Here is a 56,803-nt window from a genome sequence, read left to right on the forward strand (position 1 = left end):
TGGCTGCCAAGGCGATCGGTCAGGTAACCCGCCGGTACACCGGTAACCGCCGCGACCGTTGGCCCGACGGCCATGGCCAAGCCCATCCAGGCGGGATCGAGGCCCAGGCCACGGGACAGGTAGAACGGGCCCACCACAAACGTGGCCATGATCACCGCCGACACCAGAACACTCATGACCAGGCCGGCGCGCAACGGCGCATCGCGCAGGGGCGCCCAGAGTGTATCGCCTGGCCAAACGTCGCGGCGGTGAGCATCCACCGGCAAATAACGGTAGGCGAAGGCGGCAGCCACACCCGCCAAGGGCAGGCCGATCAGAAACAGCGCGCGCCAGCTCCACAGGCTGAGCAATACTCCGCCGATACTCGGCCCCATGGCCGTGCCGAGTGCCGACATGGTGCCGAGCAGGCCCATGACTCGGCCGGTATTCGCTTTCGTGACGGTGTCACCGACCATGCCCAGGGTCATCGCCATCATGATCGCCGCGCCCAGGCCCTGGAATGCCCGTGCGCCGATCAGCCAGGGCAGGGTTGGCGCGGCGGCACACCCGGCGCAGGCCAGGGCAAACACCAGCAACCCGGCCAGCAGCAAGCGCCGGCGCCCCAGACGGTCACCCAGGCGCCCGGCGCTGACAATCACGGCGGTGATGGCCAGCAGGTAGGCGAGCACCACCCACTGCACGGCATGAAACGAGGCACCGAAGGCGTGCGCCAGGCTGGGCAGGCCGACATTGGCGATGCTGGTGCCCAGAGCGGCCAGCAACATGGACAGCGACAAGGCCACCAGGCCGCCGCGTGTGGAGGTTTGCATGCGCGTTTCCTTGAGTGAATGCACCTGTCGCAAATCTACGGCGTCGCCTAAGATGGCGGAAGACGCATGGGTTGCAGGTTATAGCTGCATCCAACGCCTGATAAGGAGCCCGCATGCCCGACCTCAATTTACTCATCACCCTGGACGTGTTGCTTGCCGAAGGCAGCGTCGCTCGCGCCGCCCAGCGCCTGCGCCTGAGCCCTTCGGCCATGAGCCGGGCCCTGGCGCGTTTGCGTGCAGCCACTGGCGATCCGCTGCTGGTACGTGCCGGGCGCGGCCTGGTGCCGACGCCCCGGGCGTTGCAATTGCGTGAACAGGTCAGCCAACTGGTGCAGGACGCCCACGCCGTATTACGCCCGGCGCACACCTTGGACGTGGGTGAGGTGGTGCGCACCTTCACCCTGCGCACCAGCGAGGAGTTCGTCGAACGCTTCGGCCCCGCCTTGCTGGCTCGTATCGCCCAGGAGGCGCCCGGTGTGCGCTTGCGTTTTGTGCACAAGAGCGACAAGCACAGTACGTTGTTGCGCGACGGTGGCGTTGATCTGGAAACCGGTGTGGTCGACGTGGGCGCCAGCCCGGAGGTGCTGACCCAGGCGCTGTTCCGTGATCGCTTGGTGGGCGTGGTGCGTGAGGGCCATGCTCTGAGCCGCGACCCTCTTAGCGCAGCGCGTTTCGCCCAGGGACAACATGTCTACGTGTCGCGGCGCGGCCAGGACCGTGGCCAGATCGATGAGGCCCTTGAGGCGCAAGGTCTGGTCCGGCAGGTCAGCATCGTGGTCGCCGGTTTCAACACGGCCATCGCCCTGGCGCGTGATACCGACCTGATCGCCAGCGTGCCTGAGCGCTATATCACAGTGCCGCCTCGAGGCTTGTATTGCTTTGAGCTACCGGTGACATTGCCGCCATTTACCGTGGCGATGCTGTGGCACCCGCGACAGGACGCCGACCTGGCCCATCGCTGGCTGCGCGCATGTTTGCGCGAGGTGTGCGGGCCATGAGCGGCGCGCAACAGGTACAATCGCCGCTGCCTTGACGCGAAACCCCAGGAATTTGCATGTTCAGCCTTACCCGCTACACCACGCCGTGCCCCGAACCAGTCAACAGCCAGATCCTGCAGATGGTGGTGGACAACCTCACCGATATCAGCAGCGTGGCGCTGGCACCGAGCAACCTGCTCTACAACATCTACCAGTACGCCATCGGGTTTGAGGTACACCTGTACCTTGAGGCGTTGAATGGCGAAAAGGGCATCGCGGTCGAGTTGGTCGTGGCGATGGAAGACGAGACGGTGGTGGGTTTTTGCCTGTATCTGCCGGTGAAGGATGATCCGCACGCGTGTGGCATCGCGTTTATGGCGGTGCAGGCCGGCTTTCGTCGCCAGGGTGTGGCACGCAGCATGCTGGACGAGGTGTTGGCGCGTTATCCCCACGCCGAACTGGCCTGTGCGGTAGAGAAGGTTGCGGTGTTCGAAGCCATGGGTTTCCAGGTACGCGGTGCGCGTGGCACCCAGGTCGTGATGAACACCCGCAACTACGGCACCGATGGGCTGATGGGCGTGTTGGATGTGGCTTCAATCTACAGCTCGCTGGAAGTGCGGCAGATCCACACCTACCTGCTGCAAAAACACGGCAAGCGCGCCATGGTCGATGCAGAGAAACAGCGTGATCGGCACCTGGACCAGTTGACGCGCAAGGCGCAACTGTTCGTCCAGGGCCGTCTGCCTACGGCCTGACGCGCATGACCATCGCGAGGATAGTCTCCAGCAGTTCCTGCTGAGCTTCCTCGCGGCTGATCTCGCCATTGGCCGCCGCATGGGACAGGGCTTCCGCCGCGCCGAGCATGGCGCGCAACCCGGCCTGGGAAATACTGCCGCCGTGGGTGAAGGGCGACAGCGCGTCTCGGCATTTATCGAGAAAGATCGCCTCGTATTCGCGCTTGGACGCTTCCAACTCCGGCGAACCGCTCAAGGCGGCAATCACCCCGGGGATTTCCCGACCTTGCAACAACACACAATCGACATACGACGACGCGATAACCCACGCGCGGTCCTCAAGAGTCGCCTTGCTGGTGGCGATGGCATCGGCAAACACCTGGTCCTGGCGCGCGTCGAAGTCTGCATACAGCGCGGCCAGCAAACCCGCGCGTGTAGCGAAGTGGTCGTACACCACCGGTTTGGTGACGCCCGCCAGCTCGGCCAGGCGGCCCAGGGTCAGGGCGTCGGTGCCCTCGTCACGCACCAATTGCCAGGCCACGTCGAGTAACTGGCGCAGGCGATCTTCACGGGACAAACGACGACGGGGGGCAGGGGATTCATTGCTTGACATGCTTATATACCAAAAGTAACTTATTCGACGTAACTTACTAAAAGTAGATTAAGCTGAAACGGAGTCAAAGTCATGCACGCACTGATCGTTGTTGCCCATCACGACCCACAATCCCTTACCCATAGCGTGGCCGCCGAGGTGGGTGCAGGCTTGAGCGCCTCTGGCCACACCTTTGAAATAGCCGACCTTGCCGCTGAAGGGTTCGACCCACGCTACAGCGCGGCCGACCATCGGGTGCACCGTACTCGGGCGACGCCGCCAGCCGACGTGCAGGCCGAACAGGCCCGCATAGACCGCGCCGACGCGCTGGTGCTGGCGTTCCCCATCTACTGGTGGTCGATGCCGGCGTTGCTCAAGGGCTGGGTCGACCGCGTATTCGTCAATGGCTGGGCGATTGATTACGGTCCCGATACACCGGTGCAGAAGAAACTAAGGCATTTGCAGGTGCATCTGCTGGCCCTGGGTGGGGCTGATGACAGTGCCTTTGAGCGACACGGTTATGCCAAGGCCATGAATACCCAGATCGACTACGGCATCTTTGATTATTGCGGGGCGCGGGTACTCACTTCCGAGTTGTTGTTGGACTCGGAAAGTGGCACGGCCCAGGCGCATTTGCACAAGGCCCGGACCGTGGGGCAGGGGTTGTTTGAGCGTGAGGCCGTCGCGGGATAATTCAAGCGTCGCGAAACAGGTCGTGGGCGTCGAGCAAGCGGTAGGCAATCTCTGGGTTTTTCTCCAGGCCACGGCGAATGGAGGCGGGGATCGACTGGCGGGTCTTGCGGCACATGCCCGGCAGTTCGTCGATGACGATCTGGATCCCGCGCATGCTTTTGACCTCGGTATGCCCGGGCGCGATGTGGACGCGGATGCCGAGTTGGTCGTACATCCGCTGTTGCAAGTGTTCGAGGTCTTGCAGGCTCTTGAGGTTCTCCAGGCGCTCCAGCAGGATTTTTTCCTGCTGTCGCGTCAGTTGCAGAATGCGCAGATCAGCGCCGGGAGCTTCCAGTAGTTGTTCACGGTTGCAGACACAGGCGCCGGGTGGGCAGGGTTGGCGAAGGGTCATTGACGCTCCCGGCAAGGTTCAGTTGTAGGAGCGAGCTTGCTCGCCCCTACAGGTTTGTGTGTCAGTAGCTCAAGTGAACGCCCAGGCTGCCGAGGGCTTTCCAGTAGTCAGGGTAGGTCTTGGCTACGCAGTCCGGGTCTTGGATGCGAATGCCCGAGACTTTCAGCCCGGCCAGGGCAAAGCACATGGCGATGCGATGGTCGGCGTGGGTGTCGATCAGTGCGGTGCAGGCTGTGCCAGCCAAAGCGGGGTCGCTGGCAACCAGCAAGTCATCGCCCTCGATGGTCGCCAGGCCCGGGCGAATTTCGTTGAGGCCATCGTGCAGCGCCTGCACGCGGTCACATTCCTTGACGCGCAGGTTCGCCAGTTCAGTGAAGCGCACCGGGGTGTTGTTGAACGCGGCGAGCACCGCCAGGGTCGGGATCGCATCCTGCATTTGTGAACCCACCACCGTGGCCTGCATGTTCGGGAATTGCGCGATCACGGCCTGGGCCTTGGCGTCGGGCTGGGTGAAGTCCTGTGGGGCTACACCAATATCGATACGGCCACCGGTCAGTACTTCTGCGGCCCACAGGTAAGTGGCGGCGGAAGCGTCGGGTTCGATCAGGTAGTCATGGGCGGTATAGCCGGTGGGGGCCACGCGCCAGGTGGTGTCGTCCACGGCGTCGACCTGGGCCCCAAACGCACGCATGCAATCGAGGGTCAGGTCCACGTAGCCACGGGCGCCAATGTCCTTGCCGGTCAGCGCCACTTCAATCGGCGCTTCGCCGCACGCCGCCAGCATCAGCAGGGCCGATACGTACTGGCTGGACAAACCTGCGTCAATCTCAAAACGCCTGGCCTGGACCTTGCCCGCGCCGTGCACGGTTACCGGTGGGCAACCGGTGGGGCATTCGACCTGGATGCCGTTCTGGCCCAGGGTGGCCAGCAGCGGGCCGATGGGGCGTTTTTGCATGTACTCGTCACCGTCCAGTACCACGGTGCCTTGCACGGTGGCGACGGCAGCCGTGAGAAAGCGCATGGCGGTGCCGGCGTTGCCGAGGAACAACGGCTGGGCCGGCAATTGCAGCGAGCCTTGGCTGGTGACGACAAAGGTGGTGTCGTCCGGCTCTTCGATGGTGACGCCCATCTGCCGCAGGGCGACTGACATGTGGCGCGTGTCATCGCTTTTGAGCGCACCGCTCAAACGGCTGGTGCCCTTGGCCAGTGCCGCGAGCAACAGCGCACGGTTGGTAATGGATTTGGAGCCGGGGGGCGCGACCTTGCCAGTGAGGGGGAAGTTGGGCGGTGTAACGGTCACGGTTTTCTGCGAACTCAAGGTACAAGGCTCCTGGTCAAGGCAAGGTGGCGTGGAGTGGCCGACGTGCGGACCCGAATCATCAGGCAAACACGCCATGCTTGTCGAGTGAGTGGGTGATCTGCGTGATTTATTGGCATGCGCTCCTACTGCCTTAACGCTGGCTCAACCAGTAGTCATGCAGCGCCCGTGCAGCCGGTTCGATTTCGCTGACCTGCAGTTGATGGGCGTTTACATCCAGGTCTGCCGGCAGTTCGAAATTGTCCTGTTCGGCGCAGCAGGAAATCCGCTCCAGTTGCCCGGCTTGTACAGCGGGCAATGGCGGCCAGTTGGCGATTGTCACGCCGCGCACATAACCAAAGCACCATTCCTCGGCAAGGGTCACCGCCTGGCCTTGATGTTCGGTTTCATCGAAACGGGCTTTGAATGCCTGGGAGTCAGTGGCCAATTGCGCGGCCAGGGCATTCATATGGCGTACACACAGCTCGAGAAAAGCCTGGGCCTCGTCCATGTTGTCCCATTCAGGGTTTTGCCCGCCCCAGATCGCCGGGAACCACTCGGCCACATCCACCTTGGCCGGGCTGGAAACCAGGGCGGTGAAATAACCGTCGAGTTCGGCCATGTTCAGCACCGAGTGGTCTTCGCCGTATTTGAGCAAGGTGGCGTCAATGAATTCGAAATCGGCGGGAGCGAGAGGTTGGGCGTGCATGGCATATCCTTAAAACGTCGAGCGCCGCGCACAGCGCGGCTTAAAGCGCAAAGGATGGCCTGTGCATCGGGTTTTATCCAGCGTCTTTTCCCTCACCGTGACCAGTCCCGTTTTTGGCCGATGCGCCGTGGCGCACCCTTGATATAGTCTGGCCTTTCTCAATCGCCAGTCAGGGATCACTGCCATGTCCGAATACCAAGCCTTCGTTGTCGAACTCAGTGGCAACGTTGCCCATGTGCAGATCAATCGCCCGGAAAAGATCAACGCCATGAACGCGGCGTTCTGGACCGAAATCATCGACATCTTCCAATGGGTCGACGAGACCGACGCCGTGCGTGCCGTGGTGCTCAGCGGCGCGGGCAAGCATTTTTCCTCGGGCATCGACCTGATGATGCTGGCCTCGATCGCCAATGACTTTGGCAAGGACGTGGGTCGCAATGCACGCCTGCTGCGCCGCAAGATTCTCGAGCTGCAAGCCTCGTTCAACGCCGTGGACACTTGCCGCAAGCCCGTGCTGGCGGCGATTCAGGGCTACTGCATCGGCGGTGCCATCGACCTGATCAGCGCGTGCGACATGCGCTACGCGGCCGAAGACGCGCAATTCTCGATCAAGGAAATCGACATCGGCATGGCCGCTGACGTCGGCACCTTGCAACGCCTGCCGCGCATTATCGGCGATGGCATGCTGCGTGAGCTGGCCTACACCGGTCGTCAATTCGGCGCCGAAGAAGCGCGCAGCATCGGCCTGGTCAATCGCGTGTTTGCCGATCATGAAAGCCTGCTGGCGGGTGTCATGGACCTGGCCCATCAAATCGCCGCCAAGTCGCCGATTGCCGTGACCGGCACCAAGGCCATGATCAGCTACATGCGTGACCACACAGTCAATGACGGCCTGGAATACGTTGCCACCTGGAACTCGGCTATGTTGCAATCCAACGACCTGCGCGTGGCCATCGCGGCCCATATGAGTAAGCAGAAACCCGAATTCGTGGATTGACTGACATGACCCCAGGCTGGATTACCACAACGCTACTGGACAACGACGCCCCCGGCGGCTGGGCTGTCGCCCGCAGCCGCGAAGGCTTCTTACACGACACCAACGGCCCGCTGTTCCCGCGCGAATGGCTCAAGCGCCAGGACCTGTCGGTGTTTGCCGAACACGGCATCGGCCACCTCGACGGCGAGCCGGTGTACCTGTTGGAACTCGACTCGCCGGCTGATGTGCCAGGGTGCAGTTGGCAGGGCTTGCGTGGCTTTATGCTGCAAGGTGATCACACCCTGTACAAGGTGCTGGGCTACGCCGCGCAGATCGGTACCTGGGCGCGGGAGCACCGTTTTTGTGGCAGTTGTGGCCAGGCGATGGTACAGGTGCCGAGGGAGCGGGCGATGTATTGCCAGGCCTGCGACCTGCGCAGCTACCCACGGATCTCACCGAGCATGATCGTGCTGGTGACCCGTGGCGATGACATCCTGCTGGCGCGTTCGCCGCGTTTCGTCACCGGGGTCTACAGCACCCTGGCCGGTTTTGCCGAGCCGGGGGAGTCCGCCGAAGACTGCCTGATCCGTGAAGTGCGTGAAGAGGTGCAACTGGAGGTCAAGAACATCCAGTACATGGGCAGCCAATGCTGGCCGTTCCCTCACTCGATGATGCTGGGCTTTCACGCCGAATACGCCGGTGGCGATATCGTGCCCCAGGCCGACGAGATCGAGGACGCGCAGTGGTTCAATATCCACGAGCTGCCGCCGTTGCCGGCGTCACGCTCGATTGCGCGTTACCTCATCGACCTCTACGTGGCCCGCCGTTTAGGCCACGCTGAACCAGTGCTGCCAGGCTAGGCGCACGGTCAGGCCCAGGACCACGGTGATAAACACCGGGCGAATGAATTTGGCGCCGCCGCTGATCGCGCTGCGTGCGCCAAAGAACGCGCCACACATCACCGATACCCCCATCGCCAGGCCGACAATCCAGTCCACCGAACCATTGATGATAAACACCGTCAGCGCCGCCGCGTTGCTGACGAAGTTCATGCTGCGCGCTACGCCGCTGGCCTTCACCAGGTCGATGGGGTGCAGCAGCATCGTGCTGACCGTCCAGAACGCCCCCGTGCCGGGCCCGGCCACGCCATCGTAAAAACCCAGACCAAAGCCCTGGGTGGCTTGCCATTTCTTTTTGATCGGTGCCTCCGCGTCCAGTGGCGCCTTGGGCGTGCCCCCGAACAACAGGTACACACCGCAGGCGAAGACGATCACCGGAAGCATCTTGTTCAGGGTTTCGGCAGGCAAGTAATGGGCGACGACCGCGCCGGTCAGTGCACCGATCAAGGTACCGACGATGGCGTGCACCCATTGGCGTGGGTGGAACAGCTTGCGCCGGTAGAAGGTAAAACTGGCGGTGGCCGAGCCGAAGGTGGAGCTGAGCTTGTTGGTGCCCAGCACCAGGTGCGGCGGCATACCAGCGGTGAGCAGGGCGGGCGTGGTCAACAAACCGCCACCGCCGGCGATGGCGTCGATAAAACCGGCGATAAAAGCGACAACGGCCAGGATGGCCAGGGTGGTGAGGTCTACGCTGAGTTCAAAGGGCATGGGCAGGGCTTATTGTTGGAGGGCCGCAGAAGGCCAGCATCTTACTGCGATGTGACTCAAATGTGGGAGGGGGCTTGCCCCCCTAGCAGTGTGTCAGTGACCAATAAGCTGACTGACCCACCGCCATCGGGGGCAAGCCCCCTCCCACATTTTTTACCGAGCCCGCTTGTTATTTGTGCGCGCCCAGCCATTCCAGGGCCGTGCGCCAGATGCAGATACCCAGGAAGTACGCCGACATCAGCGACCACAGGCCAAATGTCCAAGGGTTGGTGTTCGGGTAATCCACCACCATCAGGAAGCTGCACAGCAGCCAGATGGTGGTCACCGCGATGTTGATCGGCATGAAGCGCTTGACCCGGAACGGGTGCAGGAACTTCATCGGCGTCACGGTCAACAGCGCCAGGCCGATCACGGTCAGCAAGGTGACCCAGGCATCCGGCTGGATGATATAGACGCACAGCGCAACGACGTTCCAGGCGGCAGGGAAACCGACGAAGTAGTTGTCCTTGCTCTTCATGTTCACATTGCAAAAGCAGAACAGCGACGACACCAGGATCACCGACACCGCAAACAGGTGGGTGAACTCGGGCAGGTCGATGTAGCGGTAGATAAACAGGGCAGGAATGAACACGTAGGTGAGGTAGTCGATCACCAGGTCCAGCACCGAGCCGTCAAAGCTGGGCAGCACCGTGCTGACATTCACCCGTCGCGCCAGCGAGCCGTCGACGCCATCCACCACCAGTGCCAGGCCCAGCCACAGCAGGCACGCTTTGGGGGAGTTTTCCAGCAGCGCCAGGGTGGCCAAAAAGGCCAGTACCACACCGGTGGCGGTAAAGCCGTGGGCGCCCCAGGCTTTGAGTCTGGCTACATGCAGGGTCGATATCACGGGCGGTTCTCCAAAAGGTCAAACGGGGCAGCCGACGACGTAGCGCCGTCGAGTCTGGCCAGGGAATGCAGGTATCGACCGGGAAGGGGAGGATAAGGTTCACCGCCCGGCGTATCCGTTAGCGTAGCAAGCGTAGGATGTTTCGGCATCAGCCCTGACGGAACACCAGTGCCTTTAGTCCACTCTGCGGATCAATGTCAGGAAATTCCGGTGGGTTTTCCAGCCGCTGTACAAACCGCAGGCCCGGTGCTTCGCGGGTCACGCCGTCGATCAGGAAGTCTTCGCCGAAGGCCGGATCGTTCATGCATGCCAGCACGGTGCCGTGAGCACTGAGCAAGTCCGGCAGGCGGCGCAGCACGCGCTGGTAATCCTTGGTCAGCAGGAAACTGCCTTTCTGGAAGGAGGGCGGGTCGATGATCACCAGGTCGTAAGGGCCGTTGTTCGTCACCTTGGCCCAGGACTTGAACAGATCGTGGCCCAGGAAACTCACCCGGCTCAGGTCGTGCCCATTCAGGCGATGGTTGTCGCGGCCACGGCTGAGGGCCCCACGGGCCATGTCCAGGTTCACCACATGGTCGGCGCCGCCTTCGATGGCGGCCACGGAAAAACCGCAGGTATAGGCAAACAAATTCAGCACACGCTGGCCCTGGGCCTGTTCGCGCACCCAGTTGCGCCCGTAACGCATGTCCAGGAACAACCCACTGTTCTGTTTTTTACCCAGGTCGATCAGGTAGCGCAGGCCGCCCTCGGTGATGGTCAGTTCGTCGATGGCGTCGCCCACCAGCCATTCGGTGGTGCTTTGCGGCAGGTAGCGGTGTTGCAGGGCAACGGTGTGCGCGCCGAAAGCGGCCCAGTCGATGTGCAGTAGCGTCTGCTTCAGGGCCTGCAGGTGCTCGGTTTCCTTGAACAACGCCACCAGCACCACCCCTTGCAGCCAGTCCACCGTCAGTTGTTCCAGGCCCGGCCAGCAGCGGCCACGGCCATGGAACAGGCGCCGGGTTTCCGCGGGCGCGTCAGCCAGGGCAGTGAGCAAGTGGGCGTGCAGGGTAGCGAGTGCGTCTGGGTTCATCGTTAAGCGTCAGTCATCGGGCGGGCGGCATTTTAAACACAATTGGGTGGGAACTGGCTTGCCTGTGAAGGCGGCCTGACAGCCGACCCCTATCTACCTGAAGCCCCGGCATCCAACTGTGGGAGCTGGCTTGCCTGCGATGACGGCCTGATAGTCGACGCTTATCTACTTTGGATCGCGGAGCGTGAGTTGGATCATCGTCGGCTGTCAGGGCCGTTACGGGAGCAAGCTCCCTCGCCACAGGTCCAGCGCTGTACCGCGTTCCCGCAGTGTTTGCGATTTGGGTCAGCGCGTGGCAATCAGCGCCGGGCCGAATGACTCTTTCAAGAAAACCGGGGCGATATAGCGTTCGTAATGTGCCTCGGACAGCAGAAAAAACTCTCGATCTATCGCATCGCGCAAATCTGCCAGGTGGCGTTCACGAAACTCCGGTAACAGCGTCAAACCATAGGCATCCAGCCTGGAAATCACCCGCGCACCCCGCGCAATCAACTGGTATGCCCAGCAATACGGCGACTGGTGCGGCATAAAACGAATCTTGCGCGCTTCCAACTGCTGTCGCAGGCAGTGCGGGTCGAACACTTCCAGCTTGCTGGCCATTACCTGCACCAGCAACTGCTCCAGGCGCAGCCACACCGCCTGTTTTTCCTCGGCGTTATAGCCATTCCACTGGATCACCTCGTGGTGATAACGCTTGCAGCCCCGGCAGACCAGGTCACCGTAGACGGTGGAGCACAGGCCGACGCAGGGGGTTTTGATGGTGTGGTTGGGCATAAAGGCTTACTTGCAAAGTCTATGGATCACAATAGCCAATGTGGGAGCGGGCTTGCCCGCGATAGCTGTGTGTCAGTGGGTACATCCGTGACTGATACACCGCTATCGCGGGCAAGCCCGCTCCCACATTTTTTGGTTCGTGTTGATTCAGTCCCAGCTCAACGCGCCGCCGGTCTGATACTCGATCACACGGGTCTCGAAGAAGTTTTTCTCTTTCTTCAAGTCCATGATCTCGCTCATCCACGGGAACGGGTTGGTGGTGCCTGGGTACTCTTCCTTCAAGCCGATCTGCGACAGGCGACGGTTCGCGATGAACTTGAGGTAATCCTCCATCATCGCCGCGTTCATGCCCAGCACCCCACGCGGCATGGTGTCGCGAGCGTATTCGATCTCCAGCTGCGTACCCTGCAGAATCATCTGGGTCGCTTCTTCTTTCATCTCGGCATCCCACAAGTGCGGGTTTTCGATTTTGATCTGGTTGATCACGTCGATACCGAAGTTCAGGTGCATCGACTCATCGCGCAGGATGTACTGGAACTGCTCGGCCACGCCGGTCATTTTGTTGCGGCGGCCCATGGACAGGATCTGGGTGAAGCCGCAGTAGAAGAAGATGCCTTCCAGCACGCAGTAGTAGGCGACCAGGTTGCGCAGCAGCTCTTTGTCGGTGTCGACGGTGCCGGTTTCGAACTTCGGATCGGAGATCGAGCGGGTGTATTTGAGGCCCCAGGCGGCCTTTTTGGCCACCGATGGAATCTCGTGGTACATGTTGAAGATCTCGCCTTCATCCATGGCCAGCGATTCGATGCAGTACTGGTAGGCGTGGGTGTGGATCGCTTCTTCGAAGGCCTGGCGCAGGATGTACTGGCGGCACTCCGGGTTGGTGATCAGGCGGTACACGGCCAGCACCAGGTTGTTGGCCACCAGGGAGTCGGCGGTGGAGAAGAAGCCCAGGTTGCGCATGACGATACGGCGTTCGTCGTCGGTCAGGCCTTCGGGGTTTTTCCACAGGGCGATGTCGGCGGTCATGTTGACCTCTTGCGGCATCCAGTGGTTGGCGCAGCCGTCGAGGTACTTCTGCCAGGCCCAGTCGTACTTGAATGGCACGAGTTGGTTGAGGTCGGCGCGGCAGTTGATCATGCGCTTTTCGTCAACGGCGACGCGGGCGGAGGCGCCTTCGAGTTCGGCGAGGCCTTCGGCGACGTCGAGTTTGTCCAGGGCGGCCTTGGCGCGCACGATGGCGGCGGAGTCGTTGGCGGTGACGGCGCGGGCTTCCACGGCGGCAGCGGCGCCGGCACCGTCGAGGCGGTCCATGTTGGCTTCGGTGGCGTGGCCGGCGTTGGCGCCTTTGATCACCGCTGCACCGGTGTCTTCGTTATCGACTTCATCCCAACTCAGCATTGAAATACTCCCTTCTGATCCGTTCTGACGGTGTTCAACCCGTCCAAAAAATGTGCGATTTGCAGGCTACCAGGCATTGAAATACTGCGCTGAGTGTGGTCGGTAAATACCGATTCTGCACACTATGTAGTGGTCTGATTTGTTTGTGGGCACACTATATGGTGTGTAACAAGGTTGGTCAACGCACAAGATGTGCGGTTATAAGTCGCTGCCGAACGTTGGGCGCCGGGCAGATGGGGGACGAAGAATATTTACTTCATATGTCTTTATGGAATAGATAAATAGATATTTATTCCTTTTAATCTTTTCTATCGAGGCGCAATTTGAGGGCCTGCGCATTCGTGCGGATTGACCCAACAGCCAAAAGGAAAGCCGACATGACCATCAAAGCGATCAACGTGCGCAACCAGTTCAAAGGCGTGATCAAGGAGATTCTACTGGGGGAAGTGGTGTCGGAAATCGATGTGCAAACCGCGTCTGGCATTGTGACGTCGGTGATTACCACACGCTCGGTGCGTGATCTGGAATTGAAGGTGGGCAGTGAAGTGATTGCCTTCGTGAAATCGACTGAAGTGTCCATCGCCAAGTTGTGAATGAATAATGTGGGAGGGGATTGCCTGCCCCTCCCACGAATGCCTCGTCGGGCAGGTTAGCGCTGGCGCAAGGCACGTTCCATGCGCTGCATACCTTCCTCCAGCATCGCCCGTGGGCAACCGAAATTCAGGCGCACGAACTGCTGGCTGTCATCACCGAATTCGATCCCCGCGCTCATGCCGACCTTGGCCTGCTCAAGGAAAAACTGCTGCGGGTCATCCAGGCCAAGAGCGCTGCAATCGAGCCACGCCAGGAAGGTGCCCTGTGGTGCATGCATCACCACACCAGGCAAGCGGGTCTTTACGGCATCGAGCAGGTAGTCGCGGTTGGCTTGCAGGTACGGCACCAGCGCGCTGAGCCAGTCGGCGCATTCGCTGTAGGCGGCACGGGTGGCTTCCAGGCCCAGGGGGCTGACGCTGTCGACCATGCCGCAGCGCGCGTTATTGAAACGCTCGCGCACTGCCGCGTTCTGGACCACCGCAAAGCAGGTCTTCAAGCCGGCCACGTTATAAGCCTTGCTCGCCGACATCAGCGTGATGGTGCGCTGGGCAATCTCTGGGCTTAGGCTGGCGGTGGGGATGTGGCGACGGCCGTCGAAGCACAGCTCGGCGTGGATCTCGTCGCTGATGATCAGCGCGCCAGCTTCCAGGCAGGCATTGGCTACCGCCGTCAGTTCCTCCCGGGGAAATACCTTGCCGATGGGGTTGTGCGGATTACTCAGCAGCAACGCACCGGCACCGCTCAATGCCTGGCGCATCGGAGGCATAGGCGTGACGTATTCGCCGTTGATCAACTCGAACGGCATTTCGATGCGTGGCAGATTCCAGTTGCCCGGCGCCAGGCGAATCGGCCGGTAGTTGGGGGTTTGCAGCACCACCGCCTGGCCGGGCTGGACGAATGCGTGCAGGGCCATATTGAAGCCAGGCTCGACGCCGGGCAGGAACAACAGTTCTTCGGGCTGCACGCGCCAGGCGTACTTGGCCCACAGGTCAGCGACGATGGCGTCGCGCACGTCCGGGCCGGCCACGCTGTAGCCGAGAATCTGCTGGTCCAGGCGCGCGTGCAGGGCGCGCAAAATGGCGGGCGGCGCGGCGATGTCCATGTCGGCGATCCACATCGGCAGAACGTCTTGCGGGTAACGGCTCCACTTGGTACTGCCGGTATCGAAGCGTGGGTGGATCGTGTCGAAATCAAAGCTCATGGACAGGCTCGTATCAGGGCGGCGGCGAAAGAATGGCGCCGATTCTAGCGCCATTAATTTTATAGGCCAGAGCTGATTGCCGCCTTGCACAGCGGTGTGCGTTCCATGACCGACAAGTTCTGTAATAAAAACGCCATTGCGCTGGGGATTGAATCAGCGAGGGGCTATTTTGGTGCATCTCAATAATCAGAGTAGCCATGGATGAAATACCAACCCTTGAGTCACACCTTGATTGCTACCGCGCTGGTATTAACGATCAACGGGGTGCATGCAGCTTCCCAAGCCCCGGTTGCGGGTGAAAATGGCATGGTGGTCACGGCCCAGCACCTGGCAACCCATGTGGGGGTCGATGTGCTCAAGGCCGGCGGCAACGCGGTCGATGCGGCGGTGGCAGTGGGTTACGCACTGGCGGTGGTGTACCCGGCGGCGGGCAACCTGGGCGGTGGCGGTTTCATGACGGTGCAACTGGCGGACGGGCGCAAGACCTTCCTCGACTTCCGCGAAAAAGCCCCGTTGGCGGCGACGGCCGATATGTACCTCGACAAGGCCGGCAATGTGGTCGAAGGCCTCAGCGCCAAAGGCCATTTGGCGGTCGGCGTACCGGGCACGGTGTCCGGCATGGAGCTGGCCCTGAGCAAATACGGCACCCTCAAGCGCGCCCAAGTGATTGCCCCGGCGATCAAGCTGGCGGAAAACGGCTTTGAGCTGGAGCAGGGCGATATCGACCTGCTGCACACCGCCACCGGTGAGTTCGAAAAAGACCAGGATATGCGTGGCATCTTCCTGCATAACGGCGAGCCGATGCAGGTAGGCCAGAAGCTGGTGCAGAAGGACCTGGCCAAGACCCTCAAGGAAATCTCGGCCAAGGGCACCGACGGTTTCTATAAAGGCTGGGTCGCCAAGGCTGTAGTGGATTCCAGCCAGGCCGGCAAAGGCATCATCACCCAGGCCGACCTCGACGCCTACAAAACCCGCGAACTGGCCCCCATCGAGTGCGACTACCGTGGCTACCATGTGGTCTCGGCGCCGCCACCCAGCTCCGGCGGTGTGGTGATCTGCCAGATCATGAATATCCTCGAAGGCTACCCAATGGCCGACCTGGGCTATCACTCGGCCCAGGGCCTGCACTACCAGATCGAAGCGATGCGCCACGCCTACGTGGACCGCAACAGCTATCTCGGTGACCCGGACTTCGTGAAGAACCCCATCGAGCATCTGCTGGACAAGAACTACGCGGCCAAGCTACGTGCGGCGATCGAACCGCAAAAGGCCGGTGATTCCCAGGCAATCAAACCGGGTGTATCGCCCCATGAAGGCAATAACACCACCCACTATTCCATCGTCGACAAATGGGGCAACGCGGTCTCGGTGACCTATACCCTCAACGACTGGTTTGGTGCCGGGGTGATGGCGAGCAAGACCGGGGTGATTCTCAACGATGAAATGGACGACTTCACCGTCAAGGTCGGCGTGCCGAACATGTACGGGCTGGTACAGGGCGAAGCCAACGCCATCGCACCGGGCAAGGCGCCGCTGTCGTCGATGAGCCCGACCATCGTCACCAAGGACGGCAAGGCGGTGATGGTGGTCGGTACACCGGGGGGCAGCCGCATCATCACTGCCACCTTGCTGACCATCCTGAATGTCATCGACTACAAGATGAATATCCAGGAAGCCGTGGACGCGCCGCGCTTCCACCAGCAGTGGATGCCTGAGACCACCAACCTTGAGACGTTTGCCGTGAGCCCGGATACCCAGAAGATTCTCGAGAGCTGGGGCCATAAGTTTGCAGGTCCCCAAGATGCCAACCATTTGGCGGCGATCCTGGTCGGTGCGCCTGCTCTGGATGGCAAGCCGGTGGGTAACAACCGCTTCTATGGGGCCAATGACCCGCGACGCAATACGGGGTTGTCGTTGGGCTACTAACGCCTGGTACGGTAAGAAATGTGGGAGCGGGCTTGCCCGCGAAAGCGGTGGGTCAGTCTATGCCTGTGCTAGCTGATACAGAGCATTCGCGAGCAAGCCCGCTCCCACAGGGAAGAGTGTCAGGGCTTGAGCAGCTGGGTTACTGCGGCAAATGCCGCCTGGCGCCTTTGTTCCCAACCCCCGCCAATCACCACCAGCGGCTGTCGATGCTCCTGCATCCACTCCAGGCTGGCCTGAAAAAACGCCCGGCGATCCGCCAGTTCCGGCTGGCAGCGCTGGCCGTCGGCACTCCATTCCACATCCTCGGGTGAGAGCAGCAGGTGCAGGTCGTAATGCCGCGCCAGAAGTTCGTCATCAAGCCAGCCGGGATAGTCGCCGAACAGGGTCTGGCTCCAGAGCTTGTTGGTCAGCAGGTGGGTGTCGAGGATCAGCAAGGCGGGGCGTTTGGCGCGGGCGGCATCCTCCCAGGCCAACTGGCCCTGGGCAATGGCCGGGATATCCGCCAGGGTGGTGTCGCGCTGATGCTGATCGATGAAGTACCGCACATATTCCCCCACCATCAACCCGCCGAAGCGCGCGTGCAACTGCGCCGCCAGCCAGCTCTTGCCGCTGGATTCGGGGCCCGCCAATACCACCACTTTCATGCGCGTAACGCCGGGTCGGCGCGCCACTCGCGCCAGCCTTGCACGGCAATCACGGTAAACAATGCATAGAGTGCAGCCGTGAGATAGAGGCCTTTGTAGAGGAACAGGCCGACGAAGATCACATCCACCACAATCCACAACGGCCAGCACTGCACGCGTTTTTGCGCCATCCACATCTGCGCGACCAGGCTGAAGCCGGTGAGGGCGGCGTCGAGCCAGGGCTGGGCGGCGTCAGTCCAGTGGGCCATGGCGGCGCCCAGCAGCAGACTGCCGACGGCGCCCGCAGCCAGGCTGGCCATGATTGCCGGCGCTTTCAGGCTGGTGACCTGGCGGCCTTGCTTGACCTCGCCAGCGCGGGTCCACTGCCACCAACCGTAAACTTGCAGCGCCGCGTAGACCACTTGCAGCAGCATGTCCGAGTAGAGCTTGACCTCGAAAAACACCCAGGTGTAGAGCAACACCATCACCAGGCCGATGGGCCAGCACCAGGGGTTTTGTTTGACCGTCAGCCAGACAGCGATCACCCCCAGGGCGGCGGCGAACAGTTCAAGCCCGGACATGGCGGATCCTTGGGAGAGTGGGAGAGGGCGGTGATTGTACCCAGAGCTCACCGATCATCAAACACAGCAATGCGTCATTGCCCTCTGCAGGAGCGAGCTTGCTCGCGAAGATCGTCAAGGTTACCGCGTATTGTCTGAATAACCGCGGTGCCTATGGGTTTTTCGCGAGCAAGCTCGCTCCTACAAAAGGCTAATCAGCGCTAGATTCGGAATTGGCGCAGCAACCCATCAAGCTGCTCACTCAAGCCACGCAACTGCGCACTCGCCACGCTCGATTGCTCCGCCGCCAGCGCCGTGCTGTGGGACAGCCCGGCCGCTTGGGTGACGTTCTGGTTGATGTCTTCCACCACATGGGCCTGCTGCAGGGTGGCGCTGGCAATCGAGGCGTTCAGGCCGTTGAGGTTGTGCAGTGCCTGGCCGATGGCGGTGAGGCTTGCACCGGCCTGGCCGGCTTGCTCGATGGTCAGTTGCGAGGCGCTGTGGCTGTCGCTGATGACCTTGACCGCCGCTTCCGAGTGACCTTGCAGGCGCTCGATCATTACCTGGATCTCGGCGGTGGATTTCTGCGTGCGCTGGGCCAGCAGCCGCACCTCATCGGCGACCACCGCAAACCCACGGCCTTGCTCCCCGGCGCGGGCGGCTTCGATGGCGGCGTTGAGGGCGAGCAGGTTGGTCTGGTCGGCGATGGAGCGGATCACCTCCAGTACCCCGCCGATCTGCGTGCTTTCGCTGGAGAGTGTGCGGATCACCTCCACAGCCTGGCTGATGGTGGTGGAGAGCTGGTCGATCTGCTGCAAGCTGCCGTCGATGTTGACCTGGCCCTGTTGTGCCTGGGCCTGGGCATCGCGCATTTCGCTGGCGGCGTGTTCGGCATTCTTCGCTACGTCCTGCACGCCGTAAGTGACTTCGTTGATGGCGGTGGCCACCAGTTCCATCTGCTGCGACTGCTGCTGGCTGCGGTCATGGGCCTGGCTGGCGTTGTGGCCCAGCTCGGTGGACGACTGGCCCAGGGCGTTCGCGCACACCTGCAACTGGCCGACAACCTGGCGCAGCTTGGCGGTGAAGCTATTGAAGTGCTGGGCCAGTGCGGTCAGTTCGTCACGACCGTGGGTGTCGAGGCTGTGGGTCAGGTCGCTTTCGCCGCTGGCGATATTGCCCATGGCATTCACCGCCGCCTGCAACGGCTGCACGATGCTGCGAGCGATCAGTACCACCAGCACGGCCATCATCAACGCAATGCCCAGGCCAATGGCCGAGGCTTTCCACACCTGGCCCCTGAATTCAGCCTGCACATCGTCCACGTAGACCCCGGAGCCGATAATCCAGCCCCAGGGTTCGAACAGTTGGATGTACGAGGTTTTCTCTACCGGCGCTTCGGCGCCGGGCTTCGGCCAGCGGTAGTTGACAATGCCGGCGCCCTTGGCCTTGGCCAGGCTCACGAATTCGTTGAACACGGCGAAACCGTCCGGGTCGCGAATCGCCGAGAGGTTCTGGCCGTCGAGCTTGGGGTTGGCCGCGTGCATGATCATCACGGGGGTGAGGTCGTTGATCCAGAAGTAATCATCGTGGTCATAACGCAGGCCGCGCACCGCGCTCAGGGCCTGTTGTTGCGCGGCGTCACGGGTCAGTACGCCGGTTTTCTCCAGGTTCTGGTAATAGCTGAGTACGCCACTGGCGGTCTGTACCACGTGCTGGGTCTGCTGGCGCTTGGCCTGGTAGAGGTCGCCGTGGATCTGGTTGAGCATCAACAGCCCCAAGGCCAGCAGCATCAACACGGCGACTATCAGGATCAGCCAAAGGCGGCGGCTGATCGACATGCTGCGCAAACTGTTCATCGTCCTGTCACTCCCTGCTCTTTATAATTGTGGTGCTGCTTCGAGATTTCCGGCGTGTCTGATAGGCTTTCGGCCCGGAATCGAAAAACCTGAGTACTGCCTGATTTTTCACGGAATTTTTGCAGACCGGCGTTGAGAATCAACCGCGGGCGCTTGTGTGCGCTCGTCGTCAGTGAACTTAAAAAAGACTATGAGGCATGCCACGTGCATGACCTTTGGAGACAGCATGGATTTTTGGACCGCCATACAGGCATTGATTCTCGGCATCGTCGAGGGGCTTACGGAGTTCTTGCCGATCTCCAGCACTGGCCACCAGATCATCGTCGCCGACCTGATCAATTTTGGCGGCGAGCGTTTCGAAGCCTTTAATATCATCATCCAGCTGGGCGCGATCCTGGCGGTAGTCTGGGAGTTTCGACGCAAGATCTTTGACGTGGTTATCGGCCTGCCGACCCAGCCCAAGGCCCGGCGCTTTACCGTCAACCTGATCATCGCCGTGTTGCCGGCGGTGGTACTGGGGGTGATTTTTGCCGACCTGATCAAGCACTACCTGTTTAACCCGATCACTGTAGCGACTGCCCTGGTAGTGGGTGGCGTGATCATGTTGTGGGCCGAGCGCCGTCAACATGCAGTGCGGGCTGAAACCGTCGACGACATCACCTGGAAAGACGCCCTCAAGGTCGGCCTGGCCCAGTGCCTGGCGATGATCCCGGGCACTTCGCGCTCCGGTGCAACGATCATCGGCGGCCTGTTGTTCGGCCTGTCGCGCAAGACAGCTACCGAGTTCTCGTTCTTCCTGGCGATGCCGACCATGGTCGGTGCGGCGGTGTACTCGGGCTATAAATACCGTGACCTGTTCCAGCCCGCGGACCTGCCGGTGTTCGCCATTGGCTTTGTCACCTCGTTCATCTTCGCCATGATTGCGGTCAAGGCCCTGCTCAAGTTCATCGCCAGCCACAGCTACGCGGCGTTTGCCTGGTACCGGATTGCGTTCGGCCTGGTGATCCTGGTGACCTGGCAGTTCGGCTGGATCGACTGGACTGCGGTCAAGCCATGACTATCCAGCACCCACGCCTGAAGGCGCTGATCTTTGTACTGCTGTGTGCCGCGCCGCTGCTGGGCTCGGCGTTGCTGTGGTATCGCGGCGAAACGGTAATTCCGTTGATGGCCTATGGCGCGGTCAGCGTGGTTGCGTTCTTCTTGTACTGGAGCGATAAGCGCAAGGCGCAGACCGAAGGCTGGCGCACCCCGGAAAACATCCTGCATGCGGTGGAGTTGGCGGGCGGTTGGCCGGGGGCGTTGATAGCCCAGCAGGTGTTCCGGCACAAGACGCGCAAGGTGTCTTACCAGGTGCTGTTCTGGGTGATTGTGCTGTTGCACCAAGTGTTCTGGCTGGACCAGCTGTTCCTCGGCGGCACCTTGCTGTCAATCCTCTAGCCGCAAGCCAATCTGCGTGCGCTTGGGCAGCTTGCTCACCACCAACTGGTGGGAGCGCTGCAACAGGCCGCGCAGTTCCTCTGCGCCCAAAGGGTAGGGCGTGTTCATGATGACCCACTGCGCCCTCGCCAGGTAAGGCGCCGGGTGAATGCCCGGGCGGTCGACGTGACCCAGGAACAGTTCTTTGTCGACCTTGAAGGCCAGCGACTCACCGCGCAGGTTCTGCAAGGCGAACATCTTGTTGCCAGCAATCGAGAACACCCGCACGCCACCCCATTTATAGTCTTCCCGTGCGCCTGGCAGGCTCAGGCAAAAACGTGCGACTTGTTCTTCCGTCATGCTCATAACAGCCGATCTCCACAGCCTTTGAAGCCTTCTTCCAGGTAGTCGATCCAGGCCCGGATGGCCGGCAGCACGCCGCGCCGGTGCGGGTAGACCGCCTGCAGCCAGCCGCCTGGCAATGACCACTCCGGTAGCAATTGCACCAGCCGGCCGCTGGCCAGTTCTTCTTCGCAGTACATCATTGGCAGCACCGTAAAGCCCACGCCCATCATTGCGCTGGCCTTGCGCACGATAAAGTCTTCGATGCCCAGGCGCGCCTCCATCACTAGCTCGTGCATGTTGCCCTGGGGGTCGATGATGCGTTGGTGCACCATTCGGTCCGCCTCGAGTGCGCCAAGGATTGGCAACTGCTTGAGGTCTTCCAGGGTTTCGACCCGCCGCTCACGCATGAAAACGGGGCTGGCCACCAGCACGGTATGCGCCTGGCGCAGGCGTTTGGTGACCAGCAACGGGTCTTCGTCGCCCAGTTCGCGTACGCGCAGCGCTACATCAATGCCTTCGGCCACCAGGTCGACGCGGCGATTCACCAGGGTCATATCCAACTGCACCAACGGGTGCGCGGCCAGAAAACCGGCTACCAGCTCCGGCAGGATCTGCTGGGCCAGGCCCACCGGGCAACTGACCCGCAAGCGCCCCCGTGGTTCGCTGGACATACTGGCCACGGCCTCGTCGGCCATTTCCGCTTCAAGCAGCATGGCCTGGCAGTGGCGCAGGTAGCGTTCGCCGACGGCGGTGAGCGTCAGTTGCCGGGTGGTGCGTTGCAGCAAGCGTGCACCCAGGCGGTCTTCCAGTTCGGCAATGCGCCGTGAAAGCCTGGATTTGGGAATGCCGAGTAGCCGGCCAGCCGCAGCAAAACCGCCGGCTTCGACGACTTTGGCGAAATAGTAGAGGTCGTTGAGGTCTTGCATGGTGGGCCTATTGTCCTGTCAGTGGGACAAACTATCGCATTTCAGCTGGCTTATCGACCATTGGTTTCATGCGTAGCATCACCACCATCTGATCGCCACTGTCGATCCCACCTCGGAGATCCATCATGAAACTGTTGCACATCGATTCCAGCATCCTCGGCGACAACTCGGCCTCCCGTCAGCTCAGCGCCGGTGTGGTCAAGGCATGGCAAGCCGCGCAGCCGGGTGTGGAAGTGACCTACCGCGACCTCGCCAGCGAAGGCATCAACCATTTCTCCGGCGCTACCCTGGGTGCATTGGGCACTGCTGCCGAACTGCGCGATGCGGCGCAAAAGCACGAGGCTGAACTGAGTGCATCGTCGCTGGCTGAGTTTCTCGCCGCCGATGCCGTGGTAGTCGGTGCGCCGATGTACAACTTCACCATTCCCACCCAATTGAAAGCCTGGATTGACCGCATCGCAGTGGCCGGCCAGACCTTCCGTTACTCCGAAGCCGGCCCTGAAGGCCTGTGCGGCAACAAGAAAGTCATTATTGTCTCCACCGCCGGCGGTCTGCATGCCGACCAAGCCTCGGGCGCTGCCCACGAAGGCTACTTGAAGCTGCTATTCGGCTTCCTGGGCATCACCGACATTGAGATTGTTCGCGCTGAAGGCCTGGCCTACGGTGATGAAGTGCGCAGCAAAGCCATGAGCGACGCCAACGTGCGCATCAACGAGCAACTGTTCGCCGCTGCGTAAGGCTTATGTAAATTTGCCCTGTCCTCGGTTTCATTCTGAAACCGAGCGCCTAAACTCTGTATTCTGATCGCCTGAACGCGAGCGGAGTACGGAGTTTTTTCGTTGTGGCCCAGGTTATGCACACATCCATTCGATACCCTGGACTTTTTATTCGACAGGCCGGTTCTTGTGCAGCAAAGGTGGACGTCCCCATGATGCGTCTTTGTGCTGTTTTGGTACTTTCGCTGTTGGGCGGCCTGGTTTCAGTGCACGCCGCGCCGGCACCGCACCCCCATTGGAGTGTGGGGTTTCATCGCATGAGCGTGCTCGACCCGCTGGATTCGCAGCCGATGAAGGCCATCGCGTTTTACCCTTCCACCGATACCGAACGCACCACGCCGCTGGGCGCCTATCAGGTCGCGGCCAGTGAAGATGCCAAGGTTGCTATCGGCCGTTTTCCGATGCTGATGCTGTCCCACGGCAACACCGGCACGCCCCTGGCCCTGCACGATCTGGCTACGTCACTGGTGCGTAAGGGATTCGTAGTGGTGGCGGTCCTGCATCCCGGCGACAACTATAAGGACCACAGCCGCCTGGGCACCGTAAGTAATCTGTATGGCCGGCCGATCCAGATATCCCAGGCGATCACCGCCACCCTGGCCGATCCGATGCTGTCGCCCTTTGTCGATGTCGATCAGATTGGCGTCATCGGTTATTCCGCCGGTGGCGAAACGGCATTGATCCTGGCGGGCGCCAAACCGGATTTCGAACGCCTGCGCCGCTACTGCCAGGAACGCCCCGAAGACCGCGACGCGTGCACCACCAAGGGCGAGTTGGTGGTTGATCGCGACGACTTGCAACCCCAGGCTGACCCGCGCATCCATGCGTTGATGCTGATGGCGCCGCTGAGCTTGATGTTCGGCCGCCATACCCTGGCGGACGTGCATGTGCCAGTGCTGCTCTACAGTGGCGATGGCGACCAGTTGGTGGCGGTGGACAAAAACGCCGCCGCCCTGGCGCGCAAACTGCCAGAGCCGCCGGACTTCAAGCTGTTGGCCGGGGCAGGGCACTTTGTATTCATGGCCCCGTGCGACAGTGATCAACTGGCGACAATGCCGGGCATCTGCACCGATGCCGATGGTGTCGACCGTGAAGGGATTCACCGCGATATGGTCTCCGAGGCCGGGCGCTTTTTCAGTCGCACCCTCGGTGAGGTAACGCGTGCCGGCCTGCAGACGGCTGATCAGTAGGCGCGGCGCCTGAGCAGTACGGTCAGGGCGAGCGCGCTGACCGACAGCAACGCGGCGCAGAAGAATATCCAGCCGTAGCCAAGATTCAACGCCACGGCGCCCATCAACGGCCCGGCGATCGCCAGGGCCAGGTCGAAAAATACCGCATACGCACTCAGCCCCGCGCCGCGGCTGCTGTCCGGCACTTGCTTGATAGCTTCCACGCCGAGCGCCGGGTAAACCAGTGACAAACCAAAACCGGTCAACCCTGCGCCGATCAAGGCCACGCTGGTAGACGGTGCCAGCCACAGCAGCGTCAGGCCCAGGGTTTCGATGAGCATGCAGGCGATGGCGGCGGTGAACCCGCCAAACCGGCTGATGGCTGAGATAAACACCAGGCGCGAGAGAATAAAGCACACACCAAATACCGTCAGGCAATACGCCGCACCGGCCCAGCCACGATTCAGGTAATACAGGGTGATAAAGGTCGTCAACGTGCCGTAGCCAATCGAAGCCAGGCACAGGCTGGCGCCGAATGGTGCGATACGCCCGAACACCGCCCAGAACGGCAGCCGCTCGCCACGTACCACCGGCACCGACGGTTTATTGCGGATCAGCACCAGGCCCAACGACGCCAACACCGCCAGGGCAAGACCGAGGCTGGTGTAGCCGTAATCAGCCACCATCACCACGCCAAGTGGCGCACCAATCGCAATCGCGCCGTAGGAGGCGATGCCATTCCAGGAAATCGAGCGTGCGGTGTGCTCGGCGCCCACCGCGCCCATGCACCAACTGATGGTCCCCACGCCAATCAGGCCCTGGGCCACGCCGAGTAACAGGCGACCGGCGATCAGAATACCCAGGCTCAAGCTCGGCAGACTTTCCAGCAGCGTGGCGATAAAGGTCAGTACACCGCTGATCAGAATGCCGGCCAGGCCTAGCACGATCGCGCGTTTGGTACCGACGTTATCCGACATCCGCCCGGCCATCGGACGGCTGAGCAGTGTGGCAAGGTACTGCGAACCGATGGTCACCCCGGCCACCACGGCGCTGAAGCCCAGTTGCCCGTGCACATAGCCTGGAATCACCGCAATCGGCAGGCCGATGCAGATAAAGGCTATGAAGGTGTAGAACACGATGGAAACGATCTGCAGGGTGATCGACAGGGAGGAGGGGGCGGCAGGCATGAATACTCAATCGCTGGCGGGCGGTGAAGCATCATGGCATATCCCGCACGACTGTAGGAGCGAGGGGACGCCTACAGAGGCCCCTGTGGGAGCGAGCTTGCGAAGGTGGTGTGTCAGATCGGTGATCTTTAACTGAACCACCGCTATCGCAGGCAAGCCAGCTCCCACACTGGTTATGCATGGCCCATAAAATCAGCGCCCGGCACAGTGCGGATGCAAAAAGCCCTGTCACAGGGACAGGGCTTTTTTTTGCAGCTTGTAGCTTGCAGCTCAGTGCTGCTCTTAGAACACCACACCCTGGCTACGCAGGTAGTCGTCATAGGTGCCGCTGAAGTCGATCACGCCGCTAGGGCTCAACTCGATAATGCGGGTGGCCAGGGACGATACGAACTCGCGGTCGTGGCTGACGAAGATCAGCGTGCCCGGGTAGTTCTCCAGCGCCAGGTTCAGCGCCTCGATGGATTCCATGTCCAAGTGGTTGGTCGGTTCGTCCATGATCAGCACGTTGGGCTTTTGCAGGATCAGCTTGCCGAACAGCATGCGACCTTGTTCACCACCGGAGATCACTTTGACCGACTTCTGGATTTCGTCGTTGGAGAACAACATGCGGCCCAGGGTGCCGCGAATCATTTGCTCGCCTTGGGTCCACTGGCCCATCCAGTCGAACAGGCTCACGTCGTCTTCGAAATCGTGGGCGTGGTCCTGGGCGTAGTAGCCCAGTTCGGCGGCGTCGGTCCACTTGATGCTACCGGCGTCCGGGGTCAGTTCGTTGACCAGGGTGCGCAGCAGGGTGGTCTTGCCGATACCGTTGGGGCCGATGATCGCCACGCGCTCGCCCGCTTCAACCTGGAAGCTGAAGTCCTTGAACAACGGCTTGCCGTCGAAACCTTTGGCCATTTTTTCGACCATGACCGCCTGGCGGTGCAGCTTTTTGTTCTGCTCGAAACGGATGAACGGGCTCACACGGCTCGACGGCTTGACTTCGGCCAGCTGGATCTTGTCGATCGCCTTGGCACGGGAGGTCGCCTGCTTGGCTTTCGAGGCGTTGGCCGAGAAGCGGCTGACGAAGGATTGCAGTTCGGAAATCTGCGCTTTCTTCTTGGCGTTGTCCGACAGCAATTGCTCGCGGGACTGGGTCGCCACGGTCATGTACTCGTCGTAGTTGCCCGGGAACAGGCGCAGCTCGCCGTAGTCCAGGTCAGCCATGTGGGTGCACACGCTGTTCAGGAAGTGACGGTCGTGAGAGATGATGATCATCAGGCTGGAGCGCTGGGTCAGGATGTTTTCCAGCCAGCGGATAGTGTTGATGTCCAAGTGGTTGGTCGGTTCGTCGAGCAACAGCACTTCCGGGTCGGAGAACAGCGCCTGGGCCAGCAGTACGCGCAGCTTCCAGCCGGGGGACACTTCGCTCATCGGGCCGAAATGCTGTTCCAGGGGAATACCCAGGCCCAGCAGCAGCTCGCCGGCGCGGGATTCGGCGGTGTAGCCGTCCATCTCGGCGAACTCGGTTTCCAGCTCGGCCACGGCCATGCCATCTTCTTCGCTCATTTCCGGCAGCGAGTAGATGCGGTCGCGTTCGGCCTTGACCTTCCACAGCTCCTCGTGGCCCATGATCACGGTGTCGAGCACGGTGAATTCTTCGTAGGCGAACTGGTCCTGGCGCAGTTTACCCAAGCGCACATTCGGCTCGAGCATGACCTGGCCGCCGGACGGGTCGAGGTCGCCACCGAGGATTTTCATGAAGGTCGACTTGCCGCAACCGTTGGCACCGATCAGACCATAGCGGTTGCCGGCGCCGAACTTGACCGAGACGTTCTCGAAGAGCGGCTTGGCGCCGAACTGCATGGTGATGTTAGCTGTGGAGATCAATTACTTTACCTATCAATGGGTTGCGAGCGTGACGGCAGGTGCCTTCAGGCATGCGTCAACAGCGACATCAAGGCGCGAAACCCGGTCGCTGAACACAAAATTGGGGATGTGTGTTGGAATTTGGCGCGCATTGTCGCATATGTCAGGCGACAGTTGTATGGCGAGCGAAGGATGGTTTTGCCAATGTCTCAGGCATAGCCAGCCACAACAGCATCAAGGCAGCGGCTGCAACCGCTGCCAACGTCAGGAAGGCCGCGTTGTAGCCGGCCTGCTGCACCACGAAACCGGCCAGGCTGCTACTGAGCGCCGCGCCGAGGCCAAATACGGTGGAGAGGGCGCCCAGGCTGACGTTGAAGCGCCCGGTGCCTTGAGTCAGGTCTTTGACGATCACCGGGAACAGGGCGCCGAAAATGCCGGCACCGATACCGTCGAGCATCTGCACGGCTACCAACCAATATGGGTCGCTGGATAGGGTATAGAGCACGCCACGCAACGGCAGTATCAGGAAACCGGCAAGCAGCAGTGGCTTGCGCCCCCAGATATCGGCCTTGAGCCCGACCAGCCAGGCCATCGGCACCATCACCAACTGTGCGGCGACAATGCAGGCTGAAGTCAGCGGGGTGGCCATCTGCAGATTGATCTGCGCCAGTTTCTGGCTGACCAGCGGCAGCATCGCGGCATTGGCCAGGTGAAACAGTGCGCAGCAGATGGCAAACAGTAGCAGCGGTTGGTTGGCCAGCAATGCTTTCAGGCCCGAGGGCTGTTCGTGGTCGGTGTGATGGGCCGGATCAAAACCACGGGCGACCTCATGGTCAATCGCCTTGGCCGGCACGCAACTGACCGCAATGACACTGGCGACGGCCATGAACGCCATCAGGTAGAACACCACCACCGGCCCGAACAGGTAGGCCAGCCCGCCGGCCAGCAATGCGGCCACGGCATTGCCGGCATGGTTGAAAGTCTCGTTGCGCCCGGTACGCCGGGTGAAGGCACGCGGCCCGGTAATCCCCAGCGAAATGGCGGAAATTGCCGGGGCAAATACCGAGGCGGCTACAGCACTGGCGGCCTGGGTCAACGCCACCCAGCCAAATGAACTGACAAAGGGCAGCATCAGGCAACTGCCCGTCACCAACAGCGCGGCAAGGGCTACCACCGCACGTTTGCTGCGAGTGCGGTCGATCAGCGCACCTGCGAGGCCTTGGGTCAACAAGGCAGCGATGCCGGCCAGGGTCATGACCACGCCAATGCTGGCCGGCTCCCATTGATGCACGGCCAGCAGGTAGATCGCCAGGTACGGTCCGAGACCGTCGCGCACATCGGCGAGAAAGAAGTTCAGGCTGTCCAGGGATAAAGCGATGCGCAGGTCTGAATGACGGGCCACGATGCGACCTTCAAGAGCGGCGTTCAGGGGCTGAACACGCGTTGGGTTAATGACCGGTGGGCTGGGTGATAAGTTTCGCGGTGGGCCAGGGTTTCCTCCTGCGCGCATTTAATTTACTTTCCGAAGCCCACTGGAATGAATTTCTGGAGAAGCAATGGACATGCCCTCAGCGCAAGAGGCGATCGCCAGCAATAGAAATGCCTGGGACGAATCCGCCGGGTTGCATAAAGACACCGCGACCTGGGCGGCACTGCTGGACTCGGTAGCCGAGCCTGATTTTTCCTGCCTGGACCCGACCATCACCACCTTGCTGCAAGAGGTAGGCGTGGTGGGCAAGGACGTGGTGCAATTGTGCTGCAACAACGGGCGCGAAAGCCTTTCGTTGTATGGCTTGGGCGCCCGTTCGGTGGTGGGGGTTGATCAATCCCGGGCGTTTCTTGAACAGGCGCGGGAGTTGGCTGAGGCCTCGCCACACAGCCCTGAGTTCATTGAGACCGATATCCACCATTTGCCCGAGGGTTTGCGGGCACGGTTCGATATTGCCCTGGTGACCATCGGCGTTCTGGGCTGGATGCCGGATGTGGCGTTGTTCATGCGCCAGGTTGCCAGTGTGCTGAAGCCCGGCGGTACGTTGGTCATGTACGAAACCCATCCCTTTCTTGAGATGTTTGACCCCTGTGGGGCCAACCCTATGCTGCCTGCCAGTTCTTACTTCCAGCGTGAACCCTTTGTGCTGCAGGAGGCAATTGTCTATGAAGGGAAGGATGAGCGGCCCGGGCCGACCTCCTATTGGTATGTACATACCCTGGGCAATGTAGTCAGCGGGGCTATCGCAGCGCAGTTGCAGATCGCTCATTTGCAGGAATACCCGCATTCAAACCGGGAAGAACTCTACGATCAATATGAGCATCAGGCCGCGCAACTGCCCCTGTGCTTTACCATGACAGCGATCAGGCGTGATGGCTGATCAAGGTTTGCGCACGCAAAAAAAAGGCCCGCGAGGAGAGGGCGGGCCAAGTGATTCACTGGAGTAGGTAGGCCTGACCTTATAGGTCGAAAAGTGAAGGCCTTGTGAAAATGCCGTGATCAAATCGGATAATCACGGCTTATGTGTCCACCTGTGGCGAGGGAGCTTGCTCCCGTAACGGCCTGCCAGCCACCGCCTATCTGCCTGACGCCCCACGTTCCAACCTGTGGGAGCTGGCTTGCCTGCGATAGCGGTGTATCAGTGACAGATTAGTTGACTGACCCACCGCTATCGCAGGCAAGCCAGCTCCCACATTTGATCAAGAGCGCCGTACGAAGGTGCGCATGGTCTGCCCCGGGCCGGTGCTGAACACGGTGGGCCTGGGCATGCCCTCATCCGCTGCGATAAACACAAAATCATCGCCGTCGAGCCGGTAACTGGCGGGGAGTTGCTTGCCTGCATCTTCGCCGATGGCGTCCGTCCAGGTGATGCTTTTGGGCGTAGTGCTGGCGTCCAGTACGAACCGCCCCGCCAATAATATTTCGCCATTGACCGTGGTCACTTCGAAGCGATCCCCCGCAATTGTCGTCATCGCTCCCGGTGCGCTGTGGGCATCCACGGGGTTGAGCACGCCACTGTCTTCAAGGGCTGTTTGTTCCCAAGTGCCTTGCAGTGCGCGAAAGTCCGAAGCGGAAAGGGGTGACATGCAAACTCCTTATTGCTGTTCAAAAAAATGTTCAATTGTAGTGAGGCTGACACTGTTCCACCTGTAGGCGAAATTTTTTTCTTTATAAGACAGGTATTTGACAGCTTTTTCATGTTGTATTGACTACGCTTGCAACCAGATCAGTCTGACATGGCTGTGTGATTTGGCTTACTCACCGAAATGAAACCGAAATAATCCCTAAGTTTGTGGGATATTTCAGGGGACTGAGTGGTCACATCGCCATTGGTCTGCCGTATCCAGGGCGTTGTCCCTGATTTTTGAAGTCATTCAGACTTCTGAGAATGATGGCCTTTTAGTATTATTTTAAGGTGTTCTTATTTTGAATCGTACTTCCCCGCTTCCGCCTTCCGCAGCGTCTGATGAAATTGATTTATTTGAATTGTTTCACGCCATCTGGCGACAAAAAAAGCTGGTGGTCGGTTGTACGCTTCTGGCCGGGGTATTAGGCGCAGGTTATGCCTTCCTGGCACCCAAGACCTATGAAGTCAGCAGTGTGTTGCGGCCTGCTGCAATCAACGAGCTAGACGCCTTGAACCGTTCGGAAGTGTATAAGTTGCCGCCTGCCGATGCGCTGCTCAAAGTGGGCGCGCAGTTGGACTCTTATGATGCGCGCCTGGGGTTCTTCAAGGATCATGAGGAGTTGTTCAAGGCGTTCAAGAAACCGGGGCAAACCCTTGAGCAGAGCTTTGAGGCGTTCAACCGCAATTCCGTCAATCTGATTTTGCCTGACCCCAAGAAATCCGATTCGTTGAGCAGTTATATCCGTCTGGAGCTGCAATACCCGACCGACGTCGATGGTGTTGCGATCCTCAACGGTTTTGTGGACTACGCCATTGCCGCCGAGCGTCAGCAGGTGGGTGCCGACCTGAAAGTTATCGTAAATAACCGCTTGAGCGAGCTCAAGGGCAAGATCGACGCTGCCCGTGCCAACTACGATACCGATAAAGAATCGAAAATCGCCAAGTTGCTGGAAGCTGACCGGCTCAAGCGTGCCCAATTGCAGGACGAGCTCAGCGCTTTGCGCTTGCAAATGAAGATGGAGCGCACCAACCGCTTGGCCGAGTTGGCCGAAGCGATCAGCATTGCCAAGTCCATGGGCATCCGTACGCCGACAACGCCGTCCTCTATGGCCGACTCCACCCGCACGGGTTCGAGCCAGGTCATGCGTACCGAGGTGAACAACCAGAAGATCCCGCTGTATTTCATGGGGACCGAGGCGTTGGAAGCCGAGCGCGCTGCATTGCAGCAGCGTACCAGTGACGATTTCACCAACCCGCGCATTGCCGAGATCGGCAAAGACTTGCAACTGCTGGAAAGCAACCGCGAGGTTGAGGTGCTGCGCAAGCGGGGCAATGAAGACATCTTCTTGCAGGACGTCGAGCCGCTTCGCGCTGAAGTCGCCAGGTTGCGTGGTTTGAATATCGATATGAGCAACCTCAAGCTGGTGACGATTGACCGTCGAGCCCAGGAGCCTCTGTCGCCGATCAAGCCGAAAAAACCGCTGGTCATCGCATTGAGCCTGGTCGGCGGCCTGTTGCTGGGCCTGATGATTGCGCTGATCCGCTACTTCGTTCGCAGCCGCACTCAGGCAGTGCCCTATACGGCATTAGGGGATCGCCGCGAGGATAAAGACACCCCGCTGTAACCCTTCAAACGCCCTCAAACAGGCAGGCTCAAGGGCCTGCCTGCTCCTACCCCCAGCACACTCAATAGACAGCTTTTCACAATTCTTAGTTAACCTTTGGTTACAAAGTGTGGCTAAATAACTGCCAATGGTGGCACGCAGGCGGTTATCCGCCGGCCGTGTCACCTGTATGTGAATTGTGATTTCAGGTGCTGCTTATCCATCCTCGGCCGTTGTGGGCTCGCAGGAGCAGCCTGTTCTCTCCCTGACGTGTGACGAATCCCTTGAAACTCATCATTGTTGCTCTCTACGTTGCTTCCATTGCGTATGTACACCTGCGTGGTCGGGTGCGACACAAGCTGGGTCGCCAGCTTAGTGATCACTCGACGTTCCTGGCGCCGATCAACTGTTTCCTGTACCTGTTCTCCAAGCAGCCCAGCCGTCCCTACCTCTCGCCCAGCGACTTTCCAGACCTGAGCCCATTGCAGGAGCACTGGGAAGAGATCCGCGAAGAAGGCCAGAATCTGATGCGAGCGGGGGAAATCAAGCGCTCGGAGCAATACAACGACGTAGGTTTCAACTCGTTCTTCAAGACCGGCTGGAAGCGTTTCTACCTCAAGTGGTACGGCGACAGTCACCCCTCGGCGATGAAGCTGTGCCCGCGTACCACCGAGCTGGTGCAGAGCATCGGCTCGATCAAGGCGGCGATGTTCGCCGAGCTGCCGCCGGGCTCCAAGCTGGTGCGTCACCGTGACCCGTATGCGGGCTCGTACCGTTATCACCTGGGGTTGGATACGCCTAACGATCCAGGCTGCTATATCAACGTGGATGGTGAAAACTACTACTGGCGCGACGGTGAGCCGGTGATGTTCGACGAGACCTACATTCACTACGCGGAAAACACCACCCAACAGAACCGCATCATTCTGTTCTGCGATATCGAACGGCCGATGAAGTACCGCTGGGCGGCGGCGTTCAACCGCTGGTTCAGCCGCAATGTGATGGCGGCCGCGGGTTCGCCCAACGATGAGGGCGACAAGACCGGCGGCCTCAACCGTGCCTTTACCCGTCTGTACAAGATTCGCCTGCGTGGCAAAGAGCTCAAGAAGCGCAATCGCACGCGCTACTACCTGGAAAAGTGGGCGATCTTTGCCGGTCTGGCGCTGATCTTCATTCTTATCTGACCTGGCTCAGGGCGCGGATCACCCAGGGGGTTGCGCGCCCAACTTGTCCCACATCTTTTTGCTGATCTTCTGCCGATTGGCATACCCCGCCCAGGGGTCATCCTTCAACGTTTGCAGCCGCTGATGCAGGTTCGCCACTGTCCACTGCTGGGCGCTACGCAATCCTTTCAGCTCCTCTCGACTCACCGGCACCGACACTGGCAGGCCCGGGCGTGCCCGCACTGAATACGCCGCCACGGTGCTGGCGCCACGGGCGTTGCGCAGGTAATCGATAAAGATCTTGCCCACGCGGTTCTTGGGGCCACTGGTGGCGGTAAAGCGTTCGGGCAGTTGGCGTGTCATGAATTGGGCAATGGCTTTGGCGAATGCCTTGACGGTGTCCCAGTTATCGCGCCGGGCCAATGGCACGATCAAGTGCAGGCCCTTGCCGCCGCTGGTTTTGACGAAAGCCTGCAAGCCCAGCTCATCAAGTACCGACAGAGTCAGTTGGGCCGCTTCCAGCATGGCTTTCCAGGGCAGAGCCGGGTCCGGATCGAGATCGAGCACGAACAGGTCGGGCGTTTCAATCTTGGCTGCGGTCGCGCCCCAGGTGTGAAACTCGACCGTACCCATTTGCACGGCACCGACCAGTGCGTCCACGCTGTCTATTTCCATCAGGCGCGCATGGCCTGGGTCCAGCGCCGGGTCCAATTGCTTGATGTGTGGGATGGCCATACGCTCTGAGTGCTTCTGGAAGAACTGCTCACCTTCGATCCCTTCCGGCGCGCGCAGCAGGGACACGGCACGCGCGCGCAGAAAGGGCAGGATCCATTCGCTGATATCGGTGTAGAACTGTGCCAATTGCTGTTTTTGCGTGCCGCTGTGCTTGTCAATAATGCGCTCGGGGTGAGTGATTTTCACGTTCTTCACCATTGCCTGCGCTTTACCGGCTTTCGATGCCTCGGGTGCCTTGACCGACTTGGCCGCGCGCGGCTGTTCATGAATGATCTGCGAGGCTGGCTTGTCGGTGCGCAGGCCCACAAACGCGGCCTGACGCACCACGCCTTCACGGGTCCATTCGGCAAATTGCACTTCGCCTACCAGGCTCGGCTCAACCCAATGCACGCCGCGGGCCTGGGCACTGGTCAATGGCTTTTGCAGTGGTGAATCCTTGCGCTCGAGCGGGGTGAGCTTGGCATAGATGGTTTTCAGCGCCGCCTGATCAAAGCCCGTGCCCACGCGCCCGGCATAGACCAGGCCAGTGTCATCGTTGACCGCCAACAGCAGCGCCCCAAAGCCGCTGCGCGAACCTTGGGGGCGGGTGTAGCCGACAATTACGAATTCCTGGCGCAGGCGGCATTTGAGCTTGATCCAGTCGGCACTGCGCCGCGACACGTAGGGGCTGCCGGCGCGCTTGCCGATCACGCCTTCGAGCGCCAGGTCGCAGGCGCTCTCGAAAATATCGCGCTGGCTGGCGGCAAAGGCTTCGGAGAAGCGCAGCAGTTTGCTTCGGCTGGCGGACAGTGCGGATTTAAGCGCAGCCCGACGCTCTTCGACCGGGTCTTCGCGCTGGTCGCGGCCGTTCAAAAAGGGTGCATCGAACAGGTAATAGACGATGTCCAGGCTGCGGCCGATATCGAATGCGTTTTGCAGCGCCTGGAAATCCGGCAGCCCGTCGCCATTGAGGCTGACCACTTCGCCATCCAGCCAACTGTCTTTGAGCTTGAGGGCTTGCAAGGCTTTGCACTGACGCGGCAGGCGCTCGGTCCAGTCGTGGCCGTTGCGGGTGAACAGGCGCACTTCACCGTCGCGAATGCGCGCCATGATGCGGTAGCCGTCGAACTTGATTTCGTAGCGCCAATCACCTTCGGGGGCGCGGTCGACCAAGGTTGCCAGTTGGGGGGCAAACTCGTCAGGCAGCGCAGCGTTGCGCTTGGGCGCTTTGGCTTTTGGCGCGGCCTTGGGTTTGGCCTTGGCCTTGGCTTTTGGCTTGCCCACGACCGCATCGCTGAGCACGCTGGCGGGCTCGGCCTCGACAATATCGAACTCAGAGGCCGGGCGCGCCTGCTGATCGTTTTCCTTGATCAACAGCCACTGCTCCTTGTCACCGCTGCCCTTGAGGCGGGTACGCACCAGCGCCCAGTCACCGGAGAGTTTCTCACCCACCAGGGTGAATTTGAGTTTACCCGCCGCGTAGGCTTTGCGCGGGTCATCGTGGGGTTGCCAGATGCCTCGGTCCCACACGATTACATCCCCCGCACCGTATTGGCCGGCGGGGATACTGCCCTCGAAACTGCCATAGCTCAGTGGGTGGTCTTCAACATGCACCGCCAGGCGTTTCTGGCTCGGGTCCAGGCTTGGGCCCTTGGGCACCGCCCAGCTCAACAACACGCCATCCAGTTCCAGGCGAAAGTCATAGTGCAGGTTGCGCGCATCATGCTTTTGAATCACAAAGCTCAGGGCCGAAGCGTTACGTTTGCTGGCGGGTGAGCTGCCGGCGGGTTCGGCGGTGATCTTGAAATCGCGCTTGCGGTTGTACTCGCTCAGGGGCTTTGCCATGTCGTTCTCCCGTCAATGGCAGGCTCAAGAGGCCTTGTTATTGGACTTTTTCGCGGCGCTCTTTTTCGCCGCAGGTTTACCCGCCAGGCTGCGTTTGAGCAGTTCGGTCAGGTCGATGACATCCGCGGATTTTCGCTCTTCGCCGCCTTCGACCGTTTCCACATCTTCGATCTTGCCGGCCTTGGCCTTCTTCGCCACCAGCGCCCTGATCTTGTCCTGGAAGCTGTCACGGTATTCATCGGGCTGCCAATCGGCGCTCATGTCTTCCACCAGGCGCTTGGCCATGTCCAACTCACCTTTGGCCAGGGTCGGCTTTGTCACATCGCTGCCCAGTTCCAACTCATCCAGGCTGCGCACTTCAGCGGGCCAGCGCAGCATGACCAGCACCAGGGCCGATTCCAGCGGCATCAACGCGGCCAGGTGTTGCTTGGTGTGCAGTACCACATTGGCCAGGGCCACCTTGCCGGTTTTTTTCAGCGCTTCGCGCAGCAGTGCATAGACCTTGCCGCCGCGTTTATCCGGAGCGAGGAAGTAGGGCGTGTCGATGTTTTGCAGGGGGATCTGGTCGCTGGCGACGAAGGCGATGATTTCGATGGTCTGGGTGGACTTGGGGTGGGCCGAGCGAATTTCGTCTTCGCTGAGCACCACGTAGCGTCCTTTTTCAAAGGCCACGCCCTTGACGATATTTTCCTTGGTGACTTCCTTGCCGGTGGTTTTGTTGATGCGCTTATAGCCCACCGGGTCCATGCTGCGCTTGTCCAGCCAGTCAAAGTCGACGCCTTGTGAAGAGGTCGCCGAAACCAGCGATACCGGGATGTGAACCAAGCCGAAACTGATGGCGCCTTTCCAGATTGCCCGTGGCATAGGTGTGATTCCTCAACGAAGAGCCTGTGTGCTGGTGACTCACAGGGCAGGGCAAAAGTTTCGGTGGATAGATGCTCGGACAGATCGTGTTACACCTGATGAGAAACTATTTAGTGTCACAACGCGAACCCGCGGCGTAGCGTGCTATCGAAAGCACGTAGTACTTGGCATAGAGAGGTTTGGCCATGAACCGTTGTGTTCGTCATCTTGCTGCATTAGCGCTGGGCCTGGCTCTTGCGCCATTGGCCCAGGCGCAAAACCTGCCAGGGCGTAGCGACTACGGCCCTATTCACCGGGCCAACCCCAATAGCATGCAGGGCACCCAGCCCAATGCACCGGCGGTTCGCAGTATCCAGCCTGTCCCGGAAAGCCCGCGGCCGACGCTGGAAAACGGCGGCATCGGCAACCGCTACCACAAGCAGGAAGCGGCCCCCAGCCGACCGGCCACCGCACCTAAAGCGCCCACCTATGATGCCAACGGCAATCGCCGCTAAGGATTTCGCCTTATGTTTTTACGTAAAACCTTGTTAGCCGCCCTGTGCGCCACCGCGTTGCTGCCTTTGAGCGCGGTGTATGCCGCCGATAGCCAACAGTTCCCTAGTGAGCAAGGCAGCATCACCGCCACGCCAGTCGCCAAGGGCCTGGACCATCCGTGGGCGCTGGCGTTTTTGCCCGACCAGCAAGGTTTCCTGGTGACTGAATTGCCTGGGCACCTGCGTTTTGTCAGCCCGGACGGCAAGCTGTCTGCGCCCTTGAAGGGCGTGCCGCAGGTATGGGCCAAAGGGCAGGGTGGGTTGCTGGATGTGGTGCTGTCGCCAGACTTCAAGCAGGACCGCCTGGTGTACCTGTCGTACGCCGAAGGCGGTGGCGAGGGCGGCAAGGCCGGTACAGCCGTAGGGCGTGGGCGCTTGGCAGCTGACTTGAGTGGCCTGGAGGACTTCAAGGTGATCCTGCGCCAGGAGCCCAAGCTGTCTACCGGCAACCACTTCGGTTCGCGCCTGGCCTTTGACCGGGACGGCTACCTGTTCGTGACCCTGGGGGAGAACAACGACCGTCCCACGGCCCAGGATTTGGACAAGTTGCAAGGCAAAGTGGTGCGCATCTACCCGGATGGGCGCGTGCCGGACGACAACCCCTTTGTCGGTCAACCCGGCGTGCGTCCCGAGATCTGGTCCTATGGGCAGCGTAACCCGCAAGGGCTGGCCCTGAACCCCTGGAGCGGCACGATCTGGGAAAATGAACACGGGCCCCGTGGCGGTGATGAAGTCAATATCATCGAACGCGGCAAGAACTACGGCTGGCCGTTGGCAACCCATGGCATCAACTATTCCCTGCTGCCGATTCCCGAAGCCAAGGGCAAAACGGCAGAGGGCACAGTGGCGCCCCATCATGTCTGGGAAAAATCGCCGGGCATCAGTGGCATGGCGTTCTACGACGCCGACCGATTCAAGGCATGGCAGCACAACCTGTTTATCGGCGCGCTGGCCAGCCAAGAGCTGATTCGGTTGCAGTTCGAGGGGGACAAGGTGATCCACGAAGAACGCTTGTTGGGCGAATTGAAAGCGCGAATTCGCGATGTGCGGCAGGGGCCGGATGGCTTTCTGTATGTGCTGACCGATGAGGATGACGGCGTGTTGTATCGGGTTGGGCTGAATCAGGACTAAACGTGTGGGAGGGGGCGTACAGCAGACGCAGGTCCAATTGATGCCCCGCGATCCAAATGTGGGAGCTGGCTTGCCTGCGAAGGCGGTGGTTCAGTAACAGATGCAGCGACTGATACACCGTCTTCGCAGGCAAGCCAGCTCCCACATTGGATCTCATTCGGTCTGCAGAGTCGGGGTTATAGCCCCAGTTCTGACAGACCGGGATGATCATCCGGGCGCCGCCCCAGCGGCCAATGGAACTTGCGTTCGCTTTCCTTGATTGGCATATCGTTGATGCAGGCAAAGCGGTTGGCCATCAAGCCGTTCTCGTCGAACTCCCAGTTTTCGTTGCCGTACGAGCGAAACCAGTTACCCGAATCATCGTGCCATTCATAGGCATAGCGCACGGCGATGCGGTTATCAGTAAAGGCCCACAATTCCTTGATCAGTCGATAATCCAGCTCCTTGGCCCATTTGCGGGTCAGGAACTGCTTGGCTTCTTCGCGGTTATGGGCAAATTCGGCGCGGTTACGCCAGTTCGTATCCAGGGTGTAGGCCAGAGACACGCGCTGTGGGTCGCGGGAGTTCCAGCCGTCTTCGGCCAGGCGGACTTTTTCGATGGCCGAATCGCGGGTAAACGGCGGCAGGGGTGGACGGACTTCTTCTTGGGCTGACATGGGCGGCTCCTCAAAGTAATTAAGGTTGGGTCGAAAGTTGCCTGGGCTGTGAGTTCAAAGTTGCAGTAAGGTCCGCGCCATGCATTGCGCATTATCGGCAGCTGTTGAATCACCCATGACCAGGGCGACGGTAATGGCACCATCGATCAGGATCAGCAGTTGCGCGGCCTGCTGCTCCGGGTCGGGAGTGCCATGTGCTTGGCACAGTTCGAGTGCGTACTCGAACAGTTTGCGTTTATGGGCCTTGGCCAACAGGCGCACCGGGTCCTGGGCGTCGCCGGTTTCACCGCTGGTGTTGATAAAGGCGCAGCCGCGAAAGTCCGCCGAGCCGAACCAGCGCTTGAGCGCGCTGAACAGCCCCAGCAGGCGTTCGCCGCTGTCGTCGCTGTGTTCCACTTCGCTGCGCAGCCACTGCATCCAGCGCTCGTCGCGGCGTTGAAGGGCAGCTATCACCAACTCATCCTTGTTGGTGAAGTAGCGGTAGATACTCTTTCTCGACACACCGGCGGTTTTCACCAGTAAGTCCATGCCGGTGGCAGCAATGCCGTGGCGATAGATTAATTTCTCGGTGACGTCGAGGATGATGTCGCGGGTTTCATTCTGAGTAATATCGTTCATGCCTCGCACAGTAGAACGATCGTTCTTCATGGTCAACCGGTTTTTTGAATTGCCCACTGCGAGACCTGAGCAGCCTCATGGTGTAAGCTTTGGGCCTCTTCGGATTCGACCCATTGCGAGCCCTATGCCGTCGTTCTTCAAACGCTCCCTGTTGCCCAAGCTGCGCGGTTTCCCGTTGTCCAACGAGGCCATTGAGGTGCTGCCCAGCGCCGACGCCTACCGTCGCTGTTTGTTGGAGAAAATCGCCGGGGCCACGCGGCGTATCTACATCGTTGCCTTGTACTTGCAGCAGGATGAGGCGGGGCAGGAAATCTACGACGCGCTACACGCCGCCAAGGCCGCACGGCCCGAACTGGACATCGTGGTGATGGTTGATTGGCTGCGCGCCCAGCGCGGGTTGATCGGCGCGGGCAAGCAACCGGGCAACAGCGCCTGGTACCAGGCGATGACCCAGCGCCACGCCACCGAAGTACCGGTGTACGGCGTGCCGGTGCAAACCCGCGAGCTGTTCGGCGTGTTGCATCTCAAGGGTTTCGTGATCGATGACAGCGTGCTGTACAGCGGTGCCAGCCTGAACAATGTGTACCTGCACAAGTTCGACAAATACCGCTTCGACCGTTATCACCTGATCCATAGCCAACCCTTGGCCGATTCGATGCAGCACCTGGTGGAGCACGGCCTGGTGGCGTCCAAGGCAGTGCATCGCCTGGACCTGCCAAACCCGCCTACCACCCGCAGTCTGCGCAACGACATCGGCGACCTGCGCAGCCGTCTCAAGCATGCGAGCTACGACACCACAGCCGGGCAGTTGCCCAATGGCCATCTGTCGGTCAGCCCCTTGCTGGGCGTCGGCAAGAACAACCCGTTGAGCCGGGTGATCCTCGAACTGATCGCCAGCGCCCAGCAGCGACTGACCATCTGCACGCCGTATTTCAACCTGCCATTGCCGGTGACCCGCGAGATCAACCGTGCCCTGGCACGCGGTGTGAAGATCGACATCGTGGTGGGCGACAAGACCGCCAACGACTTCTATATTCCGCCCACTGAACCCTTCAAGGTGATTGCGGCGTTGCCGTACCTGTACGAGATCAGCCTGCGACGCTTTGCCAAGCGGCACCAGCCGATGATCAACAGCGGCCAGTTGAACCTGCACTTATGGCGCGACCGCGATAACACCTACCATCTAAAGGGCATGTGGGTGGATGAGCGCTACACCTTGCTCACCGGCAACAACCTCAACCCTCGGGCGTTTCGCCTCGATTTGGAAAACGGCTTGCTGATCGACGATCCACAAGGGCAGTGGCTAGCGCCGCGGCGTACCGAGTTGGCCCAGATCTTCCAGCATGCAACCCGTATAGAGGGCTACCAACAGCTGCAGACGCTGGTGGATTATCCACCCGCGGTGGGCAAGTTCCTGCGCCGGGTCAGTCGAGTGCGCATCGAGCGGTTGCTGTACCGTATTCTGTAGGACTGTTTTCACCGCCTTAGGAGTTTACCTACTCGCATAGCTTGCGTTGGTTGCTACGTTGCTTCTCGACGGTTCTTAGGGACGAGAACTCTGCCCTTGATTGGTTCAGAGGAAACAGACATGTCGAGTATCAGCCCTAGTCGCGACACCCTTGCGTTTACGCCGCCGCTACATTCTGTGAGCCCGGCGGCCAACGCCTTCCCCGATCCCGCTGTTCGCAGCAAACGCGAAGCAGCCTCAAATCCTGCCGTTGATAGTCTCCGACGATGGACGCTGCAACCTGTGCCCTTGGCGTCGAGCGAGGGTGATCACCGCCTGCGTAACGAGCTGGCGACATCAGCCACGCGCCACGTGTGGGACTCCCTTGTCCAGATCCCCTCCGACAGCACTTTCTACGCAGGCTTTGCCGCTTTGCGCAGTGCATTCAATACCGAGGAAGTCCAGGCGTGGTTTATGAGCAAGGGCATAGCCCCGGATACTGTGATAGTAAAACCGGATTCAATCACCGGGCTGGTCTTCGACGGTCGCGTGGGAACGCGAAAGACGTTCACCCTGAGCGACGATTCGGGTTGGTGGCAAGTCGGGGCCCGATTGCGCGCCGCTGCCACGGCGCTGGATAAAGTGGGTAATGGCTTGGCTTATGTGCCGGAACAGTCCGACCGGTTTTCTCGCAACGCTGTCTTGCAGTGGCATGAAATCACCCCGCCAAAGAATGCCGATGAGTTGGCGTTGGTGCGTGGACATCTGTTGGCGGAGGAATGGTCCGGTTGGTCAACCGAGACAAAAGGCCGGCTGCAGGGCAGCAGCCTTGCGGCAAGAAAAACCATCGACCGGTTGGACGAGCGTCAATACCTGGCAGTTTGCCTGGCTGATCTGGTTCGCAATCGACCCGACGACGAAGAGGTGTCGCTGGCCGATGCGCAGACGCCGATCGGCGCCACGTCGGTGTTGGCCACAAACGGTGCCGACAAGGCCGCCCTGCGTGATGTACTGATTTCCCACGGCTTCCCCGTACCCAAGACCGCGAAGGAAGTGCGCAATGTCATTCGCTGGTTGCAAGCTGCGGTGGCGCCTGCCCCCGCGCTGGGTAATTACGCGCAATTGCTTTCGCGACCCTGGGCACCGGGCATGTTGTCTGAAAATGACAAACGCTTAGTAGTGCAATTCATGAGCGACGACGCCATCAGCCGCAGCGAACCGAGTCTATTGCGCGCCCTGGATTTTCGCGGCGTGCTCGATGAGCACACCCCGCAAGAGGTGCGTGCCAACGCCGACAAGATACTGGAACAGATCCTCGACCACCCGTCAGCCCTGGACTGGGGCAAGGCCGCTGCTCGCAGTCTGTATTTTCAGGGCTCGTCCGGTACTTATGACTTATCGACCCTCGAAGCCAAGCAGTGGGCACTCACGGCGACCCTGCTGCAGATTGACCCCGAGATGCCTCGGGGGCCTGGAAACGTTGCCGGTTATGACATCTATCAGCCCGCCAACAGTGGACGGACGATGGCGTCGGTACGCGCTGAAATCGAGACTCAACTGGCTCAGAACACCTTGCTTGATCCAAAGACTGTACCGCTGGCCGCGCATCTCTTGTTGGCCAGTAGCGCGCCCGAGTTTCTGGTCCGGGATATCCCTTCCACGATGCGGATAGGCTCGGTGGAATGGGCCGACTTTCGCCTGGGCGTTACGCTTGCCGAGCGTCAAGGTGGGGCCGGTTGCTCGCGGGCCATGAGCTACAGCGAAATCATGGCGCTTAGCCGGCTGAGCGCCAGCACGCCGGACGAAGCGGCGGTATTGGATAATTATGGGGTCGACGTGTTACTGGATTGGGGCTTGATGCGAGGGCTCTATGGAAAGCCGGTGGATGGCCGCTACACACAGCATCACTATCTGCAGGCCATCACGGCTTTCAATGAGGAGTGCGAGCAACTCGTTTATGCGTTTGAACAGTTCAACCTGCCGCTGCCAATACGAGAAGACTCGGCGATCAGGAACTTGCAGACAGTATTTCCAGGCCTGAGCGTGGAGCAGTTGAAAGCCATGCGGGTATACATCGCAGACCCGGATGAACGCCGCAATATGAAGCTGTCCGAGCCGAGAACACGTAAGCTGATCGAGGCGTACATGACCGGCGACCTTACAAGTGACCGGTGGATGCTGCTGGCGCCCGGGGAGCAGCCGCCACAACCAGGCCGGCGCACCTCTCCATTTGTCATACCGCGGCTGAGCGCATCCGACCAGGCAGCCGTTGATGACAACGTGCAAGCGTTGAACGCCAGGATCGCCCATTTACCGGATGTTCAGGCCCAGTTGCCCGGTGAAGTCGATGCCTACCTGGACAAACTCAAGCAGGGTTTGAGCATCACCACAAGACGCATGATCGCCCAACTGCCGTTGGCTGATCGCCAAGCCTTGGAGTGGGGGGACGTGGACCTGTTTGCCTTGCGCGAGGCAATTGATGGTGTGCCCACGATAGATGAGACACCGAACCAGGTGGAGGAGCGCAGAGGGCGTAAAGGCACGTTGATACGCTGTGATTACAACGGAGTGATCAGCTACTTCGAGGTGTTCCCGGACAAGATGTTGATCGTCAAGCGCGAAGACCTGCCACGTGACTTGGCCCTGGGAGGTACCTTTCAAACTGTGCCGAAGACGTATGGGATTTGGGCGGTGTCAAACCTCCCAGTGCAGCAGGGCGCGGTGGAGCCATTTGATTTCACCGCTTACAGCTCCAATGCCTTGCCCACACCCGGTGTGACGTCGCCGGGTGTCATTATTGATAAGCTGGGCGAGACCCTGCAGGCTGCGCCGGCCCCTGTACCGGGCGACGCAACCACCCAGGTGCCCAACAGTTTTTCGTCGCCCCGCACCCAGTCAATTGTCGATCGGATCATGCAGGGCAATTTTATCCATCATCGCGACAGCGTGCTGGAGGTCGCGCAGGGCATGTTGCCGCTGGAACAACAGCGCGAAATGTTGCGACGCAACGACAGTATTTTGCTGAGCATGATCCCTTTTGTCGGGGCCGTCATTGACCTGACCAAAGGCAACATCGTCGAAGGGATGCGCGGGTTGATGATCGACACCGTGGGGGCTTTTGTAGGTGGGGCATTTGGAACCTTGAAACCGCTCGTCAAGTCCACTAAGGCTGTTGCTCCTTTCGGTGTCAAGGCGTTTCGCGTGCTGGAAAAGGGGGTTAGCGTGGTCAGTGGGTTCTTGAACCCACTGGATGGCACGGCAGACTTAATAGTCGCCGGCGGGAAAGGGCTCGTCGCGCTGCCTAAAGCGTTGGGCAGGGCACCGAACCCCTCAGGGCTTTTAAAGCTTGGCGTGGTGGAAGAAAAACTGCGCACTTGCCTGGGTGTATCAAACCCGTTGAAGGCGCCGCGCAATGCCCAGGAGCAGGCGGCTCAGCCTGTTGCTCATAACGGACACAATCATTCGATACCGGTGCACGCCGTACAGACCGATGGACATTGGTACGCGACCCATCCAAAGACCGGTTTGCCGACCGGCACGCCGCTGGACGGGTTTGAAGCACTGCCCGCATGACGACCTGAAACACTTCAGGCAGCGCCCTTGCCGTGTCACGTACGGGGGGCGCTTTCGATTAGTTGAGTCCCAATTTCCCACGCAGAGTGGACAAATCTTCCGCCAGTGTATTGACCGGGCCCACTAAAGCCTTACGGTCGTTTTCCTTGACTTTGTCGTAGGTCTCGAAGCCGCCATCCGGGGTCTTGTACTTGGCCAGGATCTTATCCACGGCGGCGAAGTTCTTATCGACCTTGACCAAAAAGGCCTTGTCTTGGCGGTCGATCTGGCCACGGAACAGGTCGACGATTTTCTTTGCACCGTCGATGTTGCCTTGGAAGTCGTACAGGTCGGTATGGCTGTAGCGGTCTTCCTCGCCGGAAATCTTGGTGGCGGCGACTTCTTCAAGCAGCGCTGCGGCGCCGCCAACGACTTTTTCCGGCGGGAAGGTCAGGCCGTCAACCCGGGTTTTCAGGTCCAGCACGTCCTTGTTGAGTTTATCGGTCAGGGCGTCGAGGCCCTGGGTGGTGTTCTCGGAGAACAGGCTGTACTCGATGCGGTGGAAACCGGTGAAGTCTTCGGCCTTCACGCCTTTCTCGTGATCGTCGACGCGTGAGTCAATGGACGCGTCGAGGTCGCTGAACAGCTCGGCGATCGGCTCGATGGACTCATAGTGCACACGAGTCGGCGCGTAGAGCTTCTTGGCGGTGGCCAGGTCGCCTTTATTGATGGCGTCAGTAAACACCTGGGTCTGGGTGACCAACTCACCGATTTCTTCGGTGACGTAGATTTTGTAATCCGACACCGGGCCCACCAGGTCCAACGGCGCAGTAGCGGCGAAGCTTGCCAGTGGCGAAAGGCTGATTAACAACAACGCGATAGACGACTTCTTCATGGGAGGCATTCCGCTGTGGTGTGTTTTAGGTCTTGGCAGGGGTGTGAGGGTGCGTTGCGGCGAGCAGCGTGCGACCGATGAAATCCTTGGGCCCGGTGACCCCCGGCAAGGTAAAGAAATACCCGCCACCCACTGGCTTGAGGTACTCCTCCAGCGGTTCGCCGTTGAGCCGGGTTTGCACGCTGATAAATCCTTTCTCCAGGTCAGCCTGGTAGCAGATGAACAACAAGCCCATGTCCAGTTGACCGTTTTTATTGACGCCGTTGGAGTAGTTGAACGGCCGCCGCAGGATCAGGTTGGCCTGGGTCTGCGGGGTACGCGGGTTGGCCAGGCGGATGTGGGCATCAAGCTTGGTCAACTTGCCTTGCGGGTCCTTGCTGTAGTCCGGAACCTGGGTTTCGTGCTGGCCGTCCATGGGCGCGCCCGTGGGTTTGATACGGCCGATGATGCTTTCCTGTTCTTGCAGCGGGGTGCGATCCCAGCGCTCGACAAAGTTACGGATGATGCGCACGGCCTGGTAACTACCATGGGCGGCCCAGGCCGGCTCGTCGCTGGTGGGCTGTACCCATACGATCTGGTCCATGGCCTTGCCATCGTTGGAGTTGGGGTTGGCCGAGCCATCGCGAAAGCCCAGGAAGTTGCGCGCACTCTGTGCCGGTTCGCCGGGCTTGGTCGGTGCCTGGGGCGGCACGCTGCCTTCTTGCTTCCAGCGCACCAGCAGCAGGTCTGGCAGGTTTTTGACGATGTCGCGCAGCGCGTGGATATTGGTGTCTGGGGTGTTGGAGCTGAACTGCAGGCTCAGGTCGCCGTGACACTGCGCCGGTTCCAGTGCATCGTTGGGAAAACCGACCATGCGACTCAGGCGCTTGGGCTTGGCGGCGGCAAGGCCGAAGCGTTCGTCGAACAACGACTCACCGACCGATACGGTAATGGTCAGGTTATCCGGCGTGACCACAGGGCCAAGGATGCCGGAATCGGTGGGCGGCAATTTCGGGTCGACCTGGGGCACGGTGCCGCCGGTCATCAGGAATGCGATGCGCTCGTTGAGGGTGCGGAACAGACGCTCCAGGTCTTCGCGGTCGCTGGCCAGTACATCGAACGCCACGACCATGCCGCAGGCCGGGCGCGGGGTGACGATGCCGCTTTGGTGCTTGCCGAAAAACGTCTGGTGGTCCTGGGTCTTGTCACTGCGCGGTGCGGTGGTGACTTGCTCGGCCGCTGCCGCCATTGCCGGGCAGGTCAGGCTGCTGCCGGCAATCGCAGCGCCGGTGGCCGCCATGCCCAACAGGACGCGGCGACGTTGGAGGTCAAACTGTTCTGTATCACTCATGTATGCGGTCGTCTTCACTGCAGGCCGGAAAGGCCAAGGGCGGGGTCGATTCCATCGAGTGCAACGGCCAGAGCCTTGGCCTTGTCGCCGATCTGCTTGCGCTGATCAGCTGTAACCTTGTCGTAGCCGGGGTAGCGGTCATTCACCTTGAGCCCTTCGAGTTCGGTGTCGAAGGCGTGGAGCGCGTTGTCGATAGCGGGCAACAGGTCGGCGGCGGACTTGACCAGCAACGGGCGCATCAGGTCGACCACCTTGCGCGCGACCTGCAGATTGGCGGCAAAGCCGTTCAAGTCGATGTGGCTGTAGCGTTCCTCTTCACCGCTCGCCGCCCGCACGTCCGCCAGGCTGTTGAGGTTGCGGACCACGATGCTCACCAGTTGCTCCGGGGGCAGGGACTGGGCCAGTAATTGCTGCTTGAGCGTGGTCACGTCGGTAACCAGGCGTTGGGCGACCGGCGCGAGGCCATCAAGGCTGTGTTGCTGGAACAGGCTGTATTCGAGGCGGTGGAAGCCGCTGAAGGCGGGGTCCTGCTCGCGCTGTTCAAAATAATCGGCGCGTGCATTGATCGCGTTATCCAATTCGGCCAGACGCTGAGACGCCGGCGCCAGGCGCTGATACGCCTCGCGCGCCGGTATATACGCCGCCTGGGCCTGGGCCAGGTCGCCGGCGGCGATGGCCTGTTGCAGGGCCGTCACGGCCTTGACCAGCGTGCCGCCTTGGCTGCTCAGGTACACGCGAAACTCCGATAACGGGCCGATAAAGGCCACCATCGACGGCTTGGCCTTGGCCTGGGCGTCAGACTCTGCCGTGGGCGTGACATGCAAGGTGCCGCGCGGGTTGCTCAGCAGGCCACAGGTAATGGCGTAGTCGCCGGGCAGCAGGTTGGCGTTGATCACTTGGCTCAGGCCCGGGGCGATGTTTTCCCGCTCTTCGACCACCAGCACGCCGTCGAGGATTTCCCACTCCACCGCGCGGTCGGAGCGATTGATGATGCGAAAGCTGGCATGCCCGGCCGGTACCGTCAGGGCGTTGGGTTCGCAGGCGTGGCCGTGGATGGTCACCGCGATTTCATTGTGGTTGGTCTGGCGCTTGCCGGCGGCCAATTGCGAGGCGTAGTAGAACAGGCCTCCGGCGGCGATCATCACCACCACCGAGCCGGCCACGCCCCAGCGCAGGGCGCGGGACGGCGGGGCCGATTGAGGGGTTGGGTTGGACAAGAGACGGTCCTTACTGGCTGGAAACGGAAGAGGTATTGGCTACGGGCTGGGTAGGGGCCGCGGGCAGGAAGAACATCACCAGGGCCACCACCAGGTAAATCAGATAGGCGCCCAGGGTGCTCACGGTCGGCGCCTCCTGGTAACCGAACATACCTGCCAGTACCGAACCGAGCGGGCTGTCCATGGGCAACGCAGCGCTGAAGTCGAATAGCACGGTCTGCCAGTGATTCCACACGCCGGCTTCATGCAGGGCTTGCACCGAATTGGCGAGAATGCCGGCCGCGACCACCAGGATGAACAGGCCGGTCCAGCGGAAAAACGCGCTGAGGTTCAGGCGCATACTGCCGGAATAAATCAGCAAGCCCACGACAATGGCCAGGGCCAGGCCAAGCAGGGCGCCCACCGGAGCGCCCGGACCTTCGCTTTGCTGGAACACGGCCAACAGGAAGAACACCGTCTCCAGCCCTTCGCGGGCCACGGCGAAAAACACCATGGCGATCAGGGCGAACACCTGGTGCCTGGAGCCGGCCAACGCATGGTCGAGGGATTCATGCAGCGAGTGTTTAATCGAGCGCGCCACTTTGCGCATCCAGAACACCATGGAACTGAGGATGCCCACGGCCACCAGACCGACGACACCTTCAAACAATTCCTGCTGCTTTTGCGGGAATTCCGCACTGACCAACTCCAGGCCGCCGCCCACCAGCAGCGCCAGCGCTGCCGCCAGGAATACGCCGATCCACACCGCAGGCATCCACTGGCCACGCCCGGTCTGTTGCAGGTAACTGGCGATAATGCCAACGATTAATGCCGCTTCAATGCCTTCGCGCAGCATGATTAAAAAAGGAACGAGCATCGGGCACCCGGGCACAACTAGTTAGGGAGCTAAGTTGTAACATAATGATACTCATTGCTAAACAAGAAATATTGACCTTTGCTGAACGTGGGCTGAACGGTGGTGGCGAAGCGCAACCGCCTTTATGATGCAGACCACCCAGACTGCAGCCGGACAGTTCAACGCCCCATGTCGGAAAAAGACACTATCTCCATCCACCTTGTGCGCGAAGCGCTGTTGCACAGTTGCGCGCCGGGAGCGGCCACCGTTGAGGCATTGAGCAAAGTCGGGATTGACCCGACGTTGCTTGAGCAGCCCGACGCTCGCGTGGCGGCCACGGCCTATGCACGCCTGTGGCGCTTGCTGGCGCGGCGCAGGGACGATGAGTTTTTTGGTATGGACCCACGCACACTCAAGTCCGGTAGCCTGGCGTTCCTGTGTCGCGCCTCCATGGCGCAACCCAGCCTGGCGGCCGGCCTGGAAACCGGCTTGGGGTTTCTCTCGTTGATGCTTGAGCATCTGCCGGCCCAACTGGTTCGCCAACAGAGTCTGGCGGAGATCGTCCTGCTAGAACCTGGTGAGCCAAAACGCGCTTTTACCTATTTCACCTATTGGATGATCGTCCACGGCGTCGCCTGCTGGCTGGCGGGGCGGCGCATTCCGATCCTTGCCATTGAACTGCGTTGCGCGCAGCCGGACTTCTGTGACGATTACCGGGTGATGTTTTCTGACAACCTGCGCTTTGATCGACCCCGCACCCGCATGATCTTTTCAGCCGACTGTCTCGATCTGCCGATCAAACGCAGCCCCGAAGAACTCAAGCGCTTCCTTGCCCATGCGCCGGCCAACATCCTGGTCAAATACCGCGATCCCGAAAGCCTCGCCACCCGCATCAAGCACGACCTGCGCCAAATGCCGCCCGATACCTGGCCTGAAACCGAAGGCCTTGCGGCCAGCTTGTGCATTTCCGCGTCCACACTGCGCCGCCGGCTGGCAGAGGAGGGGCAGACTTATCAGGGCCTCAAAGACGGTATACGCAAGGAGCTGGCGATTGTGTGGCTGGCTGAACCGCAGATCAGTTTTGCCGAGATTGCGTCGCGGTTGGGGTTTGCCGATACCAGTTCGTTCTACAAGGCGTTCCGCAAGTGGTCCGGGTCCAATCCGGGGCACTTGCGCAGCCTGATTCTGCGCGACGCGAGCTGAGTCGGCGGCATTTAGCGTAGCGAAAGGTCTGGCTTGCGCCTCGTCTTTTTCCTATGGAGCCAGCGCAGATCTTCTCTCAGTCTGGAACCCCTTATTGAACGCTGGGTGATGGACGTGTTATCAAAAGTTCTTGGAGCAATACCTCTTCCCTCTTCAGCGCGTTTCGGTCCCCCACCTTTTGTTACCCCTCCGGAGGTCTTGTCATCGTGGGTTGCCGGGGCGGATCCCGCGCAACACAGATTCACCCAAGGCGAGGCGGACGCGATTGACCGGCAAGCCTGGTTGACCGTGTTGGAGCGCGGTGTGCTCGATAAGGCTGACTATGCCTTCGTCGACCTGGCGAACCTGCGGTTCAACCTGGCACCCCGTCCTGGCGCTGTCGACAAAGACATCACCGCGCTGGCGTTTCTGCAACAAAGTTTTCCAGGGCTGAGTGGTGAAAACCTGCCGCAAACGGCCGCGCAGGTGCGTAACCTGATCAATTGGCAGCGTCTTGGGCTACCATCGAGCCCCGCCTTGGGCAACTACACCTGGGCAACTGCGCAGGCACCGGAGCCAGGCCACCCAAGCCTGAGCCTTGACGAACGCCAACGCTTGGTCGAGGCGTTAAGAACCTATGTCGGCGACGGCATCCTCACCAGCATGAACGTGACCACGCAAAACATGGATGATCAGATCACTCGGCATCTGAGTAGCCATGCACCGCTCAATCGCTATCGGCAGAACACATTGCTGGCTGCCATTGGGCGTGATCCTGCCGGGTTTTCAAACGACCAGCGCAACCAACTGCTGCTGACTGCCCTGATGTTGAGCATTGACCCCGAGCTGGGGCAGCGTAGAAACCATATCGCAGGTTATGACCTGTACTCACCGGCTAACGCCGGGCGTACCCTGGCAGAAGTCAAGGGCGACTTGAAGGCGCATCTGGTGCGCAATAAGGGCGTGCGGCCCGAGGCGGTGGATGCCACTGTGCATATCATGCTGGCCAGTGTTGCTCCAGAGTTTGTGCTGCCAGACACGCCGGGTACGTTGCGCATCGGCTCTCCTGCCTGGGTGGTGCTCAGGAAAACTGTCGCGTTGCTGGAGGAGTCAGCAGAGGGCTCCAGCCGCACCCTCACCTATGATCAGGTGCTGGAGCGTGCCATCCTCCAGGCGCTGACGCCGGAGCAAGTGGTGTTGTTTCATGCCATCGAAACAGAACCGCTGCTTGATTGGGCAACGATGCACGGGGTCATTGCTCGGCGAGCTGACGATCCGTACACCACCCAAGACCTGCAAGTCGCGGCGACAAAATACAACGACTATATCGAGAGCTCTCATCAGGCCCTTGTAACACTGAGCACCCCGATAAAAGACCGGCGAGCGCGAGCACAGGCTGACCTCGAACGCGTGCTTCCCGGGCACGATCTGAACGAACCGATGCATACCGTGGCGTACCGGTTTCCCCAGTTGCTGTCTAATATGGTGCCCGGGTTACCCTGGTTGCAGCGCAATCTCGGCTTTAAGGAAAGCCTGGTTGACCTACACATGAGCGGCAATCTCAAGTACGGTAAATTTGCCTCGACCAGGCTTAAGGATATGACTGGCGCCACGCTGTTCAAAGATGAATATGACCCCAGGCTGGCTTCCCTGCGGGTGCACTTCACGAGGTTGAAACATTCCGGGCAATCCCTTGCTCAGGCCATCAAGGGTGACACCGAGCGCTTTCAAAAGGCCGTCTCCACGGGCCTGAAAGACATTCTCAGCAAAATGCCCTACGCGGACCGGCAGGTACTGGCCACTCAGGAACTGACCTTTTATCAAGTCGAGGCCGAGTCCATTAATGGCGCAGGCACTCGCATCACAGATGCCGATGAGCAACTCCAGGCGGTGAGGGGGCGCTATGGCTTCCTGATCGGCGTCGGGCAGGGCAAAGATGCCAAGTGTTATGAGTTTTTCCCCATGAGCGGCACCTATGTCGAACGGCACGACTTCAAGGCGATGCTGGCCAACGGCGAGGCAATCGTCCCGCGGTTGTGGGTGACCCGTATGAAGTCCCACGTGGACGGTCCACGGGCGGGGGCGTCCGAGGTACAGATCAGGGCATTGCGCGAAACACTGCCGGCGGCGACATCTTCACAAACGCTGGCACCGCTTGGTTTTTTTTCGGAGCGGGCCAATGCGATTGCTGACTACGTAGCCCAACGCAATCTGGTGCTGGATCCCGAACAACTCCTCACTACCGCAATGGGGCAAACGGCCTCGGAGCGTTTCCAGGATCAGGTCAAACGGGTCAGTAAAACACTTGTAAATACATTGATTCCCTTCAAGGCTTGCTACGACGACATTGTCTCCGGGCACGTCAAAAAAGACCTGAGAGCGTTGACAGGGTGCGCCACCGACGTTGCGGTAGCCATTACTGTCGTCGCAGGAGGTGCAGCGGAGGGGGCTGCAGCGTTCGATAAGGCGCAAACCGGCTTTTCCAGGCTGGCGGCGGCTACCCGGGCGGTGGGGACAGTCACCAACGGTTTGCTCAATCCATTCGCCGGCCTCTCTGAACCTCTGCTCAAAGCCGCCAATTGGGTAGGAAGCCGCCTGTATCGGCTTGGAGAGAAGTCCCAGAGCGTGGTGCGCGCCGCTTGGAAAGCGCAACTCGAAGAACAACGGGTCGGGCGCGTTCGGCAAATGCGCCGCGACTCGCTAAAAAGCACAGAAAAGCCGCAGGAAGAGCGCCCGGTGGCGACGCAACCGAACGACGGCAAAGTCAAGCCAGGGCCGATAGCCACACGCGCAGAGGTCAAGGAACTCATCGAGCGTTCGCAGCCGCTGATGGTGTCCAAGGTGGACGATGCACTTAAAGCGATAGCAGATCCTGCGCTGACTGCAGACGTGGACTTTGTGCTCAAGAGCTTCCAGGGCATGTCACCTGTTCAGGCACGAAAACTGATGACCTCTCGACTTTCGCGGCTCAAGACCAACGCTCAAGCGCTGACTGCCAGAAACGTGAAGTTCATGCGCTCCCAGGACCATCAATGGGTTGCGCAGGTCATCCCTGAAGATTTCAAGGTCGACAAGACGGGAAAATTCATGGAGGTCAACATCGATGGTGCCAAGCACTATTACCAGCATTTCGGCTCCCAGGAAGGCGCTATGAGCAACGCGTTGATTCATGAACTGGACCACCTGCCAGGCCCCGTGAGCCAAGGTACGCTTGATTTCGCCTACCTCACGCGGTTGAGAAAAAACGAAGAAAATGCCGCAGGCTTGCTCAACCTGGCTCAAGGGCATACCGACCCTGGAGTGTTGGTCCTGCCAGGTGCAGATGCACCAAACCTGGTGAGCAAGACAGGCGTCAACATGTTTGGCTCGCGCGCCGGTAGCCTCAACGCGGATTCCACGATGACCAGTGTTGCCCTGCTGTCTCAGCTCAAGACAGACCCCAAATTGTTCAAGCAGAACCGCGCGATGATTGAAGCCGCGCAGGCGGCTTTCGGGGAATTACCGATCACCGATCAGGTACCCATAAAAATCGTCAGCAAACGCTCTGCGCGCGCCCCCGCGCCAGGGTTGATCTACGCGATAGAGCAGGGCTCCAGGAAGCTGATCGGAGTTTATCGATTAATGCAGCAGCCTCCCGGTACCGTGCTTCCCGAGCGCCCGCCCACGCACCAGCCGGCACGTGACCAGGCGTTCAAGGCCTATGTGCAAGAGCACTTGGTATTTTGAAAAAAGTTCTTTTTAGAATGGGCGGCCAGGACGGCACCTGACTTGCGTGAAAGTGGCGTTACAGGCGGGATTAGGAAATAACTGACAGCGCCCTTCGCTTGAGTATGACAGACCCTGCCTTATTGTTTTTAGGAAGTGGCTGGCATATCCGAAGTAAAAAATCGTGCACAGTTTTGACGGTGATCCTACGCGGCCGCTACAGAGGCTTTTGGGTAGAGGGGTCACAGTACTTAACTGTGAGGGCGTTGCTATAGCTGAATGAGCACGTGGTGTGATGACCTTCATGCGTTAAGTTTTCAATCCATAATGTGATGGTGAACTTATGAAGCGTTTAATTGCGTTACCCTTTAGTGCGTTGATGGTGGTGTCTGTTCAGGTGTCTGCGCTTTGCTTGAATATTTCAGAAAACTTTAGTGGGATAATAGGGGCAGATAACGAAACTACAGCGCATGGGCCGTTCACAATAGGCGGTAATAACGGCTGTTCCGCAGCCAATATTGAAGCAATGGTGTCTGCAGGCGGGGCGGGGAGGGCGCCCCAGATTTCTATTGAGCGAGAAGTCGGCTCTTCTTGGACAAAGGTAGCGGCTAATCCTCTGTCACCTCGCGTGTCCTGGCTGGGGCCTTTTGGCACATATCGAATCCGAGTGCATAACCCTGACGCCGTATCCAAGACCTATTCAGGAACCGTAAGATACGGGCGCTGAGCGGTAAGAGAAGCAGTGTGTCAGGTCCTCTGGCACACTGCAGTCTGTGCAGACTGACTCTAAATCAAGCACGTTCTTCCACTGATAAATCATTTTTTGAGGAGCCCGAAAAATACGCAAGCGCATTAATCGCGCGATTGGCGTCAACCATGCCCTGTATATACTCCGGAATTCCCTGTGAGCGCCCTACATCCGGGTTGCTTTTCACAAACGCGAGGTAGTCAGCCAACTTTTCATCAAACAAGGCTATCGCATTGAATTTCACGTGCGTGTTTGTTTGCTTTCCATTGACGTCAGATGCACCATCTCCGGATATGAATATTAGGAAAGCCTGTGTATCGATGATTTTACTGTCGTACAGTCTCCTTCCGACCGTCTTAAGTTCATCTGTGCTTATAGAAGTCATATCATAGTTTTTTAAAAAATCTTTCAGCTCTGCAATGTCGTCTTGCTGCCACATGCGCAGCTCATCAACGGCTTTGGACTCTTCAGTAAAAGTAAATGTGTTCGTCGTTTTCTCTGGATTTTTGATAACAAAAGCATCTGTCTGTTTGGAAAGTGTATTGGGGATTACCAATCTCATATCCATGCTCGTCTCCTTATAGGATAAAAGGTTCACCCTGCTATCGACCTCTTGCGACAGATATTTAACCTGTTTGAATATTTGGGAAGCGTCTTTCAGACAAGTATTACATGTAAGCCAAATTGATTGATCCGCTAATGCCAGGGTAAAAAAAGCCCCGCGACCGAATGGACCGCAGGGCTAAAAATTGGCTGGATGCGACCAACCAAAGGAGCTCTTTACATCACTTGCTGCTAGCCACCACCGTATCCGGCTGCCAGCCACCACCCAACGCCTTGTAGATCGCCACAATGCCGCGATACAGGTCGACTTCGGCCTGGGCCTGGGCGTCTTCGGCGGCCAGGCGTTCGCGCTGGGCGTCGAGCAGGACCAGGAAGTCCACGGTGCCTTCGCGGTAGCGGATCGCCGCAAGGTCGGCGGCGGCGCGGCTGGATTCGCTTTGGCGGATCAGCGAGACCAGGCGTTGCTGGCGCTTGCCGTAATCGCTGAAGGCGTTCTCGGACTCTTCCAATGCCAGCAACACTTGCTGTTCATAGGTCGCCAACGCGCCATCGGCTTCGGCATTCGCGCCACGCAAACGCGCGCGTACGCTGCCCAGGTCAAACGCGGCCCAAGTGATGCTCGGCCCCAGAGACCAGGCATTCGCGGCGGCCGAGCCGATCTGCGAACCGCGCCCGGCGGTGAAGCCGAGGAAACCGCTGAGGCTCACCCGTGGGAACAGGTCGGCCTTGGCCACGCCGATACGTGCGGTGGCGGCGGCCAGTTTGCGTTCGGCGCTGAGGATGTCCGGGCGTCGTTGCAGCAGTTGCCCCGGGTCGCCAATCGGCAACGCCTTGGCAATCGCTGGCAGGTCTTTCGGGCTCAGGTCCACGCTCAGTTTGTCGGGGCGCTGGCCGAGGAGGGTGGCGATGCGGTTGCGCTCGCGCACTTGTTCGGCCTGCAGTTGCGGCACGCTGGCTTCAACTGCTGCCAGGCGCGCGTCGGCACGTTCCACGTCGAGCTGATCACCGACGCCGGCATCACGCAGGCTGACGGTGATGGTGCGCGATTCCTGCTGGTTCTTCAGGTTGTCCAGGGCAATGCGTTCACGCAGTTGCGCTCCACGCAGTTGACCGTAGGCATCCACCAGTTCGGCAATCATGGTGACTTGCAGCTGGTACAGGTCGGCTTCGGCCACCTGTTGGTCGGCGTCGCTGGCTTCCAGGTTGCGGCGGATGCGCCCGAACAAATCCACTTCCCAGGCCATGTCCAGGCCCAGGTCGTAGCGCTCGCTGTTGACACGCTTGGTGGTCTGCCCGGGAATCTGGCCCTTGCCCACATCGCTGCTGGCGCGAGAGGTGACCACCGGCATGATGTCGTTGGCCGCGTCATCACGGATAGCCCGTGCCGCCCGCAGGCGGGCAAAGGCTACGCGCAAATCACGGTTGCCGCTCAGCGACTGGGTTACCAGCTGGTTGAGCGTGGGGTCTTCGAACTGCTGCCACCAGATGCCTTCGTACTTGGCATGGTCGTAGCTTTTGCTGTCGGCGGCGGCCGTGATATTGGCCGCCTCCAGTGGCTGGGTCTTGTAGTCCGGGCCTACGGCACAGGCGGCGAGCGCCAGCACCAACAGGCTCGGCAGGAATACTTTCACACTCATTGCTGTGTCTCCAGCTTCAAGGCCTTGGCCGCTTTGCGCGCTTCACTGCGCTCGACATAGCGACGGATCAGTACGTAGAACACTGGTGTCAGCAACAGACCGAAGAAG

General features: G+C 60.1%; 51 protein-coding genes (2 of these 51 only partly in view). 20 read left to right on the plus strand and 31 right to left on the minus strand.

Annotation, left to right across the window (positions count from 1 at the left end; translation table 11 throughout):
• Positions 1–809, minus strand: the 5' portion of a protein-coding gene (locus AC07S6_RS08250; protein ID WP_495112066.1) for an MFS transporter. It extends 424 nt beyond the left edge of the window; only the first 809 of its 1,233 coding nucleotides appear in the window; the start codon lies at positions 807–809; its stop codon lies beyond the left edge, outside the window.
• A gap of 113 nt (positions 810–922) precedes the next feature.
• Between AC07S6_RS08250 and AC07S6_RS08255 the strand changes: the two genes are divergently transcribed.
• Both AC07S6_RS08255 and AC07S6_RS08260 read left to right on the plus strand, forming a co-directional pair.
• Positions 923–1,807 (plus strand): LysR family transcriptional regulator, encoded by an 885-nt coding sequence (locus AC07S6_RS08255; RefSeq protein ID WP_057977243.1) that lies wholly within the window; start codon positions 923–925, stop codon positions 1,805–1,807.
• Between the two features lie 56 nt (positions 1,808–1,863).
• A complete protein-coding gene (locus AC07S6_RS08260) occupies positions 1,864–2,541 on the plus strand; it encodes a GNAT family N-acetyltransferase (protein ID WP_197882257.1) in 678 nt (225 codons plus the stop codon).
• Here the strand turns inward: AC07S6_RS08260 and AC07S6_RS08265 are convergent.
• Positions 2,531–3,133 carry a TetR/AcrR family transcriptional regulator gene (locus AC07S6_RS08265; protein WP_495112067.1) on the minus strand — a complete coding sequence of 201 codons (603 nt, stop codon included), beginning with the start codon at positions 3,131–3,133 and terminating at the stop codon, positions 2,531–2,533. The genes AC07S6_RS08260 and AC07S6_RS08265 overlap by 11 nt on opposite strands.
• Before the next feature lie 72 nt (positions 3,134–3,205).
• Here AC07S6_RS08265 and AC07S6_RS08270 point away from each other — a divergent pair, with 72 nt between their 5' ends.
• On the plus strand, positions 3,206–3,805 hold the full coding sequence (locus AC07S6_RS08270) for an NAD(P)H-dependent oxidoreductase (RefSeq protein WP_495112068.1): 600 nt from the start codon (positions 3,206–3,208) through the stop codon (positions 3,803–3,805).
• Position 3,806: 1 nt separating this feature from the next.
• On the opposite strand, the gene AC07S6_RS08275 is transcribed toward AC07S6_RS08270, so the two are convergent.
• The 3 genes from AC07S6_RS08275 to AC07S6_RS08285 all read right to left on the minus strand — a co-directional run bounded on the left by AC07S6_RS08275 (position 3,807) and on the right by AC07S6_RS08285 (position 6,202).
• On the minus strand, positions 3,807–4,196 hold the full coding sequence (locus tag AC07S6_RS08275) for a hypothetical protein (protein WP_034127625.1): 390 nt from the start codon (positions 4,194–4,196) through the stop codon (positions 3,807–3,809).
• A gap of 61 nt (positions 4,197–4,257) precedes the next feature.
• Positions 4,258–5,514 carry a 3-phosphoshikimate 1-carboxyvinyltransferase gene (locus AC07S6_RS08280; protein ID WP_495112069.1) on the minus strand — a complete coding sequence of 419 codons (1,257 nt, stop codon included), beginning with the start codon at positions 5,512–5,514 and terminating at the stop codon, positions 4,258–4,260.
• A 133-nt stretch (positions 5,515–5,647) separates the two neighbouring features.
• The gene (locus AC07S6_RS08285; protein WP_495112070.1) at positions 5,648–6,202 is read right to left on the minus strand and encodes a UPF0149 family protein; all 555 of its coding nucleotides are present in this window, start codon (positions 6,200–6,202) and stop codon (positions 5,648–5,650) included.
• A gap of 184 nt (positions 6,203–6,386) precedes the next feature.
• Here AC07S6_RS08285 and AC07S6_RS08290 point away from each other — a divergent pair, with 184 nt between their 5' ends.
• Positions 6,387–7,199, plus strand: a complete 813-nt coding sequence (locus AC07S6_RS08290; RefSeq protein ID WP_034127622.1) for a crotonase/enoyl-CoA hydratase family protein — start codon at positions 6,387–6,389, stop codon at positions 7,197–7,199.
• 5 nt (positions 7,200–7,204) lie between these two features.
• On the plus strand, positions 7,205–8,038 hold the full coding sequence (gene nudC, locus AC07S6_RS08295; RefSeq protein ID WP_019816887.1) for an NAD(+) diphosphatase: 834 nt from the start codon (positions 7,205–7,207) through the stop codon (positions 8,036–8,038).
• Here the strand turns inward: nudC and AC07S6_RS08300 are convergent.
• From AC07S6_RS08300 to AC07S6_RS08320, 5 genes are all read right to left on the minus strand, one after another.
• On the minus strand, positions 8,006–8,785 hold the full coding sequence (locus AC07S6_RS08300; protein WP_003191011.1) for a TSUP family transporter: 780 nt from the start codon (positions 8,783–8,785) through the stop codon (positions 8,006–8,008). The two genes, nudC and AC07S6_RS08300, sit on opposite strands and share 33 nt — an antisense overlap.
• 169 nt (positions 8,786–8,954) lie before the next feature.
• Positions 8,955–9,671, minus strand: coding sequence for a phosphatidylcholine synthase (gene pcsA, locus AC07S6_RS08305; protein WP_441346082.1), 717 nt, complete (start codon positions 9,669–9,671; stop codon positions 8,955–8,957).
• A 148-nt stretch (positions 9,672–9,819) separates the two neighbouring features.
• Complete coding sequence (locus AC07S6_RS08310) at positions 9,820–10,740, minus strand: class I SAM-dependent methyltransferase (protein ID WP_014718665.1); 921 nt, start codon at positions 10,738–10,740, stop codon at positions 9,820–9,822.
• 285 nt (positions 10,741–11,025) lie between these two features.
• Entirely contained in the window at positions 11,026–11,514 is a 489-nt protein-coding gene (locus AC07S6_RS08315) for a DUF1289 domain-containing protein (RefSeq protein ID WP_168224474.1), read from the minus strand.
• 147 nt (positions 11,515–11,661) lie between these two features.
• Positions 11,662–12,912, minus strand: coding sequence for a ribonucleotide-diphosphate reductase subunit beta (locus AC07S6_RS08320; RefSeq protein WP_032892020.1), 1,251 nt, complete (start codon positions 12,910–12,912; stop codon positions 11,662–11,664).
• 377 nt (positions 12,913–13,289) lie between these two features.
• Here AC07S6_RS08320 and AC07S6_RS08325 point away from each other — a divergent pair, with 377 nt between their 5' ends.
• Positions 13,290–13,505 (plus strand): TOBE domain-containing protein, encoded by a 216-nt coding sequence (locus AC07S6_RS08325; RefSeq protein WP_003173733.1) that lies wholly within the window; start codon positions 13,290–13,292, stop codon positions 13,503–13,505.
• Between the two features lie 56 nt (positions 13,506–13,561).
• On the opposite strand, the gene AC07S6_RS08330 is transcribed toward AC07S6_RS08325, so the two are convergent.
• The gene (locus AC07S6_RS08330; protein WP_495112071.1) at positions 13,562–14,707 is read right to left on the minus strand and encodes a MalY/PatB family protein; all 1,146 of its coding nucleotides are present in this window, start codon (positions 14,705–14,707) and stop codon (positions 13,562–13,564) included.
• A gap of 201 nt (positions 14,708–14,908) precedes the next feature.
• Between AC07S6_RS08330 and ggt the strand changes: the two genes are divergently transcribed.
• Positions 14,909–16,633, plus strand: coding sequence for a gamma-glutamyltransferase (ggt, locus tag AC07S6_RS08335; protein WP_138763747.1), 1,725 nt, complete (start codon positions 14,909–14,911; stop codon positions 16,631–16,633).
• Between the two features lie 119 nt (positions 16,634–16,752).
• Here the strand turns inward: ggt and AC07S6_RS08340 are convergent, their stop codons facing one another.
• The 3 genes from AC07S6_RS08340 to AC07S6_RS08350 form a co-directional block, all read right to left on the minus strand.
• Positions 16,753–17,277: an AAA family ATPase gene (locus tag AC07S6_RS08340; RefSeq protein WP_054895941.1), complete on the minus strand. Its 525-nt coding sequence runs from the start codon at positions 17,275–17,277 to the stop codon at positions 16,753–16,755.
• Positions 17,274–17,837 (minus strand): nicotinamide riboside transporter PnuC, encoded by a 564-nt coding sequence (gene pnuC / locus AC07S6_RS08345; RefSeq protein WP_495112072.1) that lies wholly within the window; start codon positions 17,835–17,837, stop codon positions 17,274–17,276. The genes AC07S6_RS08340 and pnuC overlap by 4 nt, the downstream gene beginning before the upstream one ends.
• 200 nt (positions 17,838–18,037) lie before the next feature.
• Positions 18,038–19,672 carry a methyl-accepting chemotaxis protein gene (locus AC07S6_RS08350; protein WP_034127340.1) on the minus strand — a complete coding sequence of 545 codons (1,635 nt, stop codon included), beginning with the start codon at positions 19,670–19,672 and terminating at the stop codon, positions 18,038–18,040.
• Between the two features lie 226 nt (positions 19,673–19,898).
• Between AC07S6_RS08350 and AC07S6_RS08355 the strand changes: the two genes are divergently transcribed.
• Both AC07S6_RS08355 and AC07S6_RS08360 read left to right on the plus strand, forming a co-directional pair.
• Positions 19,899–20,729 carry an undecaprenyl-diphosphate phosphatase gene (locus tag AC07S6_RS08355; protein ID WP_236452692.1) on the plus strand — a complete coding sequence of 277 codons (831 nt, stop codon included), beginning with the start codon at positions 19,899–19,901 and terminating at the stop codon, positions 20,727–20,729.
• Positions 20,726–21,109: a DUF1294 domain-containing protein gene (locus AC07S6_RS08360; protein ID WP_197880389.1), complete on the plus strand. Its 384-nt coding sequence runs from the start codon at positions 20,726–20,728 to the stop codon at positions 21,107–21,109. Before AC07S6_RS08355 ends, AC07S6_RS08360 begins: the two co-directional genes overlap by 4 nt.
• Here AC07S6_RS08360 and AC07S6_RS08365 read toward each other — a convergent pair.
• Positions 21,098–21,454 carry an MmcQ/YjbR family DNA-binding protein gene (locus tag AC07S6_RS08365; protein ID WP_034127343.1) on the minus strand — a complete coding sequence of 119 codons (357 nt, stop codon included), beginning with the start codon at positions 21,452–21,454 and terminating at the stop codon, positions 21,098–21,100. The two genes, AC07S6_RS08360 and AC07S6_RS08365, sit on opposite strands and share 12 nt — an antisense overlap.
• Entirely contained in the window at positions 21,451–22,359 is a 909-nt protein-coding gene (locus tag AC07S6_RS08370) for a LysR substrate-binding domain-containing protein (RefSeq protein WP_034127344.1), read from the minus strand. The genes AC07S6_RS08365 and AC07S6_RS08370 overlap by 4 nt, the downstream gene beginning before the upstream one ends.
• A 125-nt stretch (positions 22,360–22,484) precedes the next feature.
• On the opposite strand from AC07S6_RS08370, the gene AC07S6_RS08375 reads away from it, so the two are divergent.
• Together AC07S6_RS08375 and AC07S6_RS08380 are read left to right on the plus strand one after the other, a co-directional pair.
• Positions 22,485–23,096, plus strand: a complete 612-nt coding sequence (locus tag AC07S6_RS08375) for an FMN-dependent NADH-azoreductase (RefSeq protein ID WP_034127345.1) — start codon at positions 22,485–22,487, stop codon at positions 23,094–23,096.
• Between the two features lie 191 nt (positions 23,097–23,287).
• Complete coding sequence (locus AC07S6_RS08380; protein WP_495112073.1) at positions 23,288–24,325, plus strand: alpha/beta hydrolase family protein; 1,038 nt, start codon at positions 23,288–23,290, stop codon at positions 24,323–24,325.
• Here the strand turns inward: AC07S6_RS08380 and AC07S6_RS08385 are convergent.
• The 3 genes from AC07S6_RS08385 to AC07S6_RS08395 all read right to left on the minus strand — a co-directional run bounded on the left by AC07S6_RS08385 (position 24,319) and on the right by AC07S6_RS08395 (position 28,741).
• The gene (locus AC07S6_RS08385; protein ID WP_181125269.1) at positions 24,319–25,491 is read right to left on the minus strand and encodes an MFS transporter; all 1,173 of its coding nucleotides are present in this window, start codon (positions 25,489–25,491) and stop codon (positions 24,319–24,321) included. The two genes, AC07S6_RS08380 and AC07S6_RS08385, sit on opposite strands and share 7 nt — an antisense overlap.
• Positions 25,492–25,773: 282 nt before the next feature.
• Positions 25,774–27,360: an ABC-F family ATPase gene (locus tag AC07S6_RS08390; protein WP_003191057.1), complete on the minus strand. Its 1,587-nt coding sequence runs from the start codon at positions 27,358–27,360 to the stop codon at positions 25,774–25,776.
• A gap of 142 nt (positions 27,361–27,502) precedes the next feature.
• Positions 27,503–28,741: an MFS transporter gene (locus AC07S6_RS08395; protein WP_495112074.1), complete on the minus strand. Its 1,239-nt coding sequence runs from the start codon at positions 28,739–28,741 to the stop codon at positions 27,503–27,505.
• 154 nt (positions 28,742–28,895) lie between these two features.
• Between AC07S6_RS08395 and AC07S6_RS08400 the strand changes: the two genes are divergently transcribed.
• On the plus strand, positions 28,896–29,708 hold the full coding sequence (locus AC07S6_RS08400) for a class I SAM-dependent methyltransferase (RefSeq protein ID WP_495112075.1): 813 nt from the start codon (positions 28,896–28,898) through the stop codon (positions 29,706–29,708).
• A 319-nt stretch (positions 29,709–30,027) separates the two neighbouring features.
• On the opposite strand, the gene AC07S6_RS08405 is transcribed toward AC07S6_RS08400, so the two are convergent.
• The gene (locus tag AC07S6_RS08405; RefSeq protein ID WP_495112076.1) at positions 30,028–30,414 is read right to left on the minus strand and encodes a TIGR03067 domain-containing protein; all 387 of its coding nucleotides are present in this window, start codon (positions 30,412–30,414) and stop codon (positions 30,028–30,030) included.
• Between the two features lie 340 nt (positions 30,415–30,754).
• Between AC07S6_RS08405 and AC07S6_RS08410 the strand changes: the two genes are divergently transcribed.
• Both AC07S6_RS08410 and lpxO read left to right on the plus strand, forming a co-directional pair.
• Positions 30,755–32,080, plus strand: a complete 1,326-nt coding sequence (locus tag AC07S6_RS08410; protein WP_197880394.1) for a Wzz/FepE/Etk N-terminal domain-containing protein — start codon at positions 30,755–30,757, stop codon at positions 32,078–32,080.
• 263 nt (positions 32,081–32,343) lie between these two features.
• The gene (gene lpxO / locus AC07S6_RS08415; protein WP_003191066.1) at positions 32,344–33,243 is read left to right on the plus strand and encodes a lipid A hydroxylase LpxO; all 900 of its coding nucleotides are present in this window, start codon (positions 32,344–32,346) and stop codon (positions 33,241–33,243) included.
• Between the two features lie 18 nt (positions 33,244–33,261).
• Here lpxO and ligD read toward each other — a convergent pair whose 3' ends face one another.
• Positions 33,262–35,781: a DNA ligase D gene (ligD, locus tag AC07S6_RS08420; protein ID WP_495112077.1), complete on the minus strand. Its 2,520-nt coding sequence runs from the start codon at positions 35,779–35,781 to the stop codon at positions 33,262–33,264.
• Between the two features lie 24 nt (positions 35,782–35,805).
• Complete coding sequence (gene ku / locus AC07S6_RS08425; RefSeq protein WP_197880396.1) at positions 35,806–36,645, minus strand: non-homologous end joining protein Ku; 840 nt, start codon at positions 36,643–36,645, stop codon at positions 35,806–35,808.
• A gap of 185 nt (positions 36,646–36,830) precedes the next feature.
• Between ku and AC07S6_RS08430 the strand changes: the two genes are divergently transcribed.
• Positions 36,831–37,139, plus strand: coding sequence for a hypothetical protein (locus AC07S6_RS08430; protein WP_197880397.1), 309 nt, complete (start codon positions 36,831–36,833; stop codon positions 37,137–37,139).
• Between the two features lie 12 nt (positions 37,140–37,151).
• Entirely contained in the window at positions 37,152–38,309 is a 1,158-nt protein-coding gene (locus tag AC07S6_RS08435; RefSeq protein WP_495112078.1) for a PQQ-dependent sugar dehydrogenase, read from the plus strand.
• 176 nt (positions 38,310–38,485) lie between these two features.
• Here AC07S6_RS08435 and AC07S6_RS08440 read toward each other — a convergent pair whose 3' ends face one another.
• Positions 38,486–38,965, minus strand: a complete 480-nt coding sequence (locus tag AC07S6_RS08440; protein WP_495112079.1) for a nuclear transport factor 2 family protein — start codon at positions 38,963–38,965, stop codon at positions 38,486–38,488.
• 54 nt (positions 38,966–39,019) lie between these two features.
• Complete coding sequence (locus AC07S6_RS08445) at positions 39,020–39,583, minus strand: TetR/AcrR family transcriptional regulator (RefSeq protein WP_490614892.1); 564 nt, start codon at positions 39,581–39,583, stop codon at positions 39,020–39,022.
• 124 nt (positions 39,584–39,707) lie between these two features.
• On the opposite strand from AC07S6_RS08445, the gene pssA reads away from it, so the two are divergent.
• Both pssA and AC07S6_RS08455 read left to right on the plus strand, forming a co-directional pair.
• Entirely contained in the window at positions 39,708–41,051 is a 1,344-nt protein-coding gene (gene pssA / locus AC07S6_RS08450; protein ID WP_495112080.1) for a CDP-diacylglycerol--serine O-phosphatidyltransferase, read from the plus strand.
• 120 nt (positions 41,052–41,171) lie between these two features.
• Positions 41,172–44,603, plus strand: a complete 3,432-nt coding sequence (locus AC07S6_RS08455; protein WP_495112081.1) for a hypothetical protein — start codon at positions 41,172–41,174, stop codon at positions 44,601–44,603.
• A 58-nt stretch (positions 44,604–44,661) separates the two neighbouring features.
• On the opposite strand, the gene efeO (AC07S6_RS08460) is transcribed toward AC07S6_RS08455, so the two are convergent.
• From efeO (AC07S6_RS08460) to efeU, 4 genes are read right to left on the minus strand one after another with little or no spacing between them, the layout of a single operon-like run.
• Complete coding sequence (gene efeO / locus AC07S6_RS08460) at positions 44,662–45,477, minus strand: iron uptake system protein EfeO (RefSeq protein WP_490614895.1); 816 nt, start codon at positions 45,475–45,477, stop codon at positions 44,662–44,664.
• Positions 45,478–45,502: 25 nt separating this feature from the next.
• The gene (efeB, locus tag AC07S6_RS08465) at positions 45,503–46,807 is read right to left on the minus strand and encodes an iron uptake transporter deferrochelatase/peroxidase subunit (RefSeq protein WP_490614896.1); all 1,305 of its coding nucleotides are present in this window, start codon (positions 46,805–46,807) and stop codon (positions 45,503–45,505) included.
• Positions 46,808–46,821: 14 nt separating this feature from the next.
• Positions 46,822–48,024, minus strand: coding sequence for an iron uptake system protein EfeO (gene efeO / locus AC07S6_RS08470; protein WP_495112082.1), 1,203 nt, complete (start codon positions 48,022–48,024; stop codon positions 46,822–46,824).
• A gap of 10 nt (positions 48,025–48,034) precedes the next feature.
• Positions 48,035–48,880 (minus strand): iron uptake transporter permease EfeU, encoded by an 846-nt coding sequence (efeU, locus tag AC07S6_RS08475; protein WP_034127362.1) that lies wholly within the window; start codon positions 48,878–48,880, stop codon positions 48,035–48,037.
• 168 nt (positions 48,881–49,048) lie between these two features.
• Between efeU and AC07S6_RS08480 the strand changes: the two genes are divergently transcribed.
• Together AC07S6_RS08480 and AC07S6_RS08485 are read left to right on the plus strand one after the other, a co-directional pair.
• A complete protein-coding gene (locus tag AC07S6_RS08480; protein WP_495112083.1) occupies positions 49,049–50,062 on the plus strand; it encodes an AraC family transcriptional regulator in 1,014 nt (337 codons plus the stop codon).
• 198 nt (positions 50,063–50,260) lie between these two features.
• Positions 50,261–53,767 (plus strand): hypothetical protein, encoded by a 3,507-nt coding sequence (locus AC07S6_RS08485; protein ID WP_495112084.1) that lies wholly within the window; start codon positions 50,261–50,263, stop codon positions 53,765–53,767.
• A 770-nt stretch (positions 53,768–54,537) separates the two neighbouring features.
• On the opposite strand, the gene AC07S6_RS08490 is transcribed toward AC07S6_RS08485, so the two are convergent.
• The 3 genes from AC07S6_RS08490 to AC07S6_RS08500 all read right to left on the minus strand — a co-directional run.
• The gene (locus AC07S6_RS08490; protein ID WP_495112085.1) at positions 54,538–55,062 is read right to left on the minus strand and encodes a hypothetical protein; all 525 of its coding nucleotides are present in this window, start codon (positions 55,060–55,062) and stop codon (positions 54,538–54,540) included.
• 217 nt (positions 55,063–55,279) lie between these two features.
• Positions 55,280–56,695 carry an efflux transporter outer membrane subunit gene (locus tag AC07S6_RS08495; protein ID WP_368987808.1) on the minus strand — a complete coding sequence of 472 codons (1,416 nt, stop codon included), beginning with the start codon at positions 56,693–56,695 and terminating at the stop codon, positions 55,280–55,282.
• Positions 56,692–56,803 carry the end of an efflux RND transporter permease subunit gene (locus AC07S6_RS08500; protein WP_094775327.1) on the minus strand. 3,068 nt of this gene lie beyond the right edge of the window, so the window shows 112 of its 3,180 coding nt (coding positions 3,069–3,180); its start codon lies off the right edge, out of view; its stop codon occupies positions 56,692–56,694. The genes AC07S6_RS08495 and AC07S6_RS08500 overlap by 4 nt, the downstream gene beginning before the upstream one ends.

Source organism: Pseudomonas sp. GW821-FHT07B01, from assembly GCF_059419065.1.

What these genes read in the sequence shown, in the direction of transcription:
- AC07S6_RS08325 (WP_003173733.1), top strand. Translation starts at nt 13,290, where the DNA reads ATGACCATCAAAGCGATCAACGTGCGCAACCAGTTCAAAGGCGTGATC.
- ku (WP_197880396.1), bottom strand. Translation starts at nt 36,645, where the DNA reads ATGCCACGGGCAATCTGGAAAGGCGCCATCAGTTTCGGCTTGGTTCAC.
- ggt (WP_138763747.1), top strand. Translation starts at nt 14,909, where the DNA reads ATGAAATACCAACCCTTGAGTCACACCTTGATTGCTACCGCGCTGGTA.
- ligD (WP_495112077.1), bottom strand. Translation starts at nt 35,781, where the DNA reads ATGGCAAAGCCCCTGAGCGAGTACAACCGCAAGCGCGATTTCAAGATC.
- AC07S6_RS08385 (WP_181125269.1), bottom strand. Translation starts at nt 25,491, where the DNA reads ATGCCTGCCGCCCCCTCCTCCCTGTCGATCACCCTGCAGATCGTTTCC.
- AC07S6_RS08440 (WP_495112079.1), bottom strand. Translation starts at nt 38,965, where the DNA reads ATGTCAGCCCAAGAAGAAGTCCGTCCACCCCTGCCGCCGTTTACCCGC.
- AC07S6_RS08350 (WP_034127340.1), bottom strand. Translation starts at nt 19,672, where the DNA reads ATGAACAGTTTGCGCAGCATGTCGATCAGCCGCCGCCTTTGGCTGATC.
- AC07S6_RS08270 (WP_495112068.1), top strand. Translation starts at nt 3,206, where the DNA reads ATGCACGCACTGATCGTTGTTGCCCATCACGACCCACAATCCCTTACC.
- nudC (WP_019816887.1), top strand. Translation starts at nt 7,205, where the DNA reads ATGACCCCAGGCTGGATTACCACAACGCTACTGGACAACGACGCCCCC.
- AC07S6_RS08355 (WP_236452692.1), top strand. Translation starts at nt 19,899, where the DNA reads ATGGATTTTTGGACCGCCATACAGGCATTGATTCTCGGCATCGTCGAG.
- AC07S6_RS08375 (WP_034127345.1), top strand. Translation starts at nt 22,485, where the DNA reads ATGAAACTGTTGCACATCGATTCCAGCATCCTCGGCGACAACTCGGCC.
- pnuC (WP_495112072.1), bottom strand. Translation starts at nt 17,837, where the DNA reads ATGTCCGGGCTTGAACTGTTCGCCGCCGCCCTGGGGGTGATCGCTGTC.
- AC07S6_RS08435 (WP_495112078.1), top strand. Translation starts at nt 37,152, where the DNA reads ATGTTTTTACGTAAAACCTTGTTAGCCGCCCTGTGCGCCACCGCGTTG.
- AC07S6_RS08455 (WP_495112081.1), top strand. Translation starts at nt 41,172, where the DNA reads ATGTCGAGTATCAGCCCTAGTCGCGACACCCTTGCGTTTACGCCGCCG.
- AC07S6_RS08290 (WP_034127622.1), top strand. Translation starts at nt 6,387, where the DNA reads ATGTCCGAATACCAAGCCTTCGTTGTCGAACTCAGTGGCAACGTTGCC.
- pssA (WP_495112080.1), top strand. Translation starts at nt 39,708, where the DNA reads ATGCCGTCGTTCTTCAAACGCTCCCTGTTGCCCAAGCTGCGCGGTTTC.
- AC07S6_RS08255 (WP_057977243.1), top strand. Translation starts at nt 923, where the DNA reads ATGCCCGACCTCAATTTACTCATCACCCTGGACGTGTTGCTTGCCGAA.
- AC07S6_RS08360 (WP_197880389.1), top strand. Translation starts at nt 20,726, where the DNA reads ATGACTATCCAGCACCCACGCCTGAAGGCGCTGATCTTTGTACTGCTG.
- AC07S6_RS08300 (WP_003191011.1), bottom strand. Translation starts at nt 8,785, where the DNA reads ATGCCCTTTGAACTCAGCGTAGACCTCACCACCCTGGCCATCCTGGCC.
- AC07S6_RS08365 (WP_034127343.1), bottom strand. Translation starts at nt 21,454, where the DNA reads ATGAGCATGACGGAAGAACAAGTCGCACGTTTTTGCCTGAGCCTGCCA.
- AC07S6_RS08315 (WP_168224474.1), bottom strand. Translation starts at nt 11,514, where the DNA reads ATGCCCAACCACACCATCAAAACCCCCTGCGTCGGCCTGTGCTCCACC.
- AC07S6_RS08370 (WP_034127344.1), bottom strand. Translation starts at nt 22,359, where the DNA reads ATGCAAGACCTCAACGACCTCTACTATTTCGCCAAAGTCGTCGAAGCC.
- AC07S6_RS08495 (WP_368987808.1), bottom strand. Translation starts at nt 56,695, where the DNA reads ATGAGTGTGAAAGTATTCCTGCCGAGCCTGTTGGTGCTGGCGCTCGCC.
- AC07S6_RS08310 (WP_014718665.1), bottom strand. Translation starts at nt 10,740, where the DNA reads ATGAACCCAGACGCACTCGCTACCCTGCACGCCCACTTGCTCACTGCC.
- AC07S6_RS08380 (WP_495112073.1), top strand. Translation starts at nt 23,288, where the DNA reads ATGATGCGTCTTTGTGCTGTTTTGGTACTTTCGCTGTTGGGCGGCCTG.
- AC07S6_RS08480 (WP_495112083.1), top strand. Translation starts at nt 49,049, where the DNA reads ATGTCGGAAAAAGACACTATCTCCATCCACCTTGTGCGCGAAGCGCTG.
- AC07S6_RS08430 (WP_197880397.1), top strand. Translation starts at nt 36,831, where the DNA reads ATGAACCGTTGTGTTCGTCATCTTGCTGCATTAGCGCTGGGCCTGGCT.
- efeO (WP_490614895.1), bottom strand. Translation starts at nt 45,477, where the DNA reads ATGAAGAAGTCGTCTATCGCGTTGTTGTTAATCAGCCTTTCGCCACTG.
- efeU (WP_034127362.1), bottom strand. Translation starts at nt 48,880, where the DNA reads ATGCTCGTTCCTTTTTTAATCATGCTGCGCGAAGGCATTGAAGCGGCA.
- AC07S6_RS08340 (WP_054895941.1), bottom strand. Translation starts at nt 17,277, where the DNA reads ATGAAAGTGGTGGTATTGGCGGGCCCCGAATCCAGCGGCAAGAGCTGG.
- AC07S6_RS08285 (WP_495112070.1), bottom strand. Translation starts at nt 6,202, where the DNA reads ATGCACGCCCAACCTCTCGCTCCCGCCGATTTCGAATTCATTGACGCC.
- efeB (WP_490614896.1), bottom strand. Translation starts at nt 46,807, where the DNA reads ATGAGTGATACAGAACAGTTTGACCTCCAACGTCGCCGCGTCCTGTTG.
- AC07S6_RS08320 (WP_032892020.1), bottom strand. Translation starts at nt 12,912, where the DNA reads ATGCTGAGTTGGGATGAAGTCGATAACGAAGACACCGGTGCAGCGGTG.
- AC07S6_RS08265 (WP_495112067.1), bottom strand. Translation starts at nt 3,133, where the DNA reads ATGTCAAGCAATGAATCCCCTGCCCCCCGTCGTCGTTTGTCCCGTGAA.
- AC07S6_RS08275 (WP_034127625.1), bottom strand. Translation starts at nt 4,196, where the DNA reads ATGACCCTTCGCCAACCCTGCCCACCCGGCGCCTGTGTCTGCAACCGT.
- AC07S6_RS08405 (WP_495112076.1), bottom strand. Translation starts at nt 30,414, where the DNA reads ATGTCACCCCTTTCCGCTTCGGACTTTCGCGCACTGCAAGGCACTTGG.
- AC07S6_RS08330 (WP_495112071.1), bottom strand. Translation starts at nt 14,707, where the DNA reads ATGAGCTTTGATTTCGACACGATCCACCCACGCTTCGATACCGGCAGT.
- AC07S6_RS08490 (WP_495112085.1), bottom strand. Translation starts at nt 55,062, where the DNA reads ATGGATATGAGATTGGTAATCCCCAATACACTTTCCAAACAGACAGAT.
- AC07S6_RS08400 (WP_495112075.1), top strand. Translation starts at nt 28,896, where the DNA reads ATGGACATGCCCTCAGCGCAAGAGGCGATCGCCAGCAATAGAAATGCC.
- AC07S6_RS08445 (WP_490614892.1), bottom strand. Translation starts at nt 39,583, where the DNA reads ATGAACGATATTACTCAGAATGAAACCCGCGACATCATCCTCGACGTC.
- AC07S6_RS08260 (WP_197882257.1), top strand. Translation starts at nt 1,864, where the DNA reads ATGTTCAGCCTTACCCGCTACACCACGCCGTGCCCCGAACCAGTCAAC.